General features: G+C 50.3%; 65 protein-coding genes (2 of these 65 cut by a window edge). 59 read left to right on the top strand and 6 right to left on the bottom strand.

The genetic code is table 11. The annotated features are described in order from the left end of the window. The 12 genes from AC58P5_RS11595 to AC58P5_RS11540 form a co-directional block, all read left to right on the top strand. Positions 1-1,025, top strand: partial view of an RHS repeat domain-containing protein gene (locus tag AC58P5_RS11595; protein ID WP_497386546.1) — the 3' portion only. The gene continues 490 nt to the left of window position 1, outside the view; only the last 1,025 of its 1,515 coding nucleotides appear in the window; its start codon lies off the left edge, out of view; it ends in the stop codon at positions 1,023-1,025. Positions 1,026-1,035: 10 nt separating this feature from the next. After that, positions 1,036-1,413, top strand: coding sequence for a hypothetical protein (locus AC58P5_RS11590; RefSeq protein WP_497386544.1), 378 nt, complete (start codon positions 1,036-1,038; stop codon positions 1,411-1,413). A 218-nt stretch (positions 1,414-1,631) separates the two neighbouring features. After that, on the top strand, positions 1,632-1,922 hold the full coding sequence (locus tag AC58P5_RS11585; RefSeq protein ID WP_497386542.1) for a hypothetical protein: 291 nt from the start codon (positions 1,632-1,634) through the stop codon (positions 1,920-1,922). A 71-nt stretch (positions 1,923-1,993) separates the two neighbouring features. After that, positions 1,994-2,308: a hypothetical protein gene (locus AC58P5_RS11580; protein WP_497386540.1), complete on the top strand. Its 315-nt coding sequence runs from the start codon at positions 1,994-1,996 to the stop codon at positions 2,306-2,308. A 141-nt stretch (positions 2,309-2,449) separates the two neighbouring features. Then, positions 2,450-3,145, top strand: a complete 696-nt coding sequence (locus AC58P5_RS11575) for a hypothetical protein (RefSeq protein WP_497386538.1) — start codon at positions 2,450-2,452, stop codon at positions 3,143-3,145. 522 nt (positions 3,146-3,667) lie between these two features. Continuing rightward, positions 3,668-4,390, top strand: a complete 723-nt coding sequence (locus tag AC58P5_RS11570) for a toll/interleukin-1 receptor domain-containing protein (protein WP_497386536.1) — start codon at positions 3,668-3,670, stop codon at positions 4,388-4,390. A 287-nt stretch (positions 4,391-4,677) separates the two neighbouring features. Next, positions 4,678-5,223 carry a hypothetical protein gene (locus tag AC58P5_RS11565; protein WP_497386534.1) on the top strand — a complete coding sequence of 182 codons (546 nt, stop codon included), beginning with the start codon at positions 4,678-4,680 and terminating at the stop codon, positions 5,221-5,223. A gap of 728 nt (positions 5,224-5,951) precedes the next feature. Continuing rightward, positions 5,952-6,461 carry a hypothetical protein gene (locus AC58P5_RS11560; RefSeq protein WP_497386532.1) on the top strand — a complete coding sequence of 170 codons (510 nt, stop codon included), beginning with the start codon at positions 5,952-5,954 and terminating at the stop codon, positions 6,459-6,461. Positions 6,462-6,646: 185 nt separating this feature from the next. Continuing rightward, positions 6,647-6,775, top strand: coding sequence for a hypothetical protein (locus tag AC58P5_RS11555; protein WP_497386530.1), 129 nt, complete (start codon positions 6,647-6,649; stop codon positions 6,773-6,775). Between the two features lie 217 nt (positions 6,776-6,992). Then, complete coding sequence (locus AC58P5_RS11550; RefSeq protein WP_009676551.1) at positions 6,993-7,220, top strand: DUF7336 domain-containing protein; 228 nt, start codon at positions 6,993-6,995, stop codon at positions 7,218-7,220. A gap of 354 nt (positions 7,221-7,574) precedes the next feature. Then, positions 7,575-8,306: a hypothetical protein gene (locus tag AC58P5_RS11545; RefSeq protein WP_497386528.1), complete on the top strand. Its 732-nt coding sequence runs from the start codon at positions 7,575-7,577 to the stop codon at positions 8,304-8,306. 104 nt (positions 8,307-8,410) lie between these two features. Continuing rightward, complete coding sequence (locus AC58P5_RS11540; RefSeq protein WP_497386526.1) at positions 8,411-8,701, top strand: immunity 53 family protein; 291 nt, start codon at positions 8,411-8,413, stop codon at positions 8,699-8,701. 204 nt (positions 8,702-8,905) lie between these two features. On the opposite strand, the gene AC58P5_RS11535 is transcribed toward AC58P5_RS11540, so the two are convergent. Beyond that, the gene (locus tag AC58P5_RS11535; protein WP_497386524.1) at positions 8,906-9,271 is read right to left on the bottom strand and encodes a hypothetical protein; all 366 of its coding nucleotides are present in this window, start codon (positions 9,269-9,271) and stop codon (positions 8,906-8,908) included. Positions 9,272-9,691: 420 nt separating this feature from the next. Between AC58P5_RS11535 and AC58P5_RS11530 the strand changes: the two genes are divergently transcribed. The 25 genes from AC58P5_RS11530 (at position 9,692) to AC58P5_RS11410 (ending at position 30,136) form a co-directional block, all read left to right on the top strand. Beyond that, positions 9,692-10,132, top strand: a complete 441-nt coding sequence (locus tag AC58P5_RS11530) for a hypothetical protein (protein ID WP_497386522.1) — start codon at positions 9,692-9,694, stop codon at positions 10,130-10,132. Between the two features lie 61 nt (positions 10,133-10,193). Further along, a complete protein-coding gene (locus tag AC58P5_RS11525; RefSeq protein WP_497386520.1) occupies positions 10,194-10,421 on the top strand; it encodes a DUF7336 domain-containing protein in 228 nt (75 codons plus the stop codon). 199 nt (positions 10,422-10,620) lie between these two features. Beyond that, positions 10,621-11,139: a hypothetical protein gene (locus AC58P5_RS11520; RefSeq protein ID WP_497386518.1), complete on the top strand. Its 519-nt coding sequence runs from the start codon at positions 10,621-10,623 to the stop codon at positions 11,137-11,139. Between the two features lie 72 nt (positions 11,140-11,211). Beyond that, positions 11,212-11,478 (top strand): hypothetical protein, encoded by a 267-nt coding sequence (locus AC58P5_RS11515; protein ID WP_497386516.1) that lies wholly within the window; start codon positions 11,212-11,214, stop codon positions 11,476-11,478. 370 nt (positions 11,479-11,848) lie between these two features. Further along, positions 11,849-14,161: a M4 family metallopeptidase gene (locus AC58P5_RS11510; protein ID WP_497386514.1), complete on the top strand. Its 2,313-nt coding sequence runs from the start codon at positions 11,849-11,851 to the stop codon at positions 14,159-14,161. Between the two features lie 620 nt (positions 14,162-14,781). Beyond that, positions 14,782-15,405: a hypothetical protein gene (locus tag AC58P5_RS11505; protein ID WP_497386512.1), complete on the top strand. Its 624-nt coding sequence runs from the start codon at positions 14,782-14,784 to the stop codon at positions 15,403-15,405. Positions 15,406-15,575: 170 nt separating this feature from the next. Then, the gene (locus tag AC58P5_RS11500; RefSeq protein WP_497386510.1) at positions 15,576-15,890 is read left to right on the top strand and encodes a hypothetical protein; all 315 of its coding nucleotides are present in this window, start codon (positions 15,576-15,578) and stop codon (positions 15,888-15,890) included. A gap of 123 nt (positions 15,891-16,013) precedes the next feature. Beyond that, the gene (locus tag AC58P5_RS11495; RefSeq protein ID WP_497386508.1) at positions 16,014-16,283 is read left to right on the top strand and encodes a hypothetical protein; all 270 of its coding nucleotides are present in this window, start codon (positions 16,014-16,016) and stop codon (positions 16,281-16,283) included. Next, on the top strand, positions 16,270-16,755 hold the full coding sequence (locus AC58P5_RS11490; RefSeq protein ID WP_497386506.1) for a hypothetical protein: 486 nt from the start codon (positions 16,270-16,272) through the stop codon (positions 16,753-16,755). Before AC58P5_RS11495 ends, AC58P5_RS11490 begins: the two co-directional genes overlap by 14 nt. A 115-nt stretch (positions 16,756-16,870) precedes the next feature. Continuing rightward, entirely contained in the window at positions 16,871-17,254 is a 384-nt protein-coding gene (locus AC58P5_RS11485; protein ID WP_497386504.1) for a hypothetical protein, read from the top strand. Positions 17,255-17,300: 46 nt separating this feature from the next. After that, positions 17,301-17,510, top strand: a complete 210-nt coding sequence (locus AC58P5_RS11480; protein WP_497386502.1) for an Imm8 family immunity protein — start codon at positions 17,301-17,303, stop codon at positions 17,508-17,510. A gap of 312 nt (positions 17,511-17,822) precedes the next feature. Continuing rightward, positions 17,823-18,359, top strand: coding sequence for a hypothetical protein (locus tag AC58P5_RS11475; RefSeq protein WP_497386500.1), 537 nt, complete (start codon positions 17,823-17,825; stop codon positions 18,357-18,359). Then, positions 18,356-18,646, top strand: coding sequence for a hypothetical protein (locus AC58P5_RS11470; protein WP_497386498.1), 291 nt, complete (start codon positions 18,356-18,358; stop codon positions 18,644-18,646). Before AC58P5_RS11475 ends, AC58P5_RS11470 begins: the two co-directional genes overlap by 4 nt. Before the next feature lie 60 nt (positions 18,647-18,706). Further along, the gene (locus tag AC58P5_RS11465; RefSeq protein WP_497386496.1) at positions 18,707-19,048 is read left to right on the top strand and encodes a hypothetical protein; all 342 of its coding nucleotides are present in this window, start codon (positions 18,707-18,709) and stop codon (positions 19,046-19,048) included. 29 nt (positions 19,049-19,077) lie between these two features. Then, positions 19,078-19,353, top strand: coding sequence for a magnesium and cobalt transport protein CorA (locus AC58P5_RS11460; protein WP_497386494.1), 276 nt, complete (start codon positions 19,078-19,080; stop codon positions 19,351-19,353). A gap of 2 nt (positions 19,354-19,355) precedes the next feature. After that, the gene (locus tag AC58P5_RS11455) at positions 19,356-19,679 is read left to right on the top strand and encodes a hypothetical protein (protein ID WP_497386492.1); all 324 of its coding nucleotides are present in this window, start codon (positions 19,356-19,358) and stop codon (positions 19,677-19,679) included. A 73-nt stretch (positions 19,680-19,752) separates the two neighbouring features. Beyond that, a complete protein-coding gene (locus AC58P5_RS11450; RefSeq protein WP_497386490.1) occupies positions 19,753-20,205 on the top strand; it encodes a hypothetical protein in 453 nt (150 codons plus the stop codon). A gap of 526 nt (positions 20,206-20,731) precedes the next feature. Further along, on the top strand, positions 20,732-22,276 hold the full coding sequence (locus AC58P5_RS11445) for a PucR family transcriptional regulator (protein WP_497386488.1): 1,545 nt from the start codon (positions 20,732-20,734) through the stop codon (positions 22,274-22,276). A gap of 161 nt (positions 22,277-22,437) precedes the next feature. Then, entirely contained in the window at positions 22,438-23,097 is a 660-nt protein-coding gene (locus AC58P5_RS11440; protein ID WP_497386486.1) for an aspartate/glutamate racemase family protein, read from the top strand. Between the two features lie 21 nt (positions 23,098-23,118). Next, entirely contained in the window at positions 23,119-24,030 is a 912-nt protein-coding gene (locus tag AC58P5_RS11435) for a DMT family transporter (protein ID WP_497386484.1), read from the top strand. A 387-nt stretch (positions 24,031-24,417) separates the two neighbouring features. After that, positions 24,418-26,046, top strand: a complete 1,629-nt coding sequence (locus AC58P5_RS11430; protein WP_497386482.1) for an OPT/YSL family transporter — start codon at positions 24,418-24,420, stop codon at positions 26,044-26,046. A gap of 10 nt (positions 26,047-26,056) precedes the next feature. Then, on the top strand, positions 26,057-27,118 hold the full coding sequence (locus AC58P5_RS11425) for an S-methyl thiohydantoin desulfurase family protein (RefSeq protein WP_497386480.1): 1,062 nt from the start codon (positions 26,057-26,059) through the stop codon (positions 27,116-27,118). Between the two features lie 53 nt (positions 27,119-27,171). Next, positions 27,172-28,104 carry a DUF1177 domain-containing protein gene (locus AC58P5_RS11420; protein ID WP_497386478.1) on the top strand — a complete coding sequence of 311 codons (933 nt, stop codon included), beginning with the start codon at positions 27,172-27,174 and terminating at the stop codon, positions 28,102-28,104. A 310-nt stretch (positions 28,105-28,414) separates the two neighbouring features. Then, a complete protein-coding gene (locus AC58P5_RS11415) occupies positions 28,415-29,086 on the top strand; it encodes an AroM family protein (RefSeq protein WP_497386476.1) in 672 nt (223 codons plus the stop codon). Positions 29,087-29,182: 96 nt separating this feature from the next. Continuing rightward, positions 29,183-30,136, top strand: coding sequence for an aminopeptidase (locus AC58P5_RS11410; protein WP_497386474.1), 954 nt, complete (start codon positions 29,183-29,185; stop codon positions 30,134-30,136). 108 nt (positions 30,137-30,244) lie between these two features. Here AC58P5_RS11410 and AC58P5_RS11405 read toward each other — a convergent pair whose 3' ends face one another. Continuing rightward, positions 30,245-31,513 (bottom strand): ATP-binding protein, encoded by a 1,269-nt coding sequence (locus AC58P5_RS11405; protein ID WP_497386472.1) that lies wholly within the window; start codon positions 31,511-31,513, stop codon positions 30,245-30,247. Between the two features lie 194 nt (positions 31,514-31,707). Between AC58P5_RS11405 and AC58P5_RS11400 the strand changes: the two genes are divergently transcribed. The 4 genes from AC58P5_RS11400 (at position 31,708) to AC58P5_RS11385 (ending at position 35,490) form a co-directional block, all read left to right on the top strand. Next, entirely contained in the window at positions 31,708-32,301 is a 594-nt protein-coding gene (locus tag AC58P5_RS11400) for a TetR/AcrR family transcriptional regulator (RefSeq protein ID WP_497386470.1), read from the top strand. 294 nt (positions 32,302-32,595) lie between these two features. Next, entirely contained in the window at positions 32,596-33,612 is a 1,017-nt protein-coding gene (locus AC58P5_RS11395; protein WP_497386468.1) for an aliphatic sulfonate ABC transporter substrate-binding protein, read from the top strand. A gap of 19 nt (positions 33,613-33,631) precedes the next feature. Beyond that, complete coding sequence (locus AC58P5_RS11390; RefSeq protein WP_497386466.1) at positions 33,632-34,498, top strand: ABC transporter permease; 867 nt, start codon at positions 33,632-33,634, stop codon at positions 34,496-34,498. Positions 34,499-34,578: 80 nt separating this feature from the next. Then, complete coding sequence (locus AC58P5_RS11385; RefSeq protein WP_497386464.1) at positions 34,579-35,490, top strand: TauD/TfdA dioxygenase family protein; 912 nt, start codon at positions 34,579-34,581, stop codon at positions 35,488-35,490. Between the two features lie 508 nt (positions 35,491-35,998). On the opposite strand, the gene AC58P5_RS11380 is transcribed toward AC58P5_RS11385, so the two are convergent. Further along, positions 35,999-36,673 (bottom strand): SIMPL domain-containing protein, encoded by a 675-nt coding sequence (locus tag AC58P5_RS11380; RefSeq protein WP_497386462.1) that lies wholly within the window; start codon positions 36,671-36,673, stop codon positions 35,999-36,001. A gap of 205 nt (positions 36,674-36,878) precedes the next feature. Between AC58P5_RS11380 and AC58P5_RS11375 the strand changes: the two genes are divergently transcribed. The 15 genes from AC58P5_RS11375 (at position 36,879) to cysK (ending at position 50,150) form a co-directional block, all read left to right on the top strand. After that, complete coding sequence (locus AC58P5_RS11375) at positions 36,879-37,439, top strand: AAA family ATPase (protein WP_497386460.1); 561 nt, start codon at positions 36,879-36,881, stop codon at positions 37,437-37,439. Positions 37,440-37,603: 164 nt separating this feature from the next. Beyond that, complete coding sequence (locus AC58P5_RS11370) at positions 37,604-38,395, top strand: phosphotransferase enzyme family protein (protein WP_497386458.1); 792 nt, start codon at positions 37,604-37,606, stop codon at positions 38,393-38,395. Positions 38,396-38,406: 11 nt separating this feature from the next. Continuing rightward, positions 38,407-38,595 (top strand): GNAT family N-acetyltransferase, encoded by a 189-nt coding sequence (locus AC58P5_RS11365; protein WP_497386456.1) that lies wholly within the window; start codon positions 38,407-38,409, stop codon positions 38,593-38,595. Positions 38,596-38,953: 358 nt separating this feature from the next. Beyond that, positions 38,954-39,493 (top strand): GNAT family N-acetyltransferase, encoded by a 540-nt coding sequence (locus AC58P5_RS11360; RefSeq protein WP_497386454.1) that lies wholly within the window; start codon positions 38,954-38,956, stop codon positions 39,491-39,493. 208 nt (positions 39,494-39,701) lie between these two features. Next, positions 39,702-40,571: a transporter substrate-binding domain-containing protein gene (locus AC58P5_RS11355; RefSeq protein WP_497386452.1), complete on the top strand. Its 870-nt coding sequence runs from the start codon at positions 39,702-39,704 to the stop codon at positions 40,569-40,571. A gap of 33 nt (positions 40,572-40,604) precedes the next feature. After that, positions 40,605-41,387, top strand: coding sequence for an amino acid ABC transporter permease (locus tag AC58P5_RS11350; protein ID WP_497386450.1), 783 nt, complete (start codon positions 40,605-40,607; stop codon positions 41,385-41,387). Continuing rightward, positions 41,377-42,087, top strand: a complete 711-nt coding sequence (locus AC58P5_RS11345; protein ID WP_497386448.1) for an amino acid ABC transporter permease — start codon at positions 41,377-41,379, stop codon at positions 42,085-42,087. The genes AC58P5_RS11350 and AC58P5_RS11345 overlap by 11 nt, the downstream gene beginning before the upstream one ends. Then, complete coding sequence (locus AC58P5_RS11340; protein WP_497386446.1) at positions 42,084-42,836, top strand: amino acid ABC transporter ATP-binding protein; 753 nt, start codon at positions 42,084-42,086, stop codon at positions 42,834-42,836. The genes AC58P5_RS11345 and AC58P5_RS11340 overlap by 4 nt, the downstream gene beginning before the upstream one ends. A 228-nt stretch (positions 42,837-43,064) precedes the next feature. After that, positions 43,065-44,120: an LLM class flavin-dependent oxidoreductase gene (locus AC58P5_RS11335; protein ID WP_497386444.1), complete on the top strand. Its 1,056-nt coding sequence runs from the start codon at positions 43,065-43,067 to the stop codon at positions 44,118-44,120. A gap of 87 nt (positions 44,121-44,207) precedes the next feature. After that, positions 44,208-45,401 carry an amidohydrolase gene (locus tag AC58P5_RS11330; RefSeq protein WP_497386442.1) on the top strand — a complete coding sequence of 398 codons (1,194 nt, stop codon included), beginning with the start codon at positions 44,208-44,210 and terminating at the stop codon, positions 45,399-45,401. Then, entirely contained in the window at positions 45,398-46,558 is a 1,161-nt protein-coding gene (gene solA, locus AC58P5_RS11325; RefSeq protein ID WP_497386440.1) for an N-methyl-L-tryptophan oxidase, read from the top strand. The genes AC58P5_RS11330 and solA overlap by 4 nt, the downstream gene beginning before the upstream one ends. 13 nt (positions 46,559-46,571) lie before the next feature. Further along, the gene (locus tag AC58P5_RS11320) at positions 46,572-47,054 is read left to right on the top strand and encodes a DinB family protein (RefSeq protein WP_497386438.1); all 483 of its coding nucleotides are present in this window, start codon (positions 46,572-46,574) and stop codon (positions 47,052-47,054) included. 25 nt (positions 47,055-47,079) lie between these two features. Continuing rightward, positions 47,080-48,405 (top strand): LLM class flavin-dependent oxidoreductase, encoded by a 1,326-nt coding sequence (locus AC58P5_RS11315; protein ID WP_497386436.1) that lies wholly within the window; start codon positions 47,080-47,082, stop codon positions 48,403-48,405. A gap of 187 nt (positions 48,406-48,592) precedes the next feature. After that, on the top strand, positions 48,593-49,156 hold the full coding sequence (locus AC58P5_RS11310) for an OsmC family protein (protein ID WP_497386434.1): 564 nt from the start codon (positions 48,593-48,595) through the stop codon (positions 49,154-49,156). A 28-nt stretch (positions 49,157-49,184) separates the two neighbouring features. Next, a complete protein-coding gene (gene cysK, locus AC58P5_RS11305) occupies positions 49,185-50,150 on the top strand; it encodes a cysteine synthase A (protein ID WP_497386432.1) in 966 nt (321 codons plus the stop codon). Positions 50,151-50,584: 434 nt separating this feature from the next. Here the strand turns inward: cysK and AC58P5_RS11300 are convergent, their stop codons facing one another. Beyond that, positions 50,585-51,931 carry an LLM class flavin-dependent oxidoreductase gene (locus AC58P5_RS11300; RefSeq protein ID WP_497386430.1) on the bottom strand — a complete coding sequence of 449 codons (1,347 nt, stop codon included), beginning with the start codon at positions 51,929-51,931 and terminating at the stop codon, positions 50,585-50,587. A gap of 276 nt (positions 51,932-52,207) precedes the next feature. Between AC58P5_RS11300 and AC58P5_RS11295 the strand changes: the two genes are divergently transcribed. Genes AC58P5_RS11295 through AC58P5_RS11285 form a run of 3 tightly spaced genes read left to right on the top strand, consistent with a single transcriptional unit; the run spans position 52,208 to position 54,584 of the window. Beyond that, positions 52,208-52,993 carry a methionine ABC transporter ATP-binding protein gene (locus tag AC58P5_RS11295; protein WP_497386428.1) on the top strand — a complete coding sequence of 262 codons (786 nt, stop codon included), beginning with the start codon at positions 52,208-52,210 and terminating at the stop codon, positions 52,991-52,993. Then, the gene (locus AC58P5_RS11290; RefSeq protein ID WP_497386426.1) at positions 52,990-53,658 is read left to right on the top strand and encodes a methionine ABC transporter permease; all 669 of its coding nucleotides are present in this window, start codon (positions 52,990-52,992) and stop codon (positions 53,656-53,658) included. Before AC58P5_RS11295 ends, AC58P5_RS11290 begins: the two co-directional genes overlap by 4 nt. Positions 53,659-53,717: 59 nt before the next feature. Continuing rightward, complete coding sequence (locus AC58P5_RS11285) at positions 53,718-54,584, top strand: MetQ/NlpA family ABC transporter substrate-binding protein (RefSeq protein ID WP_497386424.1); 867 nt, start codon at positions 53,718-53,720, stop codon at positions 54,582-54,584. Between the two features lie 182 nt (positions 54,585-54,766). Here AC58P5_RS11285 and AC58P5_RS11280 read toward each other — a convergent pair whose 3' ends face one another. Beyond that, positions 54,767-55,435, bottom strand: a complete 669-nt coding sequence (locus AC58P5_RS11280) for a YwrJ family protein (RefSeq protein WP_497386422.1) — start codon at positions 55,433-55,435, stop codon at positions 54,767-54,769. A 166-nt stretch (positions 55,436-55,601) separates the two neighbouring features. Continuing rightward, a protein-coding gene (locus AC58P5_RS11275; protein WP_497386420.1) for a DUF6897 domain-containing protein crosses the window boundary here: on the bottom strand, positions 55,602-56,203 show its 3' portion. 70 nt of this gene lie beyond the right edge of the window; only the last 602 of its 672 coding nucleotides appear in the window; its start codon lies beyond the right edge, outside the window; its stop codon occupies positions 55,602-55,604.

Below are 56,203 nucleotides of genomic sequence, written 5' to 3'. Positions count from 1 at the left end.
ATGGAGACCAAGTCATCGCAGAAGGCGACGACAGCGGCAGCCTCAAAGCCCGCTATGTGCGCGGAAGAGAGCTCGTAGCCCGGGAGAGCGGCGGGAGCAAAGCCTACTACCTCCACAACGGACACGGAGATGTCGTCGAACTTCGCAGCGAAACCGGAACCCGGTTGAACCAGTATGCCTATGACATCTGGGGCAACCCGACCGTAAGCGAGGAAAACGTCTCCAACCCGTTCCGCTATTCCGGGGAATACTGGGATTCGGCAACCAAGCTCCAGTACCTCCGCGCCCGCTGGTACGATCCGAGCATGGGACGGTTTATTAACGAGGATACGTATGAAGGACAGTTGGATAATCCGCTGAGTTTGAATTTGTATACGTATGTGGAGAATAATCCACTGACGAATTGGGACCCGACTGGTCATGCAACCAATGCACAATTAAATAATGCATTGCTGAATTATGTAAACGACAATGATACTAGTATGTTAGTGAAAACAATTCTTTATGGGATGGGAGATAGCGATCAAGCTAGATACCTTGCTTTTCACCAGATTACACAAGTCATTGCCGCAAAAGAAATTCATGAAAAATATGGGACTAATGTAACTTTGGAGTTCAATTTGCAAGAAAAACGTTTTTTATCTGGAACCACAAATTGGTACGTTGATATAGTTTCGGGTGATAACCAAATATGGGAAGTAAAACCTAGGAGAGAAACTCCGCTCTCAGGGGTAGATGGTTATTATCAAGATGCAGAAAAGCAATTGATCAGGTATGAGTCCTTAAATAGTGATTTTATACGGGGGGCAATGCTTGACAGAATAGAGGGTATATCAATCGTAAAAGATCTGAAAATGGATATTGAATTTTTAGATCCGGGTAAAATAGTTTACGAGTTTTCAGTAGGTAACAGGGCGTATACACCGAGTGAAGCAGAAGATTATGTTGAATTGTACGGTGACTACTCAATTGACGTCGCAGATATTTTAAAAGATGTAATAACAAAATCTGGTAAGAAGAAGTGAGAATTAAATAATGAAACATTTGCTGCCTTTAGTTATAATAATTCTAACAATGTATTTTTCTGGAATTTCTATGGAGGGGAAATCAGAAATGAGAATTAAAAAGAGTGAATTTAAAAGTGTTGCACTTGAAATAGTACAGGTATTTGAAGTAAGCATTGAATACGTGGGATTTCCTAATTCTGAAAGGGAGAAAATAAATGCATTCTATGAGAGCAAGTTTGATGAGGATGCAGAACGTATTAAAACGCGTATAATGAATGTAGAGTATTATTTTTTTGGCGGCACAAACTTTAAAGATAGGAACGATCCTCAAAACAAAGTTCTTTTTGAAAGATTAACTTCGGAACTAAAAGAAATCAAGGAAGAACTAGAGAAATATCCAGACTAATAAAGGAAGTTCTAGAGAAGCGATTCAATATTACCACCTTGCGACTAACCATCGTTGAGGTGGTTTTTGCATGGTCTCCATACGCCGCGCATCATGTATCCCGACATGGAACACAAGCACAATGAATTATATTGATAATTATTATTTTGATGATGGTGGAACTAAGAAAAAATGGTGGAAGCAAGAAGAAAAAATGAAAATAAAAGTGGAGTGAAGAAATGGAGAAGACTCAATTTAAACATAAGGCTCTAGAAGTGGTATATTTAATAGAAAATGGAATTAACTCATTGAATCTGTTTTCACATGAGACCAAGAAGATTATTAATGCTTTTGCTGAGTTAGAGTTATCTAGTGAACTCGGAGATTTAAGGCGTTATATTTTATCTGTGTATACTCGTTACCAAGGAAAAGTTGACTTTCGCAATAAGGAAAATCCAAAAAATCAAGAAATAAAACAAAAGCTCCTAAATCAATTAGCTGAGATAAAATCAAAGTTGAGGGAGATTTAATCCATATTGAATAGGTCATAATCCACTGTATGGTTTATGGTCTTTTTAACCCAATGGAGGGTACGATAAAAATGAACACTTCTGAAAATTTGAATTCCGATATTCCGGATTTGGTGAAGAAAATTATCATTCCACTCAGGGGCAAGGAAATCGATGAAAATTCGTTTACAGAACTATTTAGAAAGTTGGAATATTTACAAAGTGAGATCAAGGATGTACCGGTTATTAGTAGGAAGATTACAGGTTATTTATTTTACCTCTATACTCAACTTGAGGTTCAACAATCCTATGCGAATATTGAACAGTCTATAGCCATTCAGAACAAGAGATCACGTTTACTAAGTTACCTTAGACGCATTTTTGGGGATATTCGTGAAAATAGTTAGCTTAGGCCAACTAAAAGTGGTTTTCCCCTCCGCCTCTGGTTCTTTTCTCTGTCTGCTACCTCCACGATGAGCACGAACTATAAGTCCGAAATACAAACAGAACTTACAAAAATTATTAATGATGCGGAAAGGTGGAAACGTGTGAAGGAGATATCTCTTACCCTATTTACCTACCAAATCTTCAATAAACAGAATATAGCGGAAAGTGTATTTGATTCTTTAAGTGAGAATGGATTTTTATTTACTAAAATGGGAGTGACAGAACCTCTGAAAGTTAGTTATTCACGAGAAGAAGCCATTTCATTGTGGTGCTCGGAGACAGAAGGATGCTATCACATAGACTTAGAAAAAATGGTGGGGAAGGCCGGAAACTTCATGGCTAAAGGCCCAAAATCATTGTTTATGGGGAGCCAATGGTGGCATTGCCCAAATAAGAAAAAGCTAAATTATATATACCTCACCTTCTCGGTTGATGTATTGAATTCAAAAAAACAAGAGGTCCTAAATTTATTTAAGGAGTTTATTGTACTTTTTGCGGCCGTATACGGAGAAATAACACATTCTGACTCTTTAAAAAGGCAACATATCACAGGTACTCCGGATTTGAGATTGCCCGGTGTGTTTTGGTGCAATTATTATTCAAACGAGTATTTAGCGTTAATGAATTGTAGAGAACAAGTGGAATCATTTGATTGGTGGAAGAAAGAGGACATGGAAGAAGGAACGATGACCTTCCTAAACGAAGACCCTAAAGACTTGGTGGAGCCCAATTATCTAGAAGATAATGCCAGACAGCATTTTGGTGAAGAGGTGTTTCTTGCGAAAGAAAGAATGTAAGTAGGTACGGAAGAAATTCAGGCATCAATTGATTCTCGTAATCTACAATACTCTTAGTCCTCGTATTTTTCTTCACCAAGCCGCCTTTCCAAGCAATCTTGCTGACGAGGCGACAATTTTATATTCCACAACACTAGTGCCGAATGAATTTTTGTTATCGTATATAAGCAGACTTAACCTTTATCATCCCCATTTCAACTTTCTGGAAAATCGTGTGCGTACAGCAAATGTGTTTGAATCATTCAACCTATTTGAAATGCTGTCCTCTCTTGACCCTTCCGATATCTTGATTAACGGTATTACGACAGAAAACGGGTGGAAGGGAAAACGAAGGGATTATAGTCGCTCATGTGCTTAATGCGGAAAGCTGGTGAATATCATTTATAAGAACAAGACGGCGTACATTTTGCCATGTTTCAATCCAAATCCAATCTGATAGGTTGATTTCGTGATATAATTATCCAATATATAGTTTAAATCCATTTAGTGGTATATGTTATTAGAGAGGGGACATAGTTTAGTATGCCTAGTATTTTTCTTAGTCACACCAGTATAGATAAGCCCTTTGTGGAGAAACTTGCTAGGGATTTGAAAAGAGTCGGAGTGAATGTCTGGTATGATAAATGGGAAATAAAAATAGGTGACTCAATTACTTGGAAAATAGAAGAGGGCATTAGGGAGAATGAGTTTTTAGGAATTGTTTTATCCCCAGAGGCACTCAGTTCTGAATGGGTCAGGAGTGAAATAGGAGCTGCTTGGAGTAAGCAAATGCAGACTAAAAAAGTAATTGTTTTACCAATTTTTTATAGGACCTGTGAAGTCCCACATTTTTTAGCTGACAGAAGATATGCGGATTTTAGAAGTAATTACGAACACGGTTTTTCAGAATTGGCTAGTATTTTTGGGGTGGGAGAGTCAGAAGCAATTACACAGGACAATTGGCGGAAGTTTACTAAAAACAAAAAAATGGATTGGAAAAAATTCAAAATACAAGAATTTGAAAATCTAGTTACTGTGTTAGTAGATAGAGCAAAGGACTATAATTGGTCTGTTTGGGTAGGCGGAACAGCAAATGAATACTCCATTACTTTGCATTGTCCCAATAAGTATGTTTCTCTCAAGCTAGTTGGTGAAAGTAATGCTTACATGGCAAGTTTTAAAGATATAATTAATCCAAACAATCTTATGTTTTTCAAGAACGGGCGAAGTTGTAGAAGCAGCCAAAGAGATGCTGCAAAAATTTAACTGGTACAAAGGTGATAGATTATAAAACAGTTATGCTAGTTACGACACCAACACCAAAAGTCAGACTAGCCAAGGCGGGAGCAGAACCCCGTCTTTTTGTTTTGCTTGGAACGCTTTATAAATTAGGATACGTATGAAGGACAGTTGGATAATCCGCAGAGCTAAAGCAGCAAGGCAGGCGGGGATAAACGATGTGCCCGTAAAAATGTTAACGAACAAGAACTGAAAAATATTTATAAAAGGTCTCCTGACCAGTTACTTAATGAATATTATGGAAGGTGATAGATTTGGGACTAGAATCATATAGCTTTTTATTAATACCCTCCGATGCTCATTTTACTATCGAAGATGATGTAGTTGATTACGATGGTGGAAAGAAAATACCATTTTCTTTAGTTATTGAGACAATGCTCTCACTTAAACATGTTCGATCCTACATTCCATCTGATTTGACAGCTTCAAAATCAATTGAATGCTACTACATTTACTATGATAATAACGTTTTAGTAGAACTGGAAGTTAATGCGGGTAAGATTGAAGAGGAAGGTGTTGAAGAAATTTCAATACGTTTTGCTGTTACGAGTACTGAAGAAACATTCAAACAAGCTATTTTTATTTGTCGCTTGTTAACCGAGCGCCTTTTTATGAAAGTTATTGATATGCGTCTGAAAAAAGAAATAGATTTAAACAATGATTTAGAAATAAAAAAAAGTCATAGAGCGTTTGAGCTTAAAAAAGAAAAATTCTACGAGCTATACTCCCTACCCTTTAATTGTATTACTACTCCTATGTATTGCGGTAAAGCATTTTTTGATGAACTAAGAAAAAAATAATACTGATTTATGAAGGAGCTGATTTCTAGTTTTAATTAGAAACAGCTCTTTTCTTATAGTTACTCAAAGGATCTCATCAAGCTGACCAGGCAGCGCAGCGGAATCACGACCGCGTGCACCTACAACGGGCTGCAGTTGCAAACGCTGACGCAAAAGCAGGCGGAGGGAACATTTCTGAATGCCTATGCCTACAAGTATGACGCCTATGAAAACGAAACAGTTAAATCGCGAACGGCCAGACCTACTTGTGTTTTGTCATAACGGATTTGAATATAAGGTTAAAGTTTCAATTCTGTCTTGGGATGGCGTGGAAGATAAATAACATCATATTTTCTTAATTTGAGTCGCAATGCGACTAACCATCGTGTTGTGGTTAGGCTGCTTCTCAACAGACCTCACCCAGTACCAAATGAATCTTTTTATCGGATACAAGCAGGCTTAACCCTAATCTGTATCAACTTTCTGCCAAAAACGTGTACGCACAGCTTTATGCTCGAATTGTATACCCTATTTGCACTACTGCCTTCTCTCTTAATTTTTCGGGAATTTCTAGCTACCTCCACATTTCGTTTTCAAATAATCGAAAAATTAAATTTGGGAAACCGGAAGAAAAAGAATAACTGATGCAATACGTAAACAATCTGCTGAAACTGTTATACTGATATACAGAAATATAAGTTAAATGTAGGTGATGTAGGTAATTTAATTTAAGATATAGGAGAATTAGAATGGGGAATAATTTTACAGCCATTTTTGAGAATAAAATAAATACTAAAGGTTTGTTTAGTATGCCAGAAACAATAAAAACATCAGACAATTTCTATAGATTACGAAAACTAACTTGTAATAAAGATTGGAAGTGGATGTGCGAAGAAGATGAAATTAGTAATGAAATGAATCTATTTGGTTATGTAACAATGAGTGGTCCTTGTGATATTGATATAACTTTTGGTTTGAAATTAATTGAGTTGACACATAATACTCGATGGAAAGAATTTGTAGAACGTACATCAATGCAATTGTGGTTACGGCAGTTATGTTTTAGTTTATCTCCCGTTTTTGGTTCACCCATTTATACATCTGAGTATACACAATCTACTGATTTTGTTATTAAGGGAAAAAGCTACGATGAATTATTAGCACATTTGAAGGGGAGTTACGGCTCTATTGGATTAAACATAAGTACAGATAGCTTTAATTACGTTTATCTAGAAAGGTTTCCTGAGCGAAGACCCTAAAGAGTTAGTGGAGCCCAATTATCTAGAAAAAATAATGCCAGACAGCATTTTGGTGAAGAGGTGTTTCTTGCGAAAGAAAGAATGTAACAGACACGGAAAATAGATTTCAGACTAATTTTAGGCAGTAAATGAACTCAATTGTTGCCTTCCTTTTTGTTAGGTTATAGAAAGAGGAGGTAAACGTAATGACAGAGGAATTTACAGAACTTCGTGTATTAAAACGAACAAGGAAGCACCCGCAAGATGGAGATATTTTCGTTATGGAGCCAAAGGAAGATTTGTTTATTTTGGCAAGGTTATCGATGTCAATGTAGTGAGTGAAAATCCTTTTTTTAATGGAGGCTACTTAATCTATTTATATAATTATCCTGCAATTCCCCCGTTAGTTACAAACAAACAAGGATGGTTGAAATTATTGGGCTAGAGGCACTGAAGGGCATGGTGGTACATATAGCACCTACAACTGAGCATTCTGCAATAAAAAAAATGGGGAGACAGAGGTTTTGAATAAAATTTGAAGGGGGGATAACCATGAAAACAGTTTTTTTGCTGCAACACAGTTATGAAATAAACCAAATTGAATATACAAAAACAATTGGTATCTATTCTACAAGAGATAAAGCACAAGATGTAATCAATAAATATAAAGAATTGCCTGGTTTTAAAGAATACCCGGAAGATTTTTATATTGATGAATATCATGTGGATAAAAATGAGTGGCAGGAAGGCTTCTTGGGTTCTAGTGCATTCGAAGATTGATTATTGCTGTATAAGAAGAGTCTATATCCCCACAAAGGACAACAACGGAGGTTGTGGTCCTTTGATTAATTTATGGGTGTATGATCCGTATTTGAATGATCGCTAAATTAATAGACTGGATGTCTATTGTAACTTTACGGTGGGTGAATTTGACGCTGTAACGGGCGGATGAACAGGAGACCCTATAAAAAGCAGAAGATGGGGAGGTTAACATGTCACACGGTACTAGGTTTATCGAAGAACATCCTCAAAAATTTGAAATCTTTACTAAGTTAACGTTCCAGATAGGTAGTATACTATTAAAAATGAGGCGGATTTAAATAACCCGTCTCTATAATCGAAAAGGGGATCAAAGTGAGAAGAAATAAAAAGATTATTCTCGTTTTAATAAGCTTTATCGTTTTTGTGTTATTTAGCTTGGTTTATTATGTCAGCGAAGGTTCGCCGATTGGAAGGTATGAATTCAAAAAAGAACTAAATAGTTATATTCCAAAAAGATTTTCGCAAGGCATCGTGACCGAACATATTAAGTATAGCTTTAAAAACGACATTTACTGGGTTTCTGCACATCCTGAGAACAACAAAGAGCTTTCGTTTGAAATCTCCCAGTCATGGAATGATCGAGGTTTATGGGACGATTTTTTAACGGCATCCTGGAAGTTCGAAGTTAATCAAGAACTGGAATCGTTTGTAAAGAGTGTGTATGCCCAAAAGGGTACAGCTAGTATTCACTTGGGAAAAACTATCCCTGTAGTAGATAAGTACTCTACAATTCCATATGGAGAGGTACCGAAATATCAAGACGTTAAACAAGAATTTAAAGATTCCGTTATTTATATACATATAGATCACACGTTTAAAAAAGAGAGCACAGAAGATGAATATGATAAAGTTTATAAAGTTATCCAATTTATTAAAGCTGAAGGGTACACGTTTGAACGAATTTCATTCAGTTATAAAGGAGAGAAAAAGGATTCACCGACTGGAAAAACTTTCGAATTTAACTCGCTTGATAATGTGAATAGTCGGGACGATATCGTTAAATTTGAGCTCCTCACCAGAGAAAGCTCATCCGATGCTGAATGACGTACTATTACAATCTCATTATCAAGGCAGTAAGAGGTGAAATCATGTTTGAAAACATAAATTTTTCTTGCACGAAATCGAGTAAATCATAGGAGTGCAGACCATTGGAGATTTTGACATGGTTACAGGAGTGGTACACATCACACTGTAATGGAGATTGGGAACATGATAGTGGTATTCGAATAACTACCCTTGATAATCCCGGATGGCACGTTTCCATAAATTTGAATGAGACGGAGATGGCGAGTAGGCAGGTAGATATGGTTCAGATTGAGCGAACGGATGACGATTGGGTTCACTGTAAAATAGAGGATGGTTGTTTTTCGGGCGCCGGAGGTCCAGGAAATCTTGAGGAGATTTTAAGGACTTTTTATCACTGGGCAACTAACGATTAAGTTTCACAACGGATCAGGAGAGACTATTTGGACAGCTATATCAATGTCGGCTTAGTTTACAGCCGTTCTGAAGCCATTGGGTATTCTGCTTACTGTTGTTTGAGCGAAGCATAAAATTAAAAGTAATGGGTATAAAAATAGACTGTCGAGACTTTCGCGACAGTCTGAGCGCTCTTCCTAATGGGAAGAGCGCTCGCGTGTATATTATTCGTAGTTTTGAATGGTGCCGGCTACCGGAAAATACAATCCGCTGGTAATGTGTAACTTGAACTGGCAGTTGGATGGCATTGGCACAAGTTCATCAATTGAACCCCCGCTAGACGGGATATAGAAAGCAGGGCCATATGTGGTACTTCCTGAACAAACTTTCTCATAGAAGCCAGAGCCACCGCCGGATGAATTAAATTTCATTTTACCCATTTTACCTTGACCGGTAATATACGAGGATTTGGCATCATTTCCTCCGCTCTTAGCGTAAGCGGTACTTTCTTGGTTGGCTGCATATGCAGTGGTTGCAGTCATAGTTAAGATCACTGCTGCAAGTCCGTAGATACGAAATGCTTTTCTCATAACAAACCTCCTATAGGATATTATTGGAATCCAGGATCTCAACTTGCTGCGAAAGCAGATGTTGCTAAGGTTAATGAAAAATAGTGGTTACAGAGGCTGATACTCTTTTATTTTAACCGGTTTCACTCCTTCCTATATTTGGTTTGTTTTACAATTTGATTATACGTTTACATTTTTTATATTTCTACGTTTGCTAGGTAGTTTGTCATCTATTTACCAAAAATAGTAATGGAATTACTGTGTTTTGGTAAAGTTTATTTTTTAGAAGAGAACAGTAGGCAGAAGGTGACATGAAAATTTGTTTCATAGGTATCTTTTTGGCCAGACTTATCGAATGGAAAATTGAAGGTAACAAAAAGTAGTTGGCATATTAATGGATTAACGGAAAGACAGGAGTAATTATCGGACGAGAGGTGTTCAATGATAAAGAAACCGTACAAAGGAATAGGCTCTTTAAGCATTCACTCTGTTCATGAAGAATATTCTGGAGTTATCAAACTATCCTTAAACGAGGTGGGCCATGTAGAGGTTAGCATTTCTCAGACCCATGAGCATGGAATGACTGCTGAGATAGATTTAACTTTCGAAGAGTATGAGAGAGTGTTAAAAGCAGTAGATAAAGCAAATGACATCCTTTTAAGCGATATTTTTCATCAAGAAAGGTATGGAGTCGATCTTATAAACGTAAGCGGGCCATCATTAAAAAGACAGGGATTTGTCTTAGTCAATGTTTTTGAACATTCGATTATTCTCGTAGTATCTCTAACGCGCGGCGGAGATGCGGATATTATGATCGGTAAAGAAGAAATTTCACTGTTATCATCTTTATTAAAAATGGTTAGCCATCACAATAAAAGATGAAGGCTGTGATAAAAATGGGAAGTGCCGAGATTTTGAACAAAACTAAAAGGAGGAAATGACCATGAAATCAGTTTTTTTGTTGCAACATAGTTATGAAATAAACCAAAATGAAAGCACAAAAATAATTGGTATTTATTCTACTAGAGATAAGGCTGAAGAGGTAGTAAACAAATATAAAGAATTGCCTGGCTTTAAAGAATATCCGGAAGATTTTTATATTGATGAATATCAAGTGGATAAAAATGAATGGGAGGAAGGTTTCTTGGGTTCTAGTGCATTTGAAGATTGATTATTGCTATAAGTATAAGTTATGCAAGGAGAGTTTATATTCCCACAAAGGACAATAATGGAGGTAGTTGTCAAACCAGGAAAGTTATGGATTATCGTTAATGGGATGTAAGCAATTAGTCTCTCTTGTTTTAATTCCCTGTTGGGACTAAAGCAATGATATTGACCATCGACAAGGTTCGAAGAGGGGGAACTTTAGTATGAATACGATATATGTTCATGTTAGACATTGGCTGTTCTGGTACGGGGTTTATGGATTATGCGCTAAAAGCTGTAATGATGAAGTTACCCTATATTCGGATAAAGAAAAAACAAAATTTCTGGGGCATTTTGACCTTTTGGCTGAGCCTTGCCTCATTTATTCATTAAACAACGAACTTGATAAAGTAGAGGATAAAGAATACTTTGATGAAATGGAAGAGTTCTTAAGCGGCAACAAAGATATAAGTTACAGTTATATATATCCGAGAGATAATAGGGATATTTCGCGTCAAGTCGATCACTATGCTCTATTGAACGATAAAGGGCATAAACCGATTTACATTTATATGTGGTCGAAGTTGTCAAAAGGTTGGGATGTAAATGAAATTGAAAAAAGCGTGAAAATACTTGCTAGCTATTTTTTGCATATGGATATTGACAGAGTAGAGATATTAGAAATTCCAACATATGAAGAGACAAAATTGTCCTACGAAGAAGATTACGCACCTTATATATAAACAAAAAAAGCAATCAAGCATCCTATACAAGAGTTTATTTTAGCTTGCTGCCTTTTCCCAAGGAGAGACATATTGACCGCGAATTTTTACAAAATCCAAGAAGTCATAAATGAATGGAAACCCATTGAGATCGAACCCTTACTAGATGGTGAATATAATTTAGAAATCAAATACATTATCGAATTTATAAATGAACAGAAGACCGATCTGACCCTTCTTGCATTAAGAGATAAAATAAACGAGGCTTTTAGCAATACATTTGAACGCTTTTATACACAAAGCGAACAAGCACTAGAAGTCGCCAGAAAGATCATGAGTGTATGTTTGCAGGCCAGCTAAGCGTATATCCTCTAGATCCGGCAGGTTCTACAGCCTCACACAGCAGCTCTCTTTTAAAAATATTCCCCCCATCCTCTAAAATTTTTTTCGCAAAATTTAACCGACGGTCAATTGACAACTCGCAAAACCGATAGTATGATGAAATTGTGAAAATAACATAATAATTACATATTTTCCATCGAAATTACAGCCGAGATTAACTAACAATTTGAACAGGGCTGTTTTTTTATGCCATTCGATGCGTGCATCCAGCTTAACTAACATAGAACTTTGAGACAATGTAAATTATTGAAAGGGGGTGTTTTGAAAGCGTTATCATTACAGGGTGAAGAGCCTTGCCAGTAAAAAAATGATGGGAGATGAATGATTAGTGAAAAAGAAATTAACCGTGATTGTATTGAGTGCGATGATGGCATTGTCCGCAATTCCTGTAGGTGCAGCCTCCGACAATTCCTCCTCCGGTTCGCCGACTGATTTGGCGGCTCCGCGTTTTATCGGGGAGAAGTGGATTGCGCCGCAGGGGGCGTCGCTGGAAGCGAAGGTGTGGGCTTACCTGAACGCCAAGAAGGGGATTTTGAATTTGACGGGCGATGCGGAGCAGAGCATCCGGATTACGGATCAAGAGACGGACGCCGAGACAGGAACCCAGCACGTGCGCTTGAAGCAGTACATCCAGGGAATCCCGGTGTTCGGCACGGATCAGACGCTGCATTTTGACAAGCAGGGCAATGTCTCGGCGTATCTGGGCAGTACGGTTGCCGACAACGGTCAGCAGTCGCTAACCGCTGTCACGCCGAAGATCAGTGCGGAGAAGGCGATCGCGATCGCGAACAAGGATATGGAGAAGCGGATCGGCAAGCTGGGCGACCAGCAGCGGGAGCAGAAGGCGGAGCTGAACTTCTATCCGGTCAAAGGGCAGAACGTGCTGGTATACATCACGGAAGTGAATGTGCTGGAACCTTCCCCGCAGCGCGAGACGTATTTTATTGATGCGGCAACGGGCAAAATTGTGAACCAATACGGCATGCTGGACCATGCGACGGGTACGGGGGTCGGCGTGCTTGGCGATACGAAATCGTTTACAACGACACAAAGCGGCACCCAATACGTGCTGCAGGATACGACGCGCGGCGGTGGTATCGTTACTTACTCGGCCGGCAATACCCAATCGCTTCCGGGAACGCTGCTCAGGGATTCGGACAACGTTTGGACGGATCCGGCGGCTGTCGATGCGCATGCTTACGCGGGAATTGTCTATGACTATTTTAAAAATAATTTTAACCGCAACAGCCTGGACGGCAGAGGCATGGCCATCAAGTCGACGGTGCACTACGGCAGCCGCTACAACAACGCCTTCTGGAACGGGACGCAAATCGCTTACGGCGACGGCGACGGCTCGACGTTCCGCGCTTTCTCCGGCGATCTCGATGTAATCGGACATGAGCTGACGCACGGTATTACCGAGCACACGGCGGGGCTGATATATCAGGGAGAATCAGGTGCGCTCAATGAATCGATTTCGGACATATTCGGCAACAGCATTCAGGGAACGAACTGGCTGATCGGGGATGACATCTATACGCCATACACGCCTGGCGATGCGATGCGCTCGATGGAAAATCCGACGCTGTTCAGACAGCCTGACCATTACAGCAACATTTACCGGGGCTCCGACGACAACGGCGGCGTGCATACGAACAGCGGCATTCCCAACAAAGCGTTTTACCTGCTGGCCCAGGGCGGTACGCATCGGGGCGTTAGCGTAACCGGCATCGGCCGCGGCGATGCTGAAAAGATTGTATATAAAGCGCTTACTTACTACTTGACGAGCACATCCAATTTTGCGGCCATGCGTCAAGCGGCTATCAGCTCGGCCACCGATCTATTCGGTGCCAACTCGGCTCAGGTTAACTCGGTAAAAGCTGCCTATGCCGCTGTCGGCATCGGCAGCCCTCCGCCGGCTCAAGATACCCAAGCGCCGTCGGCACCGGCGAATCTGGTCTCGACAGGCAAGACTTCGAGCAGCGTAACCTTGTCATGGAGCGCGTCGACGGATAATGTGGGCGTGACCGGCTATGACGTGTACAGAGGCTCCGTACTGGCGGCATCCGTCTCCGGCACAAGCGCGACCGTCAGCGGTCTGAACCCGGCTACGGCTTACACCTTCACGGTGAAAGCGAAGGACGCGGCCGGCAACGTATCTCCGGTGAGCAGCGCGGTGACGGTAACGACCAACCCGTCGACCGATCCGACGGATACGCAGCCGCCTACGGCTCCGGGCAACTTGGTGGCGGCCGGCAAAACGTCCAGCAGTGTATCCTTGTCGTGGAGCGCATCCACAGACAATACGGGCGTAGCCGGCTATGATGTATACAACGGCTCGACGCTTGCCGCTACAGTGACAGGCACGAGCGCGATCGTCAGCGGCTTGCAGGGCGGAACGTCCTACACCTTCACTGTCAAAGCGAGAGACGCCGCAGGCAACGTGTCGCCGGCGAGCAACGCGGTGACCGTCACGACGGATACCGGCACCGGCGCTGCTGCTTGGGCCGCGTATACCACTTACCAAGTCAACGATCTCGTCACCTATCAAGGGAAGACTTACAGAGCTCTCCAGGGTCACACGGCTATGCCAGGCTGGGAACCGGCTCTCGTTCCGGCTTTGTGGGCAGTCGTTAGTTAAGAAGAAAAAGTTAAGAGGCGGCCTGTTCCCGGTGTTAAACCGGGGACGGGGCGCTTTTTTTTTGCGTGGAACGCTTTATAAAATAGGATACGCATGTAGATCCGAGTTGGGTATATCAAAAACCTAAGTCCCTTTGTTTCATATACGTTCAAACATGTAATAAATGGTTTTTAGGGAATTTATTTCTAATTTTCCGAATAAAAAGTTTACTGTTTACAACATTCATGAAAAATTTATTAAATTCGACTCATTTCGACTTTTAGTGCTAATGAGAAAAAGAACTTTCATGGGTTATATTGAGTTTTATTGGTCATAAAAACAGAAAAGGAGTCATTACATGGCTTATGGAGGCAGTAGAAACAAATTAAGTTTTAAGCTTAATATGAATAATTTTAAAAGAATTCTGCAACTATCTTCAAGAGTTTGAATTTGTTCTTTGTTAATCACTATGTTTATTGTAGAACAGGTTATCGCTGAAAAGAATGAGACATCAACTTATTATGGGTATGTACTCAGCTAGAAGTGAGACTGCTGATGCTTTAGCTGCGGAAATCATCATAATTCTTTTGTTGATATATACGGACTGTAAATAGCAGTCCGCAAAAAAAGGGGTGCTTTTGATGCGAATAATAAAAGTTCTATGGATATTAGCCATTTTAATTAATCTATCTGCTATTGTGTGGTTTATCTTAGGATCGACAGCAAATTTCCAACGAGGAATAGATTTAGTATCAACGGTCATTCTTGTCTATTTTGGAATACCATCCATATTATTAATTATTGTATCATTAATTTTACTTTTCAAAGGATGGCTACCTACATCATTATGGGGTATAGTTGCTGTTTCTATAATAATTTTATTTATGCTAGTATTAAGTCCAACTTTGTTTAAGAATGTAAACACGAGTGGTTGGCTATCTGAGAGTATAGTAACGGATACAATACAAATAACAGAGGATGGTCAGTATGAATATCAATTTGAATTAATAAATTTATTTCAAAAAAATAGCCATGCTCGGCTCTACATTAAAAGCAGTTCTACTGGTGAAGAAATGCGTATTCCTTTAGATATGCCTGTAAATACGATTAAGGTCTTATCAGAGAGAAAAATGAATTATTGGATTGTGTTGGAAGAAACTGCTGAAAAATATAAATATATATTGTATACGACATCAAAATTTCCTTTGGAAGAGAAATATGAAGTTGAGATAAAGAAAGGAAAAGCAGTGAAGGTGAAAAAATAGATTCATCTACTACTCCTCCGGAATTGACATGTAATATAACGCCTAATGATAGTATTACAATATATCCTTCCTATAACGGAGCACCAAGCTATGCAGAATGGGATAATATGCTGGGAGGAAAGGGGTGGTAATTTTTTTTTATGATCTTTAAAAGTAAATTAACCAGGCGGATGGCAATTATTATCGTATCTCTTTTAGGAATAGTTGCGGTGGTATTAGTCATTGGTTTAAATGCTCTAAAAAAGCAGCATGAAGAAGAAATTAAGACGGTTATTTCTAAAAAGGGTGGCATTATACTAAAGATTGAGCGTGTAGAGCCAGAAACTAGTGCATTTAAAAATGATTTTAACAAGAGTAATGTTATTTACCGAATAATCTATAAAAATAACGTTGATTCCGAACTTCTAGCCTGGTATAGAGGGATAAACGTTCCAAATGATATTCACGGTGATAACCCAACTGCACGTGAGGGTCGTTTTGGATAAAAATGGATATTCCAATCTAAATTGAAATAATTTTGAACCACAAGGCGATTTAATCTCGTATTGTGGTTTTTTATCTTGATTTAGTATTAAGGAGTTGGAACGCTTTATAAATTAGGAACGCATGTGGATCCGACTGGGCATGAAAAATCAGGTGATGTTTATCTTCCCGATAGTGTAAGAAATCAAATTAAGCCTTATACTGAAAATTGGGCTTTAGCTCAGGATATAATTAATTCTTTGGATAAAAACAGTAAATATTATGCAGCTAACTTACTTTTGATGAGGACTTACCAGAAAGGAATCACCAAAAAGCATATACACACCAATAGTCCCACCACATCTTCCAAAAATTATTCCATAGATGGAAGGAGTATTTTAAATGAAATATTTTAGAAAAGAACTTTGGCAAAAAATGAATATGGGGGATATTACCTTGATGGAGAAAGCTGAGGAAGAGTGGAATCAAAATTCTAAACAATACTGGGACCAATATAAAATGCTAGAAAATAAACTGCCTAAAGAGATATTTGAGTTTTTTGAACAAAAAGATTTTCATGATTTTCGATTAAAGGAATATAAAATCATTCATCATGAATATGGAGAAGGAACTCCTGTTAATCTACATTTAATTTTAACAAACGATGATGAGACATGGTTACTAGAATACAGCTCAATTAAAAAAATGAAAATTGATTTTGAAACAGAGGAATTACAAGGTGATTATCAAAGAGGTTTTGATGATTTTGGTTACCAAGAATTTTTAGAGGTTGATGAAAACACTATTTCACACGAAATATTATTTGCTTCGGGAGCACAAGTTTTGATTCACTTTCAGAAAAATTCAATTCGAATTTCTCAAATATAAATTGTAATGTAGGCGTGCTTGGCGATACATGGAGCGCATCCGCAGATAACACGGGCGTAGCCGGCTATGATGTGTACAACGGCTTGGGATGACGCAATAAATAGGAGGAGCTTTAATGGCAAGAAAAAATAGAATTATTACTCTTGTTTTAGTAGTGTTAATGATAATTTTTGGAGCCGTTATAGTATTAAAGGATGGTAAAGAAAGATTCCCTTCTGGAAAAGATACAGTAGAATCGTTCGGAGATGGTACTTTTCAGATCTTGAGAGGCTATGTAGACAATAAACAAGTAGATTCCTTATTCAACTACAACATGGATATTCTCGAGCAAGTAGTGGAAAAAAATATTAAAAATTATAAGGTGAAGGATAGTATGCTGTATGTGTTAGGGGATGAGGGTTATACAAGGATTAATATTCAAACATATGAAGTTAAGAAGGCAAAGAGCTTAGTTGATTTTAATCGCGAAGATGCAAAGATTTTTGAGAACATTAAATAATAACTACCATGTTGAACTTGAGTAAGTGCAGATCGGAGCGATTTATTTGATAGTTCCTGTTTTAAAGAGAAATTTGTTCCGTGGTGAACCTGAGATAGCAGATGACTTTGTACTTGCTGCAAATGCAGATATAGGAACTGCTGATTCTGATGGAGTTGAGTACTTTTATTTCAGGGTAATGACACCTAAAAGACTCCTTACGATTTTAAAGAAAGATAAAATACTAGATGGGAGAGCATCCATTTATTATAAATGAGAATGATTCCATTTTAGTTGAAAAGGAAATTAACAAAATATTAGAAAAATGTATTCGTATAACTCGGGATGAGGTTGTAAAGCTGTCAATCGTCATCTAAATAGGGAATTTGACACTATTCAATACGAAACACTTGAAGAAGCTAAGGATAGACTAAATAAAAAAAAGTGATTTTTAAGACCATGAAGATATCTTTCATGGTCTTTCTTTTTTACCCTACTCACTTTAAAGGAAAAAGAACTTCATTTTGCAAAATTCATTGGATATATTAGTAATAAAGTAGATAATAGGAAAATAGATAAGCTTAGATTATTGAATATTAAAAAAGGGCGTGCTCCTATTTTTGATCTGAAGTTGCTCGTAAATGAGCCTTTAATAACAAAAGAATTAAATGAAGAAGAACTTGTATTTGATCTGGAAAAGGACTGTGCATGGGCTGTTATTAGCATGATCTGCGATATTTTCGAAATTTCCGGGACTGTCAGATTTAAAGTTTCGGGGTTTGGCCAGAACGAATGGCCGGTGGATTGCAGAACCGATTTAGCGACTGTTATGGAGCAAGTACCCGAAATTTTAAAGAAAATTAAATTAAACGAGTATGATTTTATTTTGGATTTCTACGAACAAGGAATGGAGAGACAGGTGACGTTTAGTCCGGATAACGATGTAATAAAGCTCACATGCTCAAGCCGCACGCACTGGATTCCCGATCCGGTTTCTATTTATATGGAGAAAGAACAAATTTCAAGGATGTATGAGGATTTGTATAATCGGTTTCTTGAAGTTGGCGAAATTTTGTGCAGTGATTTAATTCAGGACTCATTGTTAATAGAAGAATGGAAGGTGTGAGCTGGGATCTCATTGGGGATGGAAAAAAGGACAACCTAGCATCGGATGGAGAATTGCAGTTTGATAACATCTTCTACATTTTTGCTGCGTATATGATTTTGGGGATCGTAAAGTATGTTCGCTCGGAACCAATGCCATCAAAGACGGGGCGTTTCCTTGTTTTCTTTTTATTTACTTTAACTGTTTTTATCGTGGATGCCCTTCTTCTTTATTGTGAAAATAAGTTTGAATTTACGGAACCTTTGGTTATGAGCTTGATCTTTCTGGTGTTTGCTAATTGTTATTAGTATCTTGGCCGTAGCGGATAAGCAAACAGGAGGATATTGAAAGTCGATAGGGGGCAGCGCATGAAAATCATTGAAAAACTTTCAGTTGATGGTCTTGTCTATACAGACGAAAATGGTAAAAGCAATAGAATAGATTTTAAATCATGCCATGAAAACTGGATCCAGTACCGGAAGAGAAGCGAGAATTTGACGGAAGAGATGGCAGCGGAAATCCGAAAAACGGACACCCGCATCGGACAAAGAGATTTTACGGCCTGCCCGCCTTATATTGAGTTTTTTACAAAACCCTTTACTAGAATAGAGTTTACTATTTCCGCAGATGAAAAAGATCTGCAAACTGAGTTATCTCGATGGAAAAGCGAAATTGTCTTGGCCGGTTGGACTACGATTGATTTAAGCTAGATAGCACTGGGAAAAATGGGGGATCTCATATGGAACGGACACCCAAAGAGCGCCTGTATTGGCTGCTAAGACTGTACGAGGACAAAGAAATTCAAGCAGAAGTATTCTGCGATGAATTTCATTTAACATACAATCATGATCTTGACGAGGAATTAACTGATACGGAACGAGTTCTTTTTAAAGAAATTGCTGCAGTAACGGCGAGATTCTCTCCGTTTGAAGAAGATCACAAAAAATACCCGGGGGTGTACTTTACAACAAAGGATGTGGAGCGTGTGATGACTAAATGGAATAGGAAAGAGTGAGAATGAAAAAAGCACTAATCGACATTCTAATGGATCCTTATTCAAAGGAAGCTGAAAAAGACGACGCGGCGATAGATCTGGGCGAGCAGTTTGAAGATGAAGAAACAATCGCTATCCTGCTGAAGGTGTCTAATCAAGACGGTATAGGTGAAATGGTTGCTGCAAGCTGTGGCGAATCGTTAGCATACATCTGGTTAAGAAAATCGGAACTCAATTACGATCAGTTACTGTTTTTGAAAGGGGCCGCTTTACATGAAGCTCTCTCTTTGATAAAAGCGCACAGGTCTGATTGGTTCACGGAATATGAACGAAGATTATCCTTTTAAAAAGAAATGGAAAACAGTAATCTTTAGATGCTGGCAAGAGAAATAGAAAAACATTGTTCGCCGGAGGACGCTCATGTATTCGTTTACTTATGAATCAAAGGATCCCAATAATAACAGTGAAGAAATATTGGGATTGCTGCAATTTTATACAGAATTACAGTCGAATGTATCCTGGCTGATAGGCGATCTGGAGCTGGTTCCTCTTTATTTGGGCGATTATCATCCAAGCGGAAAAGCCGAACCGCAGCGGATTTCGCTTATGATGGACCAAAAATATCAAGAAGAAGGTTTTCTCCGGCTGTCTCTCACGGAATTAGAAGAAATGCTCAACGACTCTCTAGCGGTTCGTCGTGCTGTGTTTGTGTGCCTGCCCGAGCATGTGGGAGTGAGCCATTTTCGTGGAGATGCGGAAAGTACCTGTTTACAGCATGAATCGGCTTTGCATGAAATAACGATTTTGGATGATTTGGTTACAATAAGCAGTCGTTCTGAGCTTTTACCTCAAATAAAAGAGGAAAAAACATGAATCAAACTTTTCTTAATGTTTTATTATTGTTTCTTTTCATTGGTGCAGTCATTCTACTCCTATTTTATTGGATTTAAAAAAATCCTGCTCACAGCTGTGATTGCAAGGTTTTGGAGAAGAAGTCTGAAAAGTTTGCGGGTATGAATGGAAAGATGGTCCACATAACTGACATTGTAATCTTATTATGAGGATAAAATTATCGAGTTGCGAGTATTAGATCATCAATCTTTTAACGCATTGCAAGAACAAGACAAAGGCAGAATTAAATATCGAGGGAGCTTTGTGATTAGTTTCAAAAAAATATTACAACATGATAAGGTGATGCGAATCATCGCCCCTTTTCTGGTTTAAATAAAATCCAAGCCACTCCCCCAAAACGAAGGAGCCTCCTAACAGGCAACCTTCTTTTCCCATTCCCGTCACTTCCCCCGCGAAAAACAAAGAAATGATACAATAGACGCAGAAGTCTTTACCTTTATCCCACGCACCAAGAAACGCACAAACTGTCTGAAATCGGGTGAACACGATGAATCTCAAAGGGATGACGGTCCGGGAGCTGCTCCAGCTTCCCATATTGAAAGACGCGTCGCTGATCAGCGGAAAAGAAGGGCTGGAACGCGTCGTGCGTTATATCGACATCATGGAGGTCCCGGATATAAAGGGCTGGCTGAGGGAAGGCGAGCTCATTCTGACTACCGGCTATTCCATGCGCAACGATCCGGGCCTGGTGCTGGAGCTGATGGAAGAGCTGAGAAGAGCGGATGCCGCGGCGCTTGCGATCAAACCGGAGCGGTTCATGGGCGGGATTCCCGCCGAAATGGTGGAACTGAGCAACCGGTACCGGATTCCGGTGATCCAGATCCCGCCGGGAATTCCGTATATCGATATCACGCATACGGTGATGGAGCAGATTTTGAATACACAAGCGGCTCTGCTGCGCAGGTCCGAGGAAGTGAACAAGACGCTGACCGGTCTTGTGCTGCACAACAAAGGCATCCAGGTGGTGGCGGACAGCGTGGCGGAGCTGGTCCAGTCGCCCATCTGGGTGATTCACAAGCACGGCCGCGTCATCGTGTCGTCGCCGGCTGATGCGGGGGATCCGCCGGCCGGCCGGACGAAGAGCTGGGACGTGTCGGTGGACAAGCAGTTCGCCGGGCGCCTCATCATCGGGAAGGAGCGGCTCGACGAGCTGGAGCTGGTCTGCATCGAGCATGCGCGGCTGGTGTTCTCGCTGGAGCTGATGCGCCGAAAGATCGCCTACGACACGGAGCAGCGGCTGCAGGGCAATTTCTTCGAGGAGCTGCTCATGGGCTTGCCCTTGTCGAGGCAGGATGCCGAGAACAAGGGGAGGCAGCTGGGCCTCCAGCCGGACTGGTGCTGGGAGATCTGCATCGTCGAGGGCGAGCCGCATCTGTTCGAGGAGCACGCTTCCCTGCCGGTCGCTCTGGGCGAGCTGGTGGAAAGCGAATCGGCCGCCCGCAAAGTGAAGTCCCATCTGCTGCGGCAGGGGGACCGGCTCGTCCTTCTGCTGGCTTCTCCCGCGGCATCGGAGCCAAGCACAAAGCAGCCGGTCAGCCGCAAAACGGCCGAGTGGGCCGATATTCTCGCTCCGCTGCTGGACACCGGCAGCCCTATCCGGACCGGTTTCGGCGGCAAAGGCCCGCTCTGGGAGGTGTACCGGAGCTACGTAATGGCCAAAAAAGCGATAACCATCGGCTGCCGGCTGGACAAAGACCGCCGTTCGTTCAGCTACGACGAGATCGAAATGTTCGATCTGCTGCTGGAATCGTCGGCTTATGTAGGCTTCGATGCATTCACGGAGAAAAAGATCGGCAGGCTCTCCAAGTATGACCGGGACAACGGGACCGATCTTGTGCCCACCTTCCATGCTTACTTGGCGGCCGGCGGCAGTCTGATCGAAGCGGCGAACAAGCTGTACATTCACCGGAACTCCGTGAAATACCGGCTGGACCGCATCAAAGACATAGCTGACATAGACATGGAAGATACGTCGAAACGGCTGATGTATTATTTGTGCACATCGTTTTATTTATTGAAAAATTTGGAATGAAATTCGGCCTTTTGTGCTCCGAGCACAAAGGGCCTTCGTTATTTTTAGCAGTCGGGAACATGGTCCGTCTCTTTGGAAACGAATACAATATTACCAATCCAATATAACCAAGCCACATGAAGTTTACAAAAGCAAACGAAAACGAGGAAGGATGGGAAGCCATGATCGGAGTAATCCGCGTATTAACGACGGAAGATACGAAGGTCCTTGAACAGCACGGAATGTTACTGAAGCAGACGTATGGACTGCCGGTTGTGAGCAAATGCATTCCCGATCAGCCCCTTGGCATCTATGACGAGGAGACGGAAGGCATCGCCGTTCCGAAAATTGTCGAGCTGGGCAAGCAAATGGAGCGGGAAGGCTGCAAGGTGCTCGTCATCTCCTGCGCGGCGGACCCGGCGATCGAGCCTCTTCGCGAAAGCGTCTCGGTGCCGGTCATCGGAGCGGGAAGCGCCGCGGCGTATGCGGCTTTGTCCATGGGACGGCCCGTCGGCGTGCTGGGCATCACGGAGGAAGCGCCCGCGGTCATCCGCGATTTGCTGGGCGGCAAGCTCGTCCGCTACATGCGGCCCGAAGGCGTCACGAACACGACGGATCTCATGACGCCGGCCGGACGCGAGAAGGCGATAGAAGCCGCCCGCTCCTTGCTGGATGCGGGGACGAAGGTCATCGTGTTCGCCTGCACCGGCTTCTCGACCATCGGCCTGGCCGGTGTCCTCCGGAGCGAACTGAACGTTCCGGTCGTGGACGCGGTCGAAGCGGAAGGCTTGTTCGCCTCCCATTTCTACGAACAGCCCGTTGATGTCCGCGAGCCGAATTAAGCCAAGCTCGTGACTTGGACATTGGCCAGATCGTATCTGCTTCTGATCTTCTGCGTCTTCGTCTGGGCGCTGAACTACATGGTCCGCCAGGTGCTGCTCCGGGAGTTTCCTCCCTTGTTTCTCTCGGCGCTGAGTCTGACGATCGTGTCCGGCACCTTTCTGCTGTGGGCGTGGGGAACGCGTTCTTTTGTGAGAATAACGGGAAAAGACGTGCTCTGGCTCTGCTGCTCGGCCGGAATCGGCCTTATTGCGAACCAGATTCTGCTGTTCCGGGGGCTCCAGCTCACAACGGCCACCAACGCTTCGCTTATTTTTACGCTATCGCCGCTGTTTACCGCCGGCCTGGCCGCTCTTTTCCTGAAAGAACGGGTGACCTGGCGCATGGTGGCGGGCAGCGTGATCGCCATCTCGGGATTGGCTTTCGCCTTGAATGTCCGCGGTTTGCAGTTTAATGCGGGGGACTGGATTATGGCGGGCGCGACGTTTACTTTTTCGTGCAACCTGATTTTTGTCCGCATTCTGACGAGACGGCTGTCTCCCTTTATCGTGACGGTTTACAGCTTCGCGCTCAGCGCCGTGCTCTTCGATCCGTTCGTTCTGGCGGCCGGGGAGGCCACATGGATTCATCCGGCCGGGATGTGGGCGCTCGTTATCGTGACGGTGATTGTGGCGCAGGGGCTTACGGGCGTCCTGTGGAACAAAGGGATGCAGACGCTCGGCGCGGCGAAAGCGGCTATCGTGCTGAATTTGCAGCCGCTGATGACGATTCTGCTGGAATTTCTCCTTTTCGGCCGCGCCGTTACGGCTCCGCAGATGTTCGGGGCTGCGCTTGTTTTTACCGGGGTTCTTCTCGGGACGGTTCAACTGCGTATATTTTCCTTGAAAAAGAAGAGGCCGTTACCGGAGGTTTTGCCGGATTCGGCCGGAAAGTAATTCCTTTCGGAAAGCGCCAGCGGGCCGGTTTTGTCATACCCCCGGGCTATATTCTAGTAAAGCTTTAAAGCGGTATGAGCGAGATGGGATGTATACGATGGATGCCGTGCACGTGACGAATGGGACATGCGCCTAGTACGTATAGGATGTGCATGTTGCATGAGCATGGCTGGGACGTCTGTGACGGCTATAGATCACCAGGTTTACAAGGCGACCTTTTTATCCTGCGCTTCGGCTTGTAGGATAATTCCATTTTGCACATACTACATGTATAAAAAAATGCTTGCGCCTCTGCCTTCGGCTTCATTCCCGTAACAGAAAAAAGTTTCTTGCAGGAAACAGATGACGGGAGAATGGTTCTACATCAAGTGATTAGGGGGATTGTCCATGGAAGAGAAAGAGGTACAGGAACAGAAAGAGGTACAGGAAAAGAAACACCCGAGTATTTTCGAGCCGTTCGCGCTGATCTTGAACATTGTCACGAGTGTAATCGGGGCCATTATCGGGATGCAGCTGGTTACGACACTGGGGGTAACCCCGAATACCGCGATTATCGGCGCTCTTGTCGCGATGCTCATCGCACGAATTCCCATGATGATATTCCGTAAATACAAATCGATCCATCGTCAAAATCTGGTTCAGACGTCCATTTCCTCGGCTACGTTCGGAGCGGCCAACAGCCTGCTCATTCCGATCGGGATTCCGTTTGCGATGGGTGCGACGGAACTGATCGTGCCGATGCTGATCGGAGCCGCGCTGGCGATGTTTGTCGACGCGACGCTGCTGTACAAGCTCTTCGACTCCAAACTCTTCCCGGCAAAAGGAACCTGGGCGCCCGGCGTGGCTACCGCGGAATCGATCCTGGCGGGGGATAAAGGCGGCAAGCGCGCGCTGCTGCTCGGTGTCGGAACCCTTATCGGGCTCATCGGCTCGTATTTTAAAATCTCGATGTCCGCTTTCGGTGTCGCGTTTATCGGAAACATCTGGGCGCTGACGATGTTCGGCATCGGCCTGATGATCCGGCAGTATTCGGTGCCTTGGTTCGATATCGACGTCAATCAGCTGTACATCGCCCACGGGGTCATGATCGGCGCCGGCATAGTCGCGCTCATCCAGGCGGGGATGCTCCTTTTCAAGCGCCCGAAAACGGCGGGCTCCGAAGCGGAGAGCGAGGAAGAAGTCACGGACAGCCGGCTGACCCGAACGGATAAAGAAGCCCGCCGCACCCTCAGCCTCGGCTTTGCCGCTTACCTGGTCATCGCCCTGCTGATTGCCATCATTGGCGGCATTATGACGAAAATGTCGCTCGGCATGCTGATCGGCTTCATCATATTCGCCGCTTTCGCCGCCTTCGTGCACGAGATCATCGTAGGGATCGCCGCCATGCATTCCGGCTGGTTCCCGGCGTTTGCCGTCGCTTTTATTACGCTGCTGTTCGGCATGATGATCGGGTTTCCGCCGGTTGCGCTTGCGCTTCTGGCCGGCTTCAGCGCGGCAACGGGCCCGGCGTTTGCGGATATGGGCTACGACTTGAAAGCCGGATATATTCTCCGGGGCAACGGCAAAGATCCCGAGCTTGAGCTTCACGGGAGAAAACAGCAGTACATCACGGCGATGATCGCCTTCGGCGTAGCGCTGCTGACCGTGCTGTTCTCGTACAAAGGCTATTTTGCGCAAAATCTCGTTCCGCCTATCGATAAAGTGTACGTGTCGACGATCCAGGCCGGAGCTTCGGCCGATATTGCCCGTCAACTGCTGCTTTGGGCGATTCCCGGCGCGATTGTCCAATTGCTCGGAGGACCGTCCCGTCAGATCGGGGTGCTTTTCGCAACGGGTCTTCTGATCGTTTCACCGAATGCGTGCTGGGCGGTTCTCGCCGGTATTCTAATCCGGATCGTCGTTCTGAAAATTTTCAAGAAGGAAGCCGAAACACCGATGAGCATTCTCGCAGCCGGCTTTATCGCGGGGGATGCCCTGTACAGCTTCTTTAGCTCCGTATTCAAACTGAAAAAATGAGGTGACTCCCATGACGAGACTTAAGCTGAATGAAGAAATGGTAGAGCAGGCCGTTTACGGCGGCGCCGTTCTGGGCGGCGGTGGCGGCGGCTGGATCGAAGAGGGGCTGAAGCTCGGACGCCTGGCGCTGGAAGTCGGCGAGCCCGAACTGATCTCTCTCGACGAATTCGGCGACGACGACCTGCTGGTCACCGTCTCCATGGTCGGCGCTCCCGCCGCCAAAGAACAGTTCGTGAAGCCCGTTCACTACGCGAAGGCGCTTGAGTTGCTTGCGGCCAAAATCGGCCGGCCCATCCAGGGGCTTCACACGAACGAGAACGGGGCCGGGACGACGGTCAACGGCTGGTTCCAGTCGGCTATCACGGGCGTTCCGCTCGTTGATTTCGCCTGCAACGGCCGGGCCCACCCGACCGGCTCCATGGGCTCGATGAACTTGTCCGAGGTGGAGGACTATGTGTCCCATCAAGCGGCCGCAGGCGGCCGGGGCGACCGCTACATCGAGCTGAGCATCTCCGGGACGCTGGACAAGGCGTCGACGATGATCCGCAAGGCTTCCATCGAAGCGGGCGGCCTTGTGGCCGTCGCCCGGAACCCCGTGACGGCGGCTTACGCGAGAGCCAACGGCGCGTCCGGCGCCATCACGCAGGCGATCGAAGTCGGCCGGGCGCTGCTTTCCGCGAAGGGAGAGACCGCCATCGAGGCCGTGGTCGCGCAGCTCGGCGGCAAAGTCGTAACGGTCGGCACGGTCACGGACTTCGCGCTGGAAACCGCCGGCGGGTTCGATGCCGGGACGGTCCGGATCGACGATGCGTACGAGATGACCTTCTGGAACGAGTACATGACGCTGGAGAAAGACGGGGAGCGCTTTGCCACCTTCCCGGATCTGATCATGACGCTGGATGCGCAAACAGCGAAGCCGATCGTATCGGCCGCCATCGCGAAGGGGCAGCAAATTGCCGTCATTGCGGTGCCCGCCGAGAAGCTGCTGCTCAGCACGACGATGAGAAACCGCAAGCTGCTGCAGGCGGTGGAAGACATTATCAAGAAGCCGGTGCTTTCTTATCTGGATTAAATCCGGACTCATTCATTTCGACATCAAAGTGAATTCATATGGAGGAAGTTACTATGACCCTTAAACAAACGATGATCGTTCTCGATACACTCGACAGCATGTATGCAAGCGGAGCGAAAGTGAAAGAATTGTTCGATGCCTATCCCGGCGTATCGGTGACCGTTTCCAAAGTCAGCGGGGAAAAAGGAAGCACGGATTTCGTCAAAGTCGTGATCCCCGGCACGGACGGCAAAAGCAAAGGCGGCCATGCGCCGACTTTCGGCATTATCGGCCGTCTCGGCGGCATCGGGGCGCGCCCCAGCCGCATAGGCCTCGTATCCGATGCGGACGGAGCGGTTGCGGCTGTCGCCGCAGCATTGAAGCTGGCGGATATGCAGACTAAAGGCGACGCGTTGAAAGGCGATGTGATCGTCACGACTCACATCTGCCCGGACGCGCCGACCCGCCCGCATGAACCGGTCGATTTTATGGATTCGCCGGTCGATATCCTGACGATGAACCGGGAGGAAGTCGTGCCCGAAATGGACGCGATTCTGTCCATCGACACCACGAAGGGCAATCGCGTGATCAATCACAAAGGCATCGCGATTTCGCCGACCGTGAAGGAAGGGTACATCCTCCGCGTCAGCGACGATCTGCTCCGCATTATGGAGATGACGACCGGCCAGCATGCGGTGACGTTCCCGATTACGATGCAGGACATCACGCCGTACGGCAACGATCTGTATCACATCAACTCCATCCTGCAGCCGTGCGTAGCGACGGATGCTCCTGTCGTCGGTGTCGCCGTGACGGCACAATCCGTCGTTCCGGGCTGCGGAACGGGCGCGAGCCATGAGACGGACATCGCGGCAGCGGCGCGCTTCGCCATTGAAGCGGCCAAGGAAACGACGGCCGGGACGTGCGCTTTCTACGATCCGGAAGAATTCGGTCGGATCACGAAGCTGTACGGGTCGATGAAAATTTTGCAGACCAGCGGCAAGTAAGCGGGGAACGGAGCAAGCCCGCCCGCGGGCAGAATGGCGCTCGGAAGCGGCCTGGATATTGCCTTGTTTTCCTAGTTCCGCACAGGGTGTACAGGGCTGCGGTCCGCCGCACTGGACATAGCGCGTCGGAGGCTGGCGGACTAATCGAGAGTCCGCTGTTCGAACCGGCGGGAGTGCGTCAGCCGCGGGTGGGCAGTAAACCGCCGGGGAGTTACTCGACTGCCGGCCGGCAGGCAACGAATGAGGCAGGGGAGTTCCCCTGTCCTTTTTTTTCAGCCGTTTCGGCGGATCTCACATGGGGGTGGAAAGCATGGAAAAACTGGGGATGATTACGATCGGCCAAGCGCCTCGGACAGACGTGGCGCCGATTGTGGAGCGCTGCCTGGAGGGACGCGCCGAAATCGTTCAGGGCGGCGCCTTGGACGGGCTGGACAAAGCGGACATCGAGAGGGAGCTTTTTCCGGAAGAAGGGCAGTACGTGCTGACGTCGCGTCTGGCGACCGGCGAATCCGTCGTGATGTCGCGCGAGAAGCTGCAGCCTTTGCTGCAGAAGCGGATAAGCGATTTCGAGGAGGCCGGAATCTCGCACATTTTGCTGCTGTGCACAGGCGTATTCCCCGGCCTCCGGGCAGAGCGGTCGTACCTGATCGAGCCTGACCATCTTATCCCTCCCGCTGTGAAAGCGATGGCCGGCGGCCGCAGGCTCGGCGTGCTCGTACCGCTGGCGGAGCAGCGCGCAACGCTCGCGCAGAAGTATGAGCCCTACGGCTTGAGCCCGGTTTTTGCCGTCGCATCGCCGTACAAACCGGACGAAGCCGAATTCCGGCGTGCCGCCGAGGAGCTGAAGGAGAAGAGCGACATCATCGTGCTCGATTGTATGGGGTATACGGAGGAAGCGCGGCAGTTTATGGCGGAGGCTTCGGGCAAGCCGGTCATTCTGTCCAATGCCCTGATGGGCAAGCTCGTATCGGAAATGATATAGAAGCAGCCAGGTTGAGACGGGCTGAGGCTGATGCAGGGAAGCAGTTGAACGTCAGCCCCTTTCCGCTACCTTCCCGAATCAGAAAGGATGAAGATAATGAACGAATCACTCATCGAAGTCGGCAAACACGTGCTGCAAAGCTGTCTGGGCCTGCAGCCTAGGGAATCATTCCTTGTCGTCTCGGACGAAGATAAGAGACATCTGGCGGAGCCGCTTTACGAAGCAGGGAAAGCGCTTGGAGCGGAGGCTGTGCTTATGGTCATGAAGGACCGGCACAGACCGGGGGAAGAACCTCCTTCTGCAGTCGCCGCCGCCATGATCACCTCGAATGTGGTCGTCTGCATCACGAAGCAGTCTCTCACGCACACGCAGGCCCGCAAAAATGCCGCTGCCTCCGGAGCAAGGCTGGCTACGATGCCGGGTATTACGGAGGATATGTTCCTCCACGGCGCGATCTCGGCCGATTATGCCGAGGTTAAGCGGCTGACGGAGAAGGTGACGAAGCTTTTAACCGGAGCCCGAGAAGTGCGCATCGAGAAGGGCGGCTATACGCTCACCTTCCCTGTTGAGGGAAGAAAAGGCGTGCCGAGCACAGGCCTGTATCTGAATCCCGGCGAGTCGGGGAATTTGCCGTCCGGGGAAGCGTATATCGCGCCACTGGAAGGAACGGCGGAAGGGCAAATCCTGATCGACGGGTCCATTGCCGGGATCGGCAAGCTAAGCGAGCCCTTACTGCTTACGATCGAGAAGGGCCGTATCGTACAGGCGGAAGGCGCGGCCGGCCCGCAGCTCCTCGGCATGCTCGGCGACAAAGACGGCAGACTTCTCTGCGAATTCGGAGTCGGCACGAACGACAAAGCGAGAATCACCGGCGTCATCCTGGAGGACGAGAAAGTGTACGGAACGATACACGTCGCTTTCGGCAGCAACAACACGTTCGGGGGAACGATCGCGGCCGGCGTCCATATCGACGGTCTGGTTAAGGAGCCGACCGTGTATCTGGACGACAAGCTCATCATGGAGAAGGGGAAACTGGCTTTCCAGGTGTAAGACTCTGTAAGTACCCTCCCTGTACAACCCTGGCCGTCCGCGGTCAATAAATCAAACCGCCAGCCCTGTTATGCTCCGGAGAGCGTGAAGGGGCTGGCGGTTTTTTTGTCATCCATAGGGATCTTTGGAAGCAAGGGGCAGCGAGAGAGTGAATTCCGTTCCTCCATAAAGCTCGCTGAAAACCGAGACCGTGCCGTTCATGGAGCGGATCACTTGATAAGAATACGTAAGGCCCAGGCCGGTGCCCGTATTTTTGGTGGAATAATAGATGGAGCCGAGGCGCCTCAACTGCTCTTTGTTCATCCCGATCCCATTGTCCCGGATATGTACTTTCACGAGCTGCCCATCCGTATGCACACGCAGCGTGACGTTTCCTTTTGGTACGGATGAACAGGCCTCGACGGCATTTTTTACGAAATTGACCAGAAGCTGCTTCATTTCGGCTCCGTTGGCGGTTATCCGCACAGGTTCGGACGGGACATGCAGGGCCAGCGAAACATTGTTCATCGTGGCATAGGGGGTCATGACCTCCACGACAGCCTCAAGCTCGCGGGCGAGATCAATTTCTTCACGCTTTTGCGTTAAAGGCTTGGACATGGACAAATATTCGGACAGAATCGCCTCCGTCCGTTTTACCTCCTCTATGCAGGTATCGATAAAACGGTGCCGTTTTTCCGCGGGCATGGCTTGATCTTGGCGAATCAACTTCAAAAAACCGAGCACGGTTGTGAGCGGGTTGCGTACTTCATGCACGAGGGAAGCGGCGACCTGGCCGACGGCCTCGATTTTCTCGCTCTGCAGGTACCTCAGGTACATGTCCTTATCCGTTGCGGATTTCTCAAACAAGTAGAACAGCAGCAGAACTCCGACCGAATTGTGAACGGGTATGATCAGAATATGGTAAGTCAAATGAGTCAGAATATAATCGGGCCGATCCATATACAGAAAAAGAAGGGGGAAGAAAGAGTAGCAGAGTCCGGCCATAAGGGCGACCAGGTACTTCTGGCTTGTCCTGTGGTAGACATGGCACAGCAAGACCGACAGGGGGAACGTAATGGGCAAAATGACCATAGCCGAATAAATCCCCGGTCCGCCCAAATAAAGACGGTACAGAACAAACTCCAGCATAAGCAGAAAGCCGACGCGAAACCCGCCGAACACAAGCGAGAAAAAAAGAATAACGTAACGGACATCGAACTGGATGCCTTTTTCGACGGTGGAGGCGAATGTCATGGAAAAAAACAGACAGATCATAGAGGTGATCAGAATAAATTTTCTGGAGTAATTGGTGTCTTTGTCCCGGTAATAAAAGCTGTAAAGTACGAAAGGCATAAGGGAAAAAAAGAGCTGAAGTAAAAGGTCCTTGATCTGTGCCATTATCGCTCACCCTCTGGACGTGGTTATATTCATCTGACCCCTACACTATTCGGCATGAAGGGGCAAATTCCTTGGGCTCAAAACGAATATTGCCGGGCAGAGCTGAAGTAATAGCCTAATCCCCCGGAGAACCCTCCGTTTTCAGATTACCTAAATGTGTTATAATCCACGGTATCAGAGAAAGGGGACCCGTTATGTCTGTGAACAACCCGGAAAAAGTGACGCAGCAGAGAGAAGAACGCAGGTCGCAGATTCTTCGTGCGTCCATCGCAATTTTCGCGAAAAAGGGCCTCGCGGCGGCCAAAATATCGGATATTGCGGAAGCGGCGGGCATTTCCCACGGCCATGTATACAACTATTATTCCTCCAAAGAAGAGCTGTTCGTCAGCCTGGTCAAGATGCTTCAGGAAAGATACGGCCGAGTCTGCGAGGAGGCCCGCCGCCGGGAAGGAAACGCGCGCGACAAGCTTCTTTGGCATGCCCGGAAAATCGGGGAGGACGAGAATGCTTTGAACGGCATGCATGTCGTTCTGCATGCGGAGACGATAGCGAGCATCTCCGCGGAGGAAAAGCGGGAAATACCCCGCAGGGCCGTCGAGAACCTTCAGCCGATTATCGCGATCGTGAAGCAGGGGCAGGAAGAGGGGACGTTCCGGGAAGGAAGGCCCGAAGATTTGGCGGTGCTTTATTTCGCTCTGCTCAACGGAGTCAGCGGGGCCCGGCGCCGGGGACTGGATGCCGTAGCGCGCCCGGATGAGGAGCAGCTTGTCGGTTTGCTTTGCAAATAAGCCCGCTGAAATCGGCGGCTTGCCGTCTCCTTTTCAACTTCTGCCCAAAAAAGTATTGACTTCCCAAAAAGGGGCTGATAGAATCATTCCAACAAGCACTGACTGACGAGTCAGTTAGTGTATCGTTTAAACCGACTATTTACATGGGAATATTAGGTTTAATGGTTTTTAGGAGTGAATCGATAACTCTGGTATCCTACCGGTCCACTGGTGGCACCTTGCACGGCCCGCTTAACGCGCGCTGTCGGGTGTCTTTTTTTATAGTCGAAATTTGTGTGCAAAGGGGCACGGCGGATGAAGAAACTTCAAGCATCGTTAGCGGCTGCGGCACTCGTCATAGGCTTGGCCGGACTTACGGGATGCGGTGCCGGACAGGCCGCGACAACCGCCTCCGGGACGGACGCCCCCAAGGGCAACTATACCGTTAATCTCGCGAATAACGGGGGCGGCGGCCTTCTTCTCCTGGCCAAGGAGAAAGGCTGGTTCGAGGAGGAGTTCGCCAAAATCGGCGGGGACGTCAAATGGTCCGAGTTTCCGAGCGGTCCGACTCTTCTGGAGGCGTTGGCCGCGGGGCGCGTCGATTTCTCCTGGCTCGGCGACGGGGCGGCCATATCTGCTCAGGCGAACAATCTGCCGGTCATGACGCTGTCTCTGCTCTCCGAAGGTTTAAAAGGACTCAACATCGTGATCGTCCCGGCGAACAGCACGGCCAAAAGTCTTGCGGATTTGAAAGGAAAAAAGATCGCCATCGCCAAGGGAACCACGCTTCACGTTTTTTTCATCAAAGCGGTTAAGCAGGCGGGGCTGAAAGAATCCGACTTCCAGCTTATCCAGCTCCAGGCGGAAGAGTCTGTCGCCGCTTTCGAATCGGGGGCGGTGGATGCCTGGGTCGGACTGGACCCGTATACGAGCATCCAGATCGCCAAGAACGGCGCGCGCGTCCTGACAAGCGGAGAAGCTTTGAACATTAAAGCGCCCGTCCTTACGATTGGCCGGACCGATTTTATCAAGGAACACCCTGAGGCGGCGGAAGCTTTCCTGAAAGGATTCGAGAAAGCGATCGAGTTTCAGAAGGAACACCGGGATGAGGTCGTGGAGTACATAGCGAACGCCAAGAAGGCGGACCGGGCGACGATCGAGCTGGTGGTCCAAAATACCGAATATGCGAACGTTCCGATTTCAAAAGAGATCTTCGGCATCCAGCAGGCTTCGGCGGACATCCTCCTGGAAGCGGGCTTTATCAAGAAGAAAATCGACGTAACGCAAAACACGGACAGCAAAGCGATTGTAGCCGTGAAACCGGCTAAATAAGGAGAAGGAGGCGAGGAACGTGTCAGCTTTGGGACAATTAAATCCGTCTTCTCCGGCCGCCAAGGGCCTGGAAGAGAGGGAAGCCAGGCAAGCCGCAGCAGGAAGAGCATCCGCCAGGCGCGGAGGCAAACTGAAAATCGTCCTGCTCGGACTCGTGCTGCCGCTGGCGGCGCTTGTCCTCTGGCAGACGGCAAGCGGACTGAAGCTGGTTTCCCCGACGTTATTTCCTTCGCCCCTCAGCATCGCGGAGGAATTTGCGGGAATGCTTCAGTCGGGCGAACTGTTCCATCATCTGAGGGTGAGCGTGCAGCGGGCCGCCTACGGCTTTTTGCTCGGCGGCTCGCTCGGTCTTCTGACCGGTATGCTGGTCGGATTGAGGAAAAGAGCCGAGTATATGCTCGACCCTACTTTACAGATGCTCCGCACCGTTCCGCATCTTGCGATCACGCCGCTTTTTATACTCTGGTTCGGGTTCGACGAGCTGTCCAAAATTTTGCTGATCGCGCTGGGAGCGTTCTTCCCGCTGTATGTCAATACATTCCTGGGAGTCCGCAACGTGGATTCCAAGCTGTTTGATGTCGCCAAAGTGCTGGAGTTCAACCGCTTCCGGCAAATCACGAAGCTGGTGCTCCCCTCGGCGCTGCCGAATGTCCTGCTCGGACTCAGGCTGTCGCTGGGCGTCGCTTGGCTGGGGCTCGTCGTTGCGGAGCTGATGGGATCGAGCGAAGGTATCGGGTACATGATTCAGGATGCGAGACAGTTTTCCAGAACGACCGCCGTGTTTGTGGGCATCCTTATTTTCGCTGTTGTCGGCAAGCTTGTGGATTCCGTCGTGCGGCTGCTGGAAGAGCGGCTGTTGAAATGGCGCGACAATTACAAGGGATAGTCCCGGGTATGGGCAGCCGAGCTGCCGGTCCGGGCTTGCCGCTGACGATATATAACCCATTCCAAAGGAGGAACAAGAACATGAGTGAACAAGTGAAGGTTATCCCGGTTTCAGGAAGAATTGGTGCTATTATTGAAGGAATTTCATTGTCCGGCAGTCTTGACGAAAGTACGGTAGGTTTTATCCGCGAAAAATTGCTCAAGCATAAGGTTATTTTCTTCCGGGATCAGAACCATCTGGATAATGCGGGACAGGAAGAGTTTACAAAGCTGCTCGGCACTCCGATCGCTCATCCGACGATCAAGCCCAAAGACGGCACGGATTACGTGCTGGAGCTGGATTCGACGCACGGTGGACGCGCCAACGTGTGGCACACGGATGTGACGTTTGTCGACGCTTATCCGGCCGCATCTATCCTCCGCGGGATTGTGATTCCCGAAGCGGGCGGGGATACGGTGTGGGCGAATACGGCAGCCGCTTACGAGCTTCTTCCAGCGGAGCTGCGCGAGCTGGCCGACAAGCTGCGGGTGCTGCACACCAATGAATTCGATTATGCGTCCACGGTCAGAACAGTGAACGCCCTGGGCAGCGAAGCGGCACGCAAATACCGGGAGAGCTTCGCCTCCACGGTCTACGAAACGGAGCATCCGCTCGTCCGCGTTCACCCGGAAACGGGAGAGAAGACACTGGTTTTGGGCGGCTTCGCCAAAAAAATCGAAGGCTTCTCCGTCGCCGATTCCCAGAAGCTTATCGCCTTGTTCCAGGAGCAGATCACAAGCCTGGAAAATACCGTGCGCTGGCGCTGGGCCGAGGGCGACGTGGCAATCTGGGATAACCGCGCCACGCAGCATTACGCCGTGAACGATTACGGCGATCAGCACCGGGTCGTCCGCCGGGTCACGATTACCGGCGAAGTTCCGGTCGGCGTGGACGGCCGCAAGAGCGTGACGCGCATCGTCTCGGAGCCTGCGGCTGCGGCGAGCGCGTCGTAAGCGGGCTGCGGCCGCTCGCCCTGCGCAGGGCTGGCCCGAGCGGGAGCCGGAACGCCGACTGGAGTGGAGGCGGAGCCAGGGCGGAGCCGAACGGGGGCCGAGCCGGAGTCGAGTCGGAGCAAGCGAGAGCCGAACGGGAGCGCAGCCGGAGCCGGAGCAAGTCAAGTGAGAGCCGAACGGGAGCGTAACCAGAGCGCAGCCGGAGCTGAGCCAGAGCGGCGCGAATCTGGCGTGCGCCTGACTCGGCCCGCGATTTCAGCGCGGGCCCACGGCAGCAGGCAAGCGCCGTTCCCGCGGAGCTGCCGGGCCCGCCCGCGAATCCCGGGAGCGCAGCCGTATTGCACGGAGAACGGTCCCGTACCTCCCTTGCGCGGCCCTGCCTGTAGCGAAAGAGAGCGTATCCCGACTCGGGATATGCTCTCTTCGTTGTGCGGTCCGGCCCCAACCGAAAAAAGAGCGTGTCCCCGACTGACGGGATACGCTCTTTTTTCGGTGTCTCCGGCCGGGCCTAGCTGAAGGTGTACCGCGCGCTCACGGCCGCATAAACATGCAGCTCACCCGGCTGGATGGGCGTTGCCGGACTTGCGGCCAGCACCGAGGCCTTGTACGGCACGGGCTCGTTCTGGCGGCTGAGCTCCTGGACGGACTCCGGAACCGCCGCCAGGGTGACTCCGAGGGACGCCGCTATCGTCAGCGCCTTCTCCTGCGCGTTCCGGACGGCGAGCGCCAGCGCTTCCTTGCTGTATTTCTGCGGCTGGGACGTACGGAAAGAAATTCCCGAAACGGAGTTGGCCCCTTTGGAGACGGCGGTATCGACTATCGTTCCGGTTTCTCCGACCCGTTCCGTCGTAATTTTCAGCAGATGAGTGACCCGGTAACCGCGAAAAATTTGTTTGCCGTCCTGGAAGTCGTACTGGGGATCGATCCGGAATTCATCCGTCTGGATGTTGTCCCGGGGAATTCCGAGCTGCAGCAGGGAGTCGATCACGGCCGAGATGATCCGGGCGTTCTCGGCCTGCAGGGGCGCGAGGGTTTCTCCCTCCGTGACGGCTCCCAGCACGATCACGGCCCGATCGGGTACGACCGAGACGATTCCGTCGCCTGTAACTTCAATGGAAGCGGGTTTGCCTGCCCGGTATCCGGGCGATGGAGGAAGCGGCGGCGGGGGTGCAAAACCGTACATAGCCGGTCTCCTTTCTGGTTGCAGAGATGTTATTTCTTAGTATATGGAATCCGGCACTCTCGCATGCCGGCAGCGAAAATTGATACGCCGGTCCACGGAAGGGCGGCGGCCGTTTTTATTATAATAAAACTCTCCTTACGGTGCTTTGCCGGCGATTGGCTACAATGGAAATAGGAGAAATCGTCTACAAGAGGAGGGGATAAGCATGATCCGGGATATTCATGCGATGTTTTTGGTGACCGGCATTATGGCAAGCGGCAAATCGACGGTCGCGCAGCTGCTGGCGGAGCGCTTCGAGAAATCGGTTCATCTCCGGGGAGATCATTTCCGTAAAATGATCGTCAACGACCGCAAGGAAGTCCGTCCGGATGCGGAAGCGGACCAGCTGGAGCAGCTTCTGCTGCGGTACAGGCTGACGGCTCAAGCCGCGGACACCTATTATTCCGCCGGATTTACCGTCATCATGCAGGATGTCGTCGTAGGCCGGGTGCTGAACGACTTTATCACGCTGCTGGAGGACCGGCCCTTGTACGTGATCGTGCTGTGCCCCGGCGAGGAGGAAGTCGCGCGCAGAGAAGCGGCCCGGTCCAAGAAAGGATACGGCATATGGACCGTATCCGCACTGAACGGCGTGCTGCACACGGAAACCCCGCGGGTCGGCCTGTGGCTGGACTCGACCGGCCTGACGCCGGAAGAAACCGTGGATGCGATTCTAGAGCGCGTATGGGAGGAAGGAGTTGTCCGGACCCCGGATATCCGGGACTAGGAACCGTCCGGACCTGCCGCGTGTACTTCTTTTCAGATGGCGATGTTAGGAAACTCTATTGAACTTTCAATAAAGAGAGCAGTCCTGGATGCCAGGAGCGCGTTGCAGTCCTGCAGGGCGAGCGAACCCCACACGATTTTTGAATAAGAAGAGGAGGTGCCTATATGTCCAATCGTTCAAATGAGGAATTGTTAGCCGGCGGCAACGTCTCGAAAGTATACCGGTCCGGTCATACAGTCAGAAGGGAATTAAAGCCGAACAGCCAAAGAATTCATGCGCTGCTAAACCATCTTGCCGACAAAGGGTACGATTATGCCCCGAAATACCTTGGTATCGATGAAAAAGGAAGAGAAATTTTAACCTTTATCGAAGGGGAGGCCGGTAATTATCCTTTAAAAAAATACATGCGGTCCGATGATGTCTTACGGGAAATGGCGAAAATGCTCCGTCTTTATCATGATGCCGTAAGCGACTTTTCATTTGATGACAGTTGGCAGCCATTAGACGGTACTCCACAACCTTCGGAGGTAATATGCCACAACGATTTTGCCGTATACAACATGATTTTTCAGCACGAGAAACCAATAGGTATTATTGATTTTGATGCAGCCGGACCCGGTCCGCGGCTTTGGGACATAGCCTATACTCTTTACACTTGTGTGCCGTTAAGCAGATTGTATCTTACCGAAACAGGCGAAATCGTTTATTACGATTCATTTCAAGATGCTTCCCGTATTAAAAACAGAGTGAAATTGTTTTTTGATTCTTACGGTGAAGGCTTTGCGGGAAATTATATAGAAATGGTCCTGCTGCGGTTGGAAGGATTATGTAAAACGATAACGAGAAGAGCGAGTGAAGGTGACCTTGCTTTTCAAAAGATGATAGATGCGGGTCATCTTGAACATTATCAAAATGATATTACATTCATCTCCGAACATAAGAATGACTGGACTTAAATCTTTCTTTCGTGGTCGTCACGCGCAAGCGCAGCGGACTCCGGTTGGGTACCCGGCTGCTCGAATGGGCGGAAGGCTATACCAGGCGGGCGGGCAAAACGTATGTCCGGCTGGACTGCATGTCGGAGAACTCCGAGCTCAACGCGTATTACCGGAACGCCGGCTTCGTTTATCTGGAAGCCGTGACGGGAGACGGATAGAGCGCCAACCTGTATGAGAAAAAGCTGTAAGACGGCTGCGGCATGCAGCTTTTTTTGTGCAGCCCGTTTATCGTGAGCGGGGTCCGCGAAGTAACGGTCGAACAGCCGGAACCGCACGCAGCCGGGTATGCGGGTTCCAGGACTTCCTAATCCCTTTACCGTTCAGCTTCCCCAAAAAAACAACAAAAAATGGTTGATAACGTTCCGCTTTAGTGGTACAGTATTAAAAACTTAGTATTCCGCTTTGAATTGTCGAGTATCGACCGGACAGCCGGAGAAGTCGCTTCTAGTGACCTCTCTGGCTTTTTGCGTTGTTACGCGCAGTTCCACACCTAGAAGAAAAAGGAGTGTCAGAATAATGGGAAGCTCACCCTCCATCGTCATCCGGGATGCGGCAGAAGCGGATCGCGAGGCGGTCCGCGCGGTGATGCTTGAAGCTTATCTGCAGTATGCCGACGTCATGTCCGCACAAAGATGGCAGCAGTACCGCGAAGATATCGGAGCTGCCGCCGACAAAGGCAATCCCGTCGCACGGCTCGTGGCCGAGGCGGAAGGAGAAATCGTCGGCACCGTCCAGCTTTTCGTCTCCTCGGAGGCGGCCTACGGCAGGCCGGAGCTGGAAATCCATACGCCGATTATCCGCTATTTGTCCGTCTCGCCGGGAGCGCGTGGCAGGGGCGTTGCGACGGAACTCATTAAAGAAAGCGCGAGGCGCTCCCTGGAGCTCGGGTCCTCTACGCTTCATCTTCATACGTCCGATATGATGGCTTCCGCCGTGAGCCTGTATGAGCGGCTGGGGTTCCAGCGCGCGTATGACAAAGAGTTCCATAACGGCGAGGTACTTGTGAAAAGCTACCGGCTCGAGCTGCACGAATCCGCCTTTTTTACAGCCTCATAGAGGATTTTTTTACATAGGGGCCGCAGGCAAGGCGGGCAGCAAAGGGAAAGCATGGCAGGGAATCTGACCGGACATGGTTACAAAGCACGACAATACAGGCCGACCTTCAGCCGCAAGAAATATACACCGCATGGTTCGCACTTCAATCAGGGCTGGACGATCATCATACATTCTCAACTATCCATAATGAAGCGGGGGAGCAAGTCTAATGAAGAAACAGGTAAACAAATGGTTGGCGGGAGCGGGAATTTTAGTACTGGCGGCAGCGTCTGCGGGCTGCGGCAAAGCCGTAGAAACGGGCGGAGGGGCGGCCTCGGCGGTCACGGACAAACCGGGAGAAAGTCCGGCGGGCCAGGCCAAGAAGGTCATCGTCGGCACGGGGACCAAGTTCCCGCAGGTGTGCTTTATCGACCAGAACGGGAAGCTGACGGGGTTTGATGTAGAGTTGATTAAAGAGCTCGACAAGCGGATACCGGAATACGAGTTCGAATTCAAAACGATGGAGTTTCAGAGTCTGCTGCTAAGCCTGGAAACGAATAAGATCGACTTGATCGCCCATCAAATGGAAAAAAATCCGGAGCGCGAGCAGAAATATTTGTTCAATAAAGAGCCGTACAGCATTTTCCTGAACAAAGTCGCCGTCGAGATCAACAACGATACCATCAAAACCATCGACGATCTGAAAGGAAAAAAAGTCCGCACCGGAGCGACAAGCAACGAAGCGTATATCCTCCAGGAGTACAACAAGAAGAACAACAATGCCATCGAGATCGTGTACGACAACGCCACGGCCAACGATCTGGTGGACAAAATCCGCAAAGGGCGTATCGACGCCACCGTAACGTCGGATTTCGCCCTCCGCAACTATACGGACAAAGACGGCAAGGTCGCGCTGAAAACGGTCGGCGAACCTTTGACAGAATCGGATGTGCTGTATGTATTCCGCAAAACGGACGGAAAGCTGGCGGACCGGATCGACCAGGCCATTAAGGAAGTGAAGGCGGACGGAACGTTGTCCAAGCTGAGCGTTCAGTGGCTCGGCCAGGATTTCTCGCACGTGGGCAAGCAGAAGAAATAAGAACCCGAAGGTTCGTACGAGAGAGGTGGTACCATGGGCAGAAGATTCGAGGCGGACTATATTTTCTTCTTTATTCCGAAGCTGCTTTCCTATCTGCACATCACGCTGCTGATCGTGGGAAGCTCCACCCTGCTGGGGCTGATCATCGGGTTTCTTATCGCTTTGCCCCGGCTGTATAACGTGCCCGTGCTGAGGCGGATCAGTCAAATCTACGTGTCCTTCTTCCGGGGGACACCGATTCTCATCCAGTTGTTCCTGATCTATTACGGGCTGCCGGAGCTGCTGAAAATCGTCCAGGTGGACGTGTCCAAAACGCCGGTGCTCCTGTTCGTTATTCTCACCTATTCGCTGCATACCGGCGCCTATGTCTCCGAGATGATCCGGTCGGCGGTGGCGGCCGTTGACCGGGGGCAGGTGGAGGCGGCTTACGCGGTCGGCATGAACGGGTACGAGGCATTCACCCGCATCGTGATGCCGCAGGCGCTGGGGATCGCGCTGCCCGTTTTCGGCAACCTGGTCATCGGCAACCTGAAAGACTCCTCGCTCGCCTTTACGCTCGGCGTTATGGAAATGACGGGCAAATCCGAGACGCTGGGCACGGCGACGCAGCATTTTATCGAAATTTATATCGCGCTGTCGCTTATTTATTTCGTCGTCAGCTTTATTTTGCAGAAAGGTTTCGATGCCGCCGAGAAAAGACTGCTGCGCCACAGCAGGCCGCTTGCGGACACGGCCGGCAAAACGGCTGCGCGCCTGAACATCTTCAGACGGCTCCAGCCGGGAATCAAAAAGGAGGCGCCGGGTTATGAACCTTGATCCTTCCTTCATCGGGACGGCTTTTCTGAGCCTGCTGTCGGCTCTGCCGGTTACCCTGTACATCACGGCTGTCTCCGTTCTGGGAGGGCTGCTGATCGGTACAGGCATCGCGCTGGTGCGCATTTACCGGGTGCCGGTTCTGCATCCGGCGGCGGTGGCGTATGTGACCTTTATCCGGGGAACGCCGATGCTGATGCACTTGTTCCTCGTTTATTTCGGACTTCCGGCCATGCTGGATACGCTCGCGGACCGTTACGGTTGGTCCTTTAACTCGGGTTCCATCCCGCTCGTCGCTTTCGTGATCATCGCTTTCTCCATCACGGCGGGAGCTTATATGTCCGAAGTGGTCCGGGCGGGCATCGGGGCGGTGGACCGGGGGCAGATCGAAGCGGCTTACGCCGTCGGACTGACGACTCCGCAGGCACTGCGGCGCATCGTGTTTCCTCAGGCTTTTGCGGTCAGCCTGCCCAATTTGACGAACTCCGTCATTTCTATGCTTCATGCGACTACGCTCGCTTTTACTATCTCGGTAGTGGAAATTAACGCCCAGGCCAACATCGTGGCGTCTACGAACTGGAAGTTTTTCGAAGCCTATATAGCGGCCGCCCTCCTATTCTGGGGGATTACGGTACTTGTGGAAAAGGCATCGTCCGCTCTGGAGAAGCGGTTTACTCTTTACAATCGGGGTGGAGTGGCATGATCAAACTGACCGGTATTTCAAAATCGTTCGGGAAGCAGGAAGTGCTGAAAGGCATCGACCTGACCGTGCATAAAGGTGAAGTCGTCGTTATCCTGGGGCCGAGCGGATCGGGCAAAACGACGCTGCTGCGGTGCATCAATTTTCTGGAAAAGCCGAACGCCGGCGAGGTGACGATCGGGGATTTTACCGTCGACTGCAAGCGCTCGGGACGCAAAGATATTCATACGCTGCGCAAAAAAACGGCCATGGTGTTCCAGCAGTACAATCTATTCAAACATAAGACCGTTCTGGAAAATGTGATGGAAGGACTGGTCGTCGCGCAGAAGCTTCCGAAAGACGAGGCGCGCGCGCGAAGCGCGGAAGTGCTGCTGAAAGTCGGATTGTCCGGCAAGCTGGACGCCTATCCGAGCCAGTTGTCCGGCGGTCAGCAGCAGCGCGTCGGAATCGCACGGGCACTGGCGCTGAATCCGGAAGTGATCCTGTTCGACGAACCGACGTCCGCCTTGGACCCCGAGCTCGTCGGAGAAGTGCTTTCGGTCATCCGTAAGATCGCCAAAGAGGGCATTACGATGATTGTCGTGACGCATGAAATGGGGTTCGCCAGAGAGGTAGCCAATCATGTCGTCTTTATGGACGGCGGAGTGATCGTCGAGGAAGGCCCGCCGGGCGAGTTGTTTAACGCGCCCAAGGAAGAGCGGACCCGGCAGTTTCTGAAGCGGATCACGCCCGAACTGAGCTATTCCATTTAAAACGCGGAGCCGGAAAAGACGGACCCGCAAAAACGTAACTGCAAAAACCGTAACTACAGCAACGTAACCGCAAAGACACAACTGCAAAAACGCAACAGCAAAAACGAAACTGCAAAAACGAAACTGCAACAACTGTAACTGCAGCAACGTAACAGCAAAGACGCAACTGCAAAAACGGTTCTGTCTGTACGGCCGGAGCCCGTTTTTTTACAAGGAGGAAACCAAGACATGGCCATTAAACTGAGTATTCTGGACCAGACCCCTATCTACGAAGGCGACACCGGGACGGAGGCTTTCAAGCGGACCGTTGCTCTGGCCCGGCGGGCGGAGGAGCTCGGCTACCACCGCTTCTGGGTGGCGGAGCATCACGATTCCGCGCACGTCGCCGGATCTTCGCCGGAGGTGCTGATCTCCCATCTGCTGGCCAAAACCGAACGCATCCGGCTCGGATCGGGAGGCGTCATGCTTCAGCATTACAGCCCTTACAAAGTCGCGGAAAACTTTAACGTGCTGACAGCGCTCGGACCCGGAAGGATCGATCTGGGGATCGGCCGCGCTCCGGGCGGCCTGCCGAGATCGACGCAGGCACTGCAGAAAAACGTCGTGGATGCCGATTCTCTGACGGACAAAATCGTCGAGCTGCGCAAATTTCTTCACGACCGGCTGGAAGCAGATCACCCGCTGGCCGGTCTCCGTGCGAATCCGGTACCGGAGCGGCCCGCGGATCTTTACGTACTCGGAGCGAGCACGGGAAGCGCCCGGATTGCGGCGGAACTGGGTCTGCCTTACGTGTTCTCGCTGTTTATCAACGGAGATCCGCAGACGGCCGTGGAAGCCATCGGGACGTACCGGAGCGAGTTCAATTGCGCGGACGGCGCCGAACCGGCAGCCATACTCGCTTTGTCCGTCATCGTAGCCGGAAGCGAGGAAGAAGCGGAGGAGCTGGCCGGGGACCATAAGCTGGTCAAAATCCATCTGGAGAGCGGCCGGACGATTACGGTCAGCACCTTGGAGCATGCGGAGGAATTCGGCAAACAGAGCAGCGAGAACTTCACGATTGAGGTAAAGGAGCCTACGGTGACGAAGGGGACGATCGAAAACGTGAAGAAAGAGCTGCTGGAGCTGCAGCGGGCAACCGGCGTGGACGAATTCATCGTTTTGACCGCGGTCAAAGATTTTGCGAAGCGGGTAAGGTCGTTCGAGCTGCTGATCGAAGCGCTGTCGGGTGCGGACACGTCAGCGGACACGGCAGCGGCCGAACAGCCCGTATCGGTAGAGGCTTAAGATCGCGACGATTGGTGGGCGGCAATCTCCCGCATCATGCTTCTTCAGCAATCTTAAGCAGTCTCAGTCGAGAGGAGGACGAAAGCCATGACAAGCGAAACGCTGGCACAACAAGAGCAGTTGGAAGAACTCGCCGCAAGACTCGTTGCGGTCCGGCGCCATCTGCATGAGAATCCGGAGCTGTCTCACGAAGAATTCGAAACGACGGCTTTTATTAAAGCCTGGCTGGAGGAGGCCGGCATCCGCATCGCCCCGTATTCCCTGCGGACCGGGCTGATTGCGGAGGTGGGGGGGCTGCGTCCGGGACCCGTGGTCGCCATCCGCGCGGACATTGACGCGCTGCCGATCCGGGAAGAGACCGGCCTTCCGTACGCATCCAAAATTCCGGGGAAAATGCACGCCTGCGGCCACGATTTTCACACGGCGGCCGTTCTCGGAGCGGCTTATCTGCTCAAGCAAAGGGAAGAGGAGCTGCCGGGAACGGTCCGCTTCCTGTTCCAGCCAGCCGAGGAGAAAGCGAGCGGCGCCCTCAAAGTAATCGGCAGCGGAGCGCTGGAGAACGTGCGGGCCGTATTCGGGCTGCACAACAAACCCGATCTGCCGGTAGGTACGCTCGGCATTAAAGAAGGCCCGCTGATGGCGGCCGCGGACGGCTTCATCGCCGAGATAGAGGGCCGGGGCTCGCATGCGGCCCTGCCTGAAGCCGGCAGCGATCCTATCGTGGCATCCGCGCAGATCGTTTCGGCTGTCCAGTCCATCGTCAGCCGCAATATCAGCTCGCTGGACAGCGCCGTAATCAGCGTGACGAAGCTGCACAGCGGAACCGCCTGGAACGTCATTCCGGAGAAAGCGCTGCTGGAGGGCACGATCCGCACTTTCGACGAAGGCGTCCGGAGCCGTGTACTGGCGCGCTTCCGCGAGGTCGTCGAGGGAGTGGCGGCCGCCAGCGGGACGAAAGCGTCGCTCCGCTGGATCCAGGGGCCGCCTCCGGTGAACAATTCCGCCGAACTGGCCGCGCTCGCGAGAAGCACGGCCGAGACTCTCGGCTACAACGCGATTACGCCGATTCCCTCTCCGGCAGGCGAAGACTTCGCCTTCTATCAGCGGGAAGTCCCCGGGCTTTTCGTCTTCGTCGGGACGGACGGACCGCAGGAGTGGCATCACCCGGCGTTCGACCTGGATGAAGCGGCGCTTCCGGTGAGCGCGCAATTTTTCTCGGAGCTTGCCCGCCGGGCACTCTTGGAACTCTCCGGACGGCCCGCAAGCGGGGCAGACGGATGAACGGCGGGATGACGTATGACGTCATCGTGGTCGGAGCGGGCTCGATGGGCATGAGCGCGGGCTACCACTTGGCGAAGCAGGGGGCGCGGACGCTGCTCATCGATGCCTTCAACCCGCCGCACGGGGAAGGCAGCCATCACGGAGAGCCCCGGCTCATTCGCCATGCTTACAGCGGAGGTTCCGCTTATATCACGATGGCGCTGCGCGCCCAGGAGCTCTGGGAGGAGCTCCAGGCGGAGACCGGCACGGAGCTGGTGGTTCCGTCCGGCGTGATCAACATCGCGGGTGCGGATGCGTTCCGCACCCGGGCCGAAGACGCCCGGAAACTGGGCGTCCGCGTCGAGCTGCTGGACGCGGGCGAGATCGGAAGCCGCTGGCCGGGCTTCGAGCTGCCGGAGCATTTCGCCGGGATGTATGAGCCCGGCGCCGGCTACCTCTTCAGCGAGAAGTGCGTCGCCGCCTACCGGCGGCTGGCCGAAGAGGCGGGGGCCCGACTGCTGACGGATACGCCCGTGCGCCAGCTGAACGCCCGCGAAGGCGGTGTCGCCGTCCATACGGACCAGGGCGTGTACCACGCGCAGCAGGCGATCCTCGCAACCGGCGCCTGGTTCCGGACGCTGGAGCCGTTCGTGAAGCTGCCCGTCCGGGCGGTCCGCAAAGCGGTAGGCTGGTTTCAGCCGAAACAGCCTCTGTTCGATGCGGGCCGCTTCCCGGGCTTCACTATCGGCACCGGGGAGGGAGGCTACTACGGATTTCCGGACATCGGCGGCGCGGGGGTCAAGATCGGAAGACACGACACCGGCGTGGAATGGACAGCGGGAGAGGCGCTGGAGCCTTTCGGCCGTTACGAAGAGGACGAAGGGGATCTGCGCCGGGCGCTGGAAGCTTATATGCCCCAGGCGGCAGGCCGATTGAACCGGGGAGCCGTCTGCAAATACGAGCTTTCTCCCGACGAGCAGTTTATTATCGACCGTCATCCGGCCCATCCGTCTGTTCTTCTGGCGGGAGGGTTTTCCGGTCACGGCTTCAAATTTTCCAGTGTCGTGGGGGAGATTCTCGCCGATCTGACGCTGTACGGACGGACGCCGTTCGATATCCGGCCGTTTACTTTGACGCGTTTTACACAAGGGGCCCCAGGTCCTCAGATGACTACATAAGGAGGAAGGGAAAATGAGCGGTTCCGGCATTTTAAACGTCGATATCCAACTTTATTTATCGGTTTACAATCAATTGAAACTGGCGGTCGATAAACTGGACGAAGAGCAGCTTAAGCGGAAAGAAGCACCCGGAAAATGGAGCATTACGGAGGTGCTGGCGCATCTGGCCGACCACAATATCGTGGTCTCGTTCCGCATCCGCGAAATTTTGGCGGGCTCGGATAAGATCCTGCCGGGATTCGCGCAGGACCCGTGGGTGGAAGGACAGCGGGCGAACGAAAGCAGCGCTTCCGATATTTTAGACGCTTATGCGGCACTGCTGCATTACAACGCGGTTTTGTTCCGGCGGTTGACGGAGAAGGACTGGGAGAAAACCGGTGTTAATTTCAAAGGGGAGACCGTCACCCTGGCGTCTGTTGTGAATGCTTTTACGGCGCACGTGCAAATCCATCTGGCGCAAATCGAGCGGATCAAATCGGCCATAGCGGCGGTGTAACAAAAGCGGAAGGGGAGGAAGGATCATGAGTAAAAAAAGACAGTTAAAGCTGGGCGCGCTTCTGCACGGTGTCGGCGGAAATCCGGCCATGTGGAGACACCCGGATGCGCAGCCGGACGCGAGCGTGAATTTCGAGCTGTACAAAAAATGGGTGCGGAAGGCGGAAGCGGGCAAGTTGGATCTGATTTTCATCGCCGACGGCTTGTATATCAACGAGAAGTCGATCCCGCATTTCCTGAACCGCTTCGAACCGATTACGGTTCTGAGCGCATTGGCGGCCGTGAGCAAGCATATCGGCCTCGTCGGCACGTTGTCGACCTCATATAGCGAACCGTTTACGGTGGCCCGGCAGTTCGCTTCCCTGGACGCCATCAGCGGAGGGCGCGCGGGATGGAACGTCGTCACTTCTCCGCTCGAAGGTTCCGCGTTAAACTACGGCAAGCCGCATCCCGAGCACGATCTGCGCTACAAAATCGCGGAAGAATACCTGGAAGTGACGAAAGGGCTTTGGGACTCCTGGGAAGACGACGCATTCGTCCGGGATAAGGAGTCCGGCGTGTTTTTCGATCCCGAGAAGCTGCACACCTTGGATCACCGGGGAGAATTTTTCTCCGTCCGGGGACCGCTGAACATTGCCCGTTCCAGACAGGGGCAGCCGGTTATTTTCCAGGCGGGAGCCTCCGAAGTGGGCAAAAACTATGCGGCTAAAGTGGCGGACGCCATTTTCGCCGGGCAGGAAAGCCTGGAGGACGCCGTCCGTTTCTACAAGGAAGTGAAGGAAAGGGCCGCATCGCACGGGCGCTCGCCGGACGAAGTGCTTATTTTCCCGGGTATCGGGCCGATTATCGGATCGACTGAGGAGGAAGCGGAACGCAAATATCAGGAGGTTGCGGATCTCGTGACGATCGAGACGGCGCTCGATTATTTGGGCCGGTTCTTCGAGCATCACGATTTCTCGCGGTATCCGCTGGATGAGCCGTTCCCGGATCTCGGCGATCTTGGCAAGAACAGCTTCCAGAGCGGGACGGACAAAATCAAGCAGGAAGCGAAAGAGAAAAACCTTACGCTTCGTCAGGTAGCTCTGCAGGCCGCTACGCCCAAAGGCCGCTTCGTCGGAACGCCGGAGAAGGTTGCGGATCTCATCCAGGAGTATTTCGAAGCGGGCGCCGTGGACGGCTTTATGCTTTCCGCCGCCGTACCGAACGGCCTGGAGGATTTCGTGGATCATGTGGTGCCGATCCTGCAGGAGCGCGGAATTTTCCGCACGGAGTACGAAAGCGATACGCTCCGGGGCAACCTCGGGCTGCCGGTACCGGCCAACCGGTATACGAAACAGCCGGAGACGGTGTAAGCCTGATTAATAGAGTTTGGCTGTATTGCTGCGCTATTGCGTAGAGCATGCGTGTGAGATCCGTGCCGCGGGCGGGGAGTCCGCTCGTCAGGCGATCGTAACCTGACCCGTTCTGAAGGGATTCTATAGGGCGGGCGGGGCTAGGTAGGGAACTGCAGTTCAATCCATGGGAACGGGAGTGAGCGTTATGAGCCAGTTAAACGATTATTTGGCCGCCAAAAAGAAGTCTCTGGAGGAGCGCGAAGAGGAGCGCAAACGAGTCGCGAATCAGCCTTCGGACGTGCTGAAGGCGAAGGTAAGAGCCAAGGACCGGAGCGGCGTAAGGGAAATCCGTATCCGGAATTTCCAGATTCTTAGCGACAGCCTGCCGGATTTTGCCGGATTCGACCTCGGACCGAATTCGGCGGAGATTCAGCTCGGCGTTCTCGGAAGCTGCCTGACGCATATCACGCTGATTCAGGCCGCCCTGCGCGGAGTTCCGCTGGAATCTCTGGAGGTGGAAGTTGAAGGCGAGCTTCACAAGTTCGCCGGAAAAGACGGTTACGAGGAGATCCCCTTCTGGCCTCACAACATCCGCTACACCATGCATATCGAATCGGCCGCTTCCAAGGAAGAAATCGCCGAGCTTCACCGGGGAGTCGAGGAAGTCTGTCCCATCCTGAATCTGCTGCAGAGACCGCAGGAAATAACGGGCAAGGTTCTGCATTCTTCCGGCAGCGGCGAGGCGGGAGAAGTGACGATCGGAAGCTGACATCACGATCCGGGAGGAGGCATCTCTCATGTCTGCAAGAGACCGGGAAGAGGTTGAGGGTGCCGGACACAGCCACGCAATGGCGGGCAGCGTACTGGAGCTGATCGGGGATACTCCGGTCGTCCGTATCCGGCGGATGTTGAGTGAGAACGACGCCGATCTTTACGTCAAGCTGGAATCGTTCAACCCCGGCGGAAGCGTAAAAGACCGGGCGGCCCGGCACATGATCGAACAGGCCGAACGGGACGGCAGGCTGCTCCCCGGCGGAACGATCATCGAAGTGACCAGCGGTAACACGGGCATCGGCATGGCGATGGTGGCGGCCGTCAAAGGCTACAAGCTTATCGTGGTCATGTCCGATAACATGTCGGCGGAGCGGGCGGGAATTCTGCAGGCGTATGGGGCGGAAGTCGTCCTCTACCCGGCGGAAGAAAAGATCGAGGGCGGCCTCCGCAGGGCCAGGGAGCTGGAAAGCCGGATTCCCGGCAGCTTCGTTCCCGTCCAGTTCGAGAATGCCGGCAATGCCGACGTTCACCGGTTTACGACCGCTTCGGAAATATGGGAGCAGATGCAGGGAAGGCTGGACGCATTCGTCTCTGCCTCGGGCACCGGAGGCACGATAACGGGCACGGGGGAGGCGCTTAAATCCAGATTGCCGGATTTGCCCATTTATGTCGTCGAATCGCGCTGTTCGCCTCTACTCTCCGGCGGAGAGCCCGGGATTCACCGTATCCCGGGAATCAGTCCCAGCTTTATTCCGCCGGTCCTCAATACGCAGCTTTACGACGAGGTGCTGCAGATCGGGGACGAGGACGCGCATGAGACGGCCAGAGAGCTTGCCCGCCGGGAAGGGCTTCTTCTCGGCCCTTCCTCGGGAGCGGCCGTATGGGCGGGGATTAAGATCGCTGAAAGGCTCGGGAGAGGGAAGAAGGTGCTTTGCATCGCTCCCGATACGGGGGAGCGATATTTAAGCACGGGGCTTTACGATGGATGACCCGCGCTTCCGTTTTACCGTTAGCTGGTCTCCGCATCGACGGGAAGCGGGGGCTTGAACGCAGCGAATGTCACCACGACCGGGCGAGGCGCAGAGAAGCAAACACGCTCCAACGTGACAGCGAACCGCTTAGGTGCCGAAGCGACGGTCATTCACGCAGCGAAGCGCGTACGCATTAAAGCCGGCATCAAGAGCGTAGCAAGCAGCATACGCCCCGCGAGCATTAAGAGCATTGCAAGCAGCATAAGCACCGCGAGCATCAAGAACATACAGCAAGCGCGCACGCATCCAAGCGAGTATACAAGATCGCGTCGAGCCCACACTGAAAAGGAGCCCGGATTATAAGGGCTCCTTTTCGGTGTGCCGTTTGCGGCTGCGTATATGTGCCGCAAGGTGCGGCTGACGGCGCCTTCCTGCCGCTCGCGAGTGCCCGCCTATGGGCGGGATACTTCCGCCCGGGCATAGCGGTTCTTCGGCACGCGAAGACCGAGGTGCTCTCTGAGCGTATCGCCCTCATACTCCGTGCGAAACAGCCCTCGCTGCTGAAGAAGCGGCACGACTTCCTCCACGAAATCGTGAAGTCCGTCCGGCAGCAGCGGGGCCATGAGCATAAAGCCGTCGGCTGCGCGCTCCGTAAACCACTCTTCGAGCGTATCCGCAATTTTCTGCGGGGTTCCGACCCAGTCTTCCCGGCTGAAAGAGCCCGTAAGAAGCGAGTAGACTTCACGGAGAGTCGGATTCTCCCGGGTGATGACGGGCTGGTGCTTCCGGTAATCGGATTTGTCCGGCTGGATGCGGTCCAGACCCGCATCGGCGGCACGCGATTCCAGCGTCAAGCCCGCGAAATCGACACCGGGGAAATAGTCTTGCAGGAAGCTGAAGCCCGTTTCCTCGGAAATATACGATTCGAGCTGCCTGTATTTCTCGTCGGCTTCTTCCTGGGTTGAACCGATCACCGGAAAAATCCCCTGCAAAATGACGACCTCGTCGGGTGACCGGCCGAAAGAGGCGACTTTGCTTTTGAACGTGTCATAAAATTCCCGGGCTTCCCGCTTGCTGTACTTGATGGAGAAAATCACTTCCGCCCGCTTGGCGGCAAACTGCTGGCCGGATTCGGAGGTCCCTGCCTGCACCAGCACCGGATACCCCTGGGGGGAACGCGCGATATTCAGCGGCCCCTCGACAGAGAAAAATTCGCCTTGATGGTTAAGGCGGTGCATTTTATCCGAATGGAAGAAAACGCCGCTTTCCTTGTCCTGAACGAAGGCATCGTCCTCCCACGAATCCCAGAGCCCCGTCACGACCTCGACGAATTCCTCCGCTCTTTTGTAACGGAAGCCGTGCTCCAGATGATCCTGCGCTCCGAAGTTCCGGGCCGTGCTGCCGGACAGATCGCGTGTCGTCACGATATTCCAGCCGGCCCGGCCTTTGCTGATCTGATCGACGGATAGCAGTGAACGTGCCAGATTGAACGGTTCGATGTAGGACGTGGAGGCGGTAGCGACAACGCCGATTTTGGATGTGGCGCCCGCAAGCGCCGTAATGAGGGTAACCGGTTCGAAACGGTTCAGGATATTCGGATGGGAATCCTCGTTGATGGCGAGACTGTCCGCAATAAAAGCGATATCGAACTTGCCGCGTTCGGCCGTTTGGGCGAGCGCTTTGTAATAATCGATGGAGATGCTTGCGCTTCGCTGCGCGTTCGGATGTTTCCACGAGGCGACATGCATTCCGGTGCCCACGAGGTAGGCGGATAGCTTGATTTGTCTGTTGGCTGTCAAGGGGGTTCCTCCTTATAACCTAGTTATTTCATAGGAATAATATGTTAAACATTATCATCAAGCGTCGGAGGCCGTCAATCCTCGTTTTTTATTCTCAAAAGCGGTTGACAAGAGGGGAAAGCTGAGATAAATTAAACAAAAGACATTGGTTTAGTCGGAAATAACTTCATAAGTCGTTAGTTGACCAGATAGCTGGAAACTAAGCTCTTTACCGGACGGCCGGTAAGATGGGCTTGGTTTTTTTTATTGAAAAAATTTCCGGGCAGGTGTAAGCACATGATTCTCGTAGAAAATCTGACCAAGTCGTACAAAAGCGCCAGCGGACCCGTAACGGCCCTGGAAAACATCAATTTGCGCATACAAAAGGGGGATATTTTCGGCATCATCGGATTTAGCGGGGCGGGGAAATCCACATTAATCCGCTGCCTCAACCGGCTGGAGGAGCCCGATTCGGGCACGGTGGAAATCGAGGGGCTGCGCATCACCGACCTGGGCGAGAAGGAACTGCGGATGGCCCGCCGTAAAATCGGCATGATTTTTCAACAGTTTAATCTGCTCGATTCCAAAACCGTGTTCCAGAACGTGGCGTTCCCTCTTAAAGTGGCGGGCATTCCCAAACCGCTTCTGGCCGAGAGAGTGAGAGAGATTCTGGATCTGGTGCAGCTGGGGGACAAAGAGAACGTCTACCCGTCCCAGCTCAGCGGAGGCCAGAAGCAGCGGGTCGGCATTGCCCGGGCGCTTGTGAACGAACCCGATGTGCTGCTGAGCGATGAAGCCACTTCGGCGCTCGACCCGCAAACGACGTATTCCACGCTGGAGCTGCTCAAAGACATTAACCGCCAGCTGAATTTGACGATTGTGCTGATCACGCACGAGCTGGACGTTCTCCAGCACATCTGCCGCAATATGGCGGTCATAGAAAAAGGTAGAATTGTAGAGACCGGAACCGTGGATAAATTTTTTCTCCAGCCGGAGAGCGATACCGCAAGAAGATTCGTCAGCATTATCGACCATTACCGCAGCAAACGGATGGTGTTGGAAGGAGCGGGGGCAGGCATATGAGAGACGATTTGGTCGATTTGCTGGTCGAAGGATTGCAGGAGACGCTTTTCATGGTCGTCTGGGCTTCCCTGTTCGCTTTCCTGCTGGGCAGCGCGCTCGGCATCACTCTGGTGGTTACGGAAAAAGGCGGCATTCTTGCGGCCCCAAAGCTGAATAAAGTGATCGGCACCGCGATCAACGCGGTAAGGTCCCTGCCGTTCATCATTCTGATCGTGCTGCTCCTCCCGCTGGCCAGGCTCATTGTCGGCACGACACTGGGACCGACGGCGGCGATTGTGTCCCTTTCGATCGGAGCCGCCCCTTTTCTGGGGCGGATTATCGAAAATTCGCTGAAAGAGGTCAGCTCCGGCAAAATCGAAGCGGCCAAATCGGTCGGCGCCTCGCCATGGACCATCATACTCCGCGTGCTGATTCCGGAGGCGCTTCCGGCCCTGATCCGGGCGGTCACGATCGGCGTCATCGCGATCACGGAATTTACGGCAGTAGCGGGCGCCATCGGCGCGGGAGGCCTCGGCAGCCTCGCCATCCGGTTCGGTTACCAGCGGTTCCGGGAAGATATCCTAATTGCCACGGTTATTCTCATTATTCTAATCGTCCAGATTATCCAGTGGTCCGGCGACTCCATCGCCAAATCGGTCATCCGCAAACGCTACAAACTGGAATAAACCGTCTGCCCGTTTCAAATGATTTCTATTCATTACATAAAAGAAAGAAGGCGTATTCCATGACACATAAACGATTAAGCGCTATTGCCGCCATTCTGCTGGCTGTCACGTTGACGGCTGCCGGGTGCGGAAGCCAAGGGAAAGGAGAAGTAACCGCCTCGGAAAAAAACGGCAGTACGCCGGGAGCGTCTAAAGAACCCGCCAAAGAGGTGAAACTTACGGTAGGGGCAGCGGCCGTTCCGCATGCGGAGATCCTGGAAGTCGTAAAACCGAAATTGAAAGAACAGGGAATCAACCTGGACATTAAAGTGTTCGATGACGAAGGCCAGTTGAATCCGGCTTTGAAAGACAAACAGATCGACGCGAACTATTTCCAGCACGTGCCGTACCTGGATTCGGTCAAGAAAGAGAAAGGTTTTGACTTTGCGGTGACCGCCAAGGTTCATGTGGAACCCATCGGATTTTATTCGAGCAAGCTGAAATCCAAGGACGAGATCAAAGACGGCGCGAAGATCGGCATTCCGAACAATCCCTCCAATGAATACCGGGCGCTGGTCCTCCTGCAGCAGCAGGGGCTTATCAAGCTGAAAGAGGGACTAACCACTTACGAGGCCACGCCCAAAGATATCGCGGATAATCCGAAAAATCTGAAGTTTTTCGAAACGGACTCCGCCACTCTGCCTAGGGCGCTACCGGATTTGGACGGTGCGATTATTAATACCAATCTCGTCCTGGAAGCCAAGCTCGATCCCAAATCGGCCTTGTTCCGGGAGGACGCCAACTCTCCTTACGCGAATGTGATCGTAGTCCGCAAAGGCGATGAGAGCCGGGACGAGATCAAAAAGCTCGATGCGGCGCTTACCGGACCGGAAGTGAAGAAATTTATCCAGGACAAATACGGCGTTGCCGTTGTCCCCGCTTTTTAGCCGAGGCTGAGAACCTAATCGTATGTCCGAAAAAAGACGCGGCAGACCTGTATATTTCAGGCTGCGGCGTCTTTTTTAGCGGCTGCAAACAGACCGGCAGGAATACTCGGTATCGCCGCGGATTTCAGCCGAAAGCTCCTGTTAAAAAAGCCGCGTTATACGCGACTGTAGGTCAAAGGGGATTAGGGCAGATGAACCGATTTGACATGGCTCATGTGCATAAAGAGCTGCTGGCCGTTTGCCGTAATAAGCTCCAGCATGTTGTTTTCCGCAACGTTAAGGCGGCCGATTTTATTAGGGGCCTCTCCCAGATTAAAGACGACTAATTCGCCGACCAGTTTTTTGAGCTGCTGCTCGAAGGTTCTCGATAGCGTCGTACCCGTCGGATGAAGGGGAAACCTGTCCTGACCCAGGGAATAGGGCGTAGTATTGGAAATATAGGGGGTTATGCTTTTCACATGCTCCAGGGAAATGTATACGGTGCGATAAACGGGAGAGAAGAACACGAAGAAATCATTCATAATGCTCGTGACGTACCCGTGCAAAGACTGAGAGCCGCTGATTGAAATCTCGCTGAAAATGCCTTTGGCATTCATTAAAATTTTCCGGTAAGCGATTTCCGAATGGTCGAAGGGAAGTTCAGGCTGGGGAACGGGATCGGCGGCAGCGTTCGGATCTTCCGCCAAGGTCATGTATTGAAGGTGTAGAGTCGGAATGTAAGTGAACTGGCTTCCGTTGTGGAGAACGATAATATCGTTGCCCACATCTATAAGGGAACCCCGGAGGGGCAGTTTTTTTCCGGATAAGCCGACGTCGACAAGTTTACCCAGGAAAGAGTGCAGAAGCTTCATCGCATTTCCTCCTTTCCTTGTCCTGCAAAAATTTCAAGGACAGCATGTCTGATTAAAGAGACGCTGACATCCTGAATGTTCCGTAAAAATGGAAGGTGGAGGCGGCCGGTGAACGGCCGCCGTTTTTTGAATCGGGGGAGACTGGAACGAGGGACTGTTCACAAATTTAGAAAAATAAACGGAACGGGTTGCCGCTGCCTGTGAATCCTCTTGTGTGATTGCGGTGAGAATGGTTGCCGCGGGTCTGGTTGCCGCGGGTTTGATTGCCGCGGGTTTGATTGCCACGGGTTTGGTTGCCGCGGGTCTGGTTGCCACGGGTCTGGTTGCCGCGGGTCTGGTTGCCGCGGGTTTGGTTGCCGCGGGTTTGGTTGCCCGTGGATTTGCCGCCGCTTTTGTTTTGGTTCTTTTGATTGCCGCCGCTTTTGTTGGACGAAGCGGAGCCGATGCTTTTAATGTGGAAAAGCGCAATCCGGACGACTTCGTTGTTCACTACCAATACAAGGTAATCTTGTTTCACTTCAGCGACGACGCCTTCGATTTTTTCGGGGCCGCCGCGGTTGATTCTAACGTATTTCTGATGGAATTTTTTGAGCAGCTCCTGGAAATCGTACGCTGAAATGACTTGCGTGTAGCTCGGATATTCGGTTTTTCCCGCGCTTTCCGTTACGCTTTTGATATGGGAAGCGTTAATGTAAACGATACCCTCATTAGTTTGCAGCGTTAAATAGTCGGTATGAACATTGATCAGCTTTCCCGTTACGGAATCGG

This window comes from Paenibacillus sp. JT31N7 (assembly GCF_059692095.1).
This window is presented reverse-complemented; position numbering and strand designations above follow the sequence as displayed.

What these genes read in the sequence shown, in the direction of transcription:
- AC58P5_RS11335 (WP_497386444.1), top strand. Translation starts at nt 43,065, where the DNA reads ATGGCCATTAAACTGAGTATTCTGGACCAGACCCCTATCTACGAAGGC.
- AC58P5_RS11440 (WP_497386486.1), top strand. Translation starts at nt 22,438, where the DNA reads ATGATCGGAGTAATCCGCGTATTAACGACGGAAGATACGAAGGTCCTT.
- cysK (WP_497386432.1), top strand. Translation starts at nt 49,185, where the DNA reads ATGTCTGCAAGAGACCGGGAAGAGGTTGAGGGTGCCGGACACAGCCAC.
- AC58P5_RS11330 (WP_497386442.1), top strand. Translation starts at nt 44,208, where the DNA reads ATGACAAGCGAAACGCTGGCACAACAAGAGCAGTTGGAAGAACTCGCC.
- AC58P5_RS11420 (WP_497386478.1), top strand. Translation starts at nt 27,172, where the DNA reads ATGACCCTTAAACAAACGATGATCGTTCTCGATACACTCGACAGCATG.
- AC58P5_RS11450 (WP_497386490.1), top strand. Translation starts at nt 19,753, where the DNA reads ATGTATTCGTTTACTTATGAATCAAAGGATCCCAATAATAACAGTGAA.
- AC58P5_RS11350 (WP_497386450.1), top strand. Translation starts at nt 40,605, where the DNA reads ATGGGCAGAAGATTCGAGGCGGACTATATTTTCTTCTTTATTCCGAAG.
- AC58P5_RS11580 (WP_497386540.1), top strand. Translation starts at nt 1,994, where the DNA reads ATGAACACTTCTGAAAATTTGAATTCCGATATTCCGGATTTGGTGAAG.
- AC58P5_RS11550 (WP_009676551.1), top strand. Translation starts at nt 6,993, where the DNA reads ATGAAAACAGTTTTTTTGCTGCAACACAGTTATGAAATAAACCAAATT.
- AC58P5_RS11585 (WP_497386542.1), top strand. Translation starts at nt 1,632, where the DNA reads ATGGAGAAGACTCAATTTAAACATAAGGCTCTAGAAGTGGTATATTTA.
- AC58P5_RS11465 (WP_497386496.1), top strand. Translation starts at nt 18,707, where the DNA reads ATGAAAATCATTGAAAAACTTTCAGTTGATGGTCTTGTCTATACAGAC.
- AC58P5_RS11310 (WP_497386434.1), top strand. Translation starts at nt 48,593, where the DNA reads ATGAGCCAGTTAAACGATTATTTGGCCGCCAAAAAGAAGTCTCTGGAG.
- AC58P5_RS11425 (WP_497386480.1), top strand. Translation starts at nt 26,057, where the DNA reads ATGACGAGACTTAAGCTGAATGAAGAAATGGTAGAGCAGGCCGTTTAC.
- AC58P5_RS11520 (WP_497386518.1), top strand. Translation starts at nt 10,621, where the DNA reads ATGAATACGATATATGTTCATGTTAGACATTGGCTGTTCTGGTACGGG.
- AC58P5_RS11405 (WP_497386472.1), bottom strand. Translation starts at nt 31,513, where the DNA reads ATGGCACAGATCAAGGACCTTTTACTTCAGCTCTTTTTTTCCCTTATG.
- AC58P5_RS11500 (WP_497386510.1), top strand. Translation starts at nt 15,576, where the DNA reads ATGGCAATTATTATCGTATCTCTTTTAGGAATAGTTGCGGTGGTATTA.
- AC58P5_RS11340 (WP_497386446.1), top strand. Translation starts at nt 42,084, where the DNA reads ATGATCAAACTGACCGGTATTTCAAAATCGTTCGGGAAGCAGGAAGTG.
- AC58P5_RS11560 (WP_497386532.1), top strand. Translation starts at nt 5,952, where the DNA reads ATGGGGAATAATTTTACAGCCATTTTTGAGAATAAAATAAATACTAAA.
- AC58P5_RS11290 (WP_497386426.1), top strand. Translation starts at nt 52,990, where the DNA reads ATGAGAGACGATTTGGTCGATTTGCTGGTCGAAGGATTGCAGGAGACG.
- AC58P5_RS11295 (WP_497386428.1), top strand. Translation starts at nt 52,208, where the DNA reads ATGATTCTCGTAGAAAATCTGACCAAGTCGTACAAAAGCGCCAGCGGA.
- AC58P5_RS11535 (WP_497386524.1), bottom strand. Translation starts at nt 9,271, where the DNA reads ATGAGAAAAGCATTTCGTATCTACGGACTTGCAGCAGTGATCTTAACT.
- AC58P5_RS11320 (WP_497386438.1), top strand. Translation starts at nt 46,572, where the DNA reads ATGAGCGGTTCCGGCATTTTAAACGTCGATATCCAACTTTATTTATCG.
- solA (WP_497386440.1), top strand. Translation starts at nt 45,398, where the DNA reads ATGAACGGCGGGATGACGTATGACGTCATCGTGGTCGGAGCGGGCTCG.
- AC58P5_RS11315 (WP_497386436.1), top strand. Translation starts at nt 47,080, where the DNA reads ATGAGTAAAAAAAGACAGTTAAAGCTGGGCGCGCTTCTGCACGGTGTC.
- AC58P5_RS11385 (WP_497386464.1), top strand. Translation starts at nt 34,579, where the DNA reads ATGAGTGAACAAGTGAAGGTTATCCCGGTTTCAGGAAGAATTGGTGCT.
- AC58P5_RS11590 (WP_497386544.1), top strand. Translation starts at nt 1,036, where the DNA reads ATGAAACATTTGCTGCCTTTAGTTATAATAATTCTAACAATGTATTTT.
- AC58P5_RS11485 (WP_497386504.1), top strand. Translation starts at nt 16,871, where the DNA reads ATGGCAAGAAAAAATAGAATTATTACTCTTGTTTTAGTAGTGTTAATG.
- AC58P5_RS11505 (WP_497386512.1), top strand. Translation starts at nt 14,782, where the DNA reads ATGCGAATAATAAAAGTTCTATGGATATTAGCCATTTTAATTAATCTA.
- AC58P5_RS11360 (WP_497386454.1), top strand. Translation starts at nt 38,954, where the DNA reads ATGGGAAGCTCACCCTCCATCGTCATCCGGGATGCGGCAGAAGCGGAT.
- AC58P5_RS11525 (WP_497386520.1), top strand. Translation starts at nt 10,194, where the DNA reads ATGAAATCAGTTTTTTTGTTGCAACATAGTTATGAAATAAACCAAAAT.
- AC58P5_RS11355 (WP_497386452.1), top strand. Translation starts at nt 39,702, where the DNA reads ATGAAGAAACAGGTAAACAAATGGTTGGCGGGAGCGGGAATTTTAGTA.
- AC58P5_RS11430 (WP_497386482.1), top strand. Translation starts at nt 24,418, where the DNA reads ATGGAAGAGAAAGAGGTACAGGAACAGAAAGAGGTACAGGAAAAGAAA.
- AC58P5_RS11415 (WP_497386476.1), top strand. Translation starts at nt 28,415, where the DNA reads ATGGAAAAACTGGGGATGATTACGATCGGCCAAGCGCCTCGGACAGAC.
- AC58P5_RS11410 (WP_497386474.1), top strand. Translation starts at nt 29,183, where the DNA reads ATGAACGAATCACTCATCGAAGTCGGCAAACACGTGCTGCAAAGCTGT.
- AC58P5_RS11455 (WP_497386492.1), top strand. Translation starts at nt 19,356, where the DNA reads ATGAAAAAAGCACTAATCGACATTCTAATGGATCCTTATTCAAAGGAA.
- AC58P5_RS11370 (WP_497386458.1), top strand. Translation starts at nt 37,604, where the DNA reads ATGTCCAATCGTTCAAATGAGGAATTGTTAGCCGGCGGCAACGTCTCG.
- AC58P5_RS11285 (WP_497386424.1), top strand. Translation starts at nt 53,718, where the DNA reads ATGACACATAAACGATTAAGCGCTATTGCCGCCATTCTGCTGGCTGTC.
- AC58P5_RS11380 (WP_497386462.1), bottom strand. Translation starts at nt 36,673, where the DNA reads ATGTACGGTTTTGCACCCCCGCCGCCGCTTCCTCCATCGCCCGGATAC.
- AC58P5_RS11345 (WP_497386448.1), top strand. Translation starts at nt 41,377, where the DNA reads ATGAACCTTGATCCTTCCTTCATCGGGACGGCTTTTCTGAGCCTGCTG.
- AC58P5_RS11445 (WP_497386488.1), top strand. Translation starts at nt 20,732, where the DNA reads ATGAATCTCAAAGGGATGACGGTCCGGGAGCTGCTCCAGCTTCCCATA.
- AC58P5_RS11460 (WP_497386494.1), top strand. Translation starts at nt 19,078, where the DNA reads ATGGAACGGACACCCAAAGAGCGCCTGTATTGGCTGCTAAGACTGTAC.
- AC58P5_RS11280 (WP_497386422.1), bottom strand. Translation starts at nt 55,435, where the DNA reads ATGAAGCTTCTGCACTCTTTCCTGGGTAAACTTGTCGACGTCGGCTTA.
- AC58P5_RS11375 (WP_497386460.1), top strand. Translation starts at nt 36,879, where the DNA reads ATGATCCGGGATATTCATGCGATGTTTTTGGTGACCGGCATTATGGCA.
- AC58P5_RS11395 (WP_497386468.1), top strand. Translation starts at nt 32,596, where the DNA reads ATGAAGAAACTTCAAGCATCGTTAGCGGCTGCGGCACTCGTCATAGGC.
- AC58P5_RS11530 (WP_497386522.1), top strand. Translation starts at nt 9,692, where the DNA reads ATGATAAAGAAACCGTACAAAGGAATAGGCTCTTTAAGCATTCACTCT.
- AC58P5_RS11490 (WP_497386506.1), top strand. Translation starts at nt 16,270, where the DNA reads ATGAAATATTTTAGAAAAGAACTTTGGCAAAAAATGAATATGGGGGAT.
- AC58P5_RS11555 (WP_497386530.1), top strand. Translation starts at nt 6,647, where the DNA reads ATGACAGAGGAATTTACAGAACTTCGTGTATTAAAACGAACAAGGAAG.
- AC58P5_RS11570 (WP_497386536.1), top strand. Translation starts at nt 3,668, where the DNA reads ATGCCTAGTATTTTTCTTAGTCACACCAGTATAGATAAGCCCTTTGTG.
- AC58P5_RS11400 (WP_497386470.1), top strand. Translation starts at nt 31,708, where the DNA reads ATGTCTGTGAACAACCCGGAAAAAGTGACGCAGCAGAGAGAAGAACGC.